At 74.7% G+C, this 57,056-nt stretch carries 48 protein-coding genes, 1 pseudogene and 1 riboswitch (1 of these 50 running past the window's edge); of the genes and pseudogenes, 29 read left to right on the top strand and 20 right to left on the bottom strand.

The features are described from left to right. The 6 genes from ACZ6O2_RS04795 to ACZ6O2_RS04770 all read left to right on the top strand — a co-directional run. Window positions 1-295, top strand: the 3' portion of a protein-coding gene (locus ACZ6O2_RS04795; protein WP_466022216.1) for a PucR family transcriptional regulator. The gene continues 1,052 nt to the left of window position 1, outside the view; the window shows 295 of its 1,347 coding nt (coding positions 1,053-1,347); the start codon falls outside the window, past its left edge; the stop codon is at window positions 293-295. A 78-nt stretch (window positions 296-373) separates the two neighbouring features. Further along, window positions 374-1,543 (top strand): acyltransferase domain-containing protein, encoded by a 1,170-nt coding sequence (locus tag ACZ6O2_RS04790; RefSeq protein WP_466022022.1) that lies wholly within the window; start codon window positions 374-376, stop codon window positions 1,541-1,543. After that, a complete protein-coding gene (locus tag ACZ6O2_RS04785) occupies window positions 1,540-2,484 on the top strand; it encodes a beta-ketoacyl-ACP synthase III (protein WP_350707730.1) in 945 nt (314 codons plus the stop codon). The genes ACZ6O2_RS04790 and ACZ6O2_RS04785 overlap by 4 nt, the downstream gene beginning before the upstream one ends. Before the next feature lie 84 nt (window positions 2,485-2,568). Beyond that, complete coding sequence (locus tag ACZ6O2_RS04780; protein ID WP_007072348.1) at window positions 2,569-2,808, top strand: acyl carrier protein; 240 nt, start codon at window positions 2,569-2,571, stop codon at window positions 2,806-2,808. A 2-nt stretch (window positions 2,809-2,810) separates the two neighbouring features. Further along, complete coding sequence (fabF, locus tag ACZ6O2_RS04775; protein WP_350707728.1) at window positions 2,811-4,037, top strand: beta-ketoacyl-ACP synthase II; 1,227 nt, start codon at window positions 2,811-2,813, stop codon at window positions 4,035-4,037. Between the two features lie 61 nt (window positions 4,038-4,098). Next, the gene (locus tag ACZ6O2_RS04770; protein ID WP_350708019.1) at window positions 4,099-5,487 is read left to right on the top strand and encodes an acyl-CoA carboxylase subunit beta; all 1,389 of its coding nucleotides are present in this window, start codon (window positions 4,099-4,101) and stop codon (window positions 5,485-5,487) included. Between the two features lie 55 nt (window positions 5,488-5,542). Here ACZ6O2_RS04770 and ACZ6O2_RS04765 read toward each other — a convergent pair whose 3' ends face one another. Continuing rightward, on the bottom strand, window positions 5,543-5,761 hold the full coding sequence (locus ACZ6O2_RS04765; protein WP_350707726.1) for a hypothetical protein: 219 nt from the start codon (window positions 5,759-5,761) through the stop codon (window positions 5,543-5,545). Window positions 5,762-5,849: 88 nt separating this feature from the next. Between ACZ6O2_RS04765 and ACZ6O2_RS04760 the strand changes: the two genes are divergently transcribed. Further along, a complete protein-coding gene (locus tag ACZ6O2_RS04760) occupies window positions 5,850-6,752 on the top strand; it encodes a helix-turn-helix domain-containing protein (protein ID WP_466022021.1) in 903 nt (300 codons plus the stop codon). A 73-nt stretch (window positions 6,753-6,825) separates the two neighbouring features. Continuing rightward, the gene (locus ACZ6O2_RS04755; protein WP_466022020.1) at window positions 6,826-7,473 is read left to right on the top strand and encodes a lipoprotein; all 648 of its coding nucleotides are present in this window, start codon (window positions 6,826-6,828) and stop codon (window positions 7,471-7,473) included. Between the two features lie 5 nt (window positions 7,474-7,478). Here ACZ6O2_RS04755 and ACZ6O2_RS04750 read toward each other — a convergent pair whose 3' ends face one another. Then, window positions 7,479-9,209, bottom strand: coding sequence for a glycoside hydrolase family 3 protein (locus tag ACZ6O2_RS04750; RefSeq protein ID WP_466022019.1), 1,731 nt, complete (start codon window positions 9,207-9,209; stop codon window positions 7,479-7,481). Window positions 9,210-9,284: 75 nt separating this feature from the next. Further along, complete coding sequence (locus ACZ6O2_RS04745) at window positions 9,285-9,776, bottom strand: DUF3145 domain-containing protein (protein WP_350707719.1); 492 nt, start codon at window positions 9,774-9,776, stop codon at window positions 9,285-9,287. Between the two features lie 307 nt (window positions 9,777-10,083). Here ACZ6O2_RS04745 and ACZ6O2_RS04740 point away from each other — a divergent pair, with 307 nt between their 5' ends. Next, on the top strand, window positions 10,084-10,413 hold the full coding sequence (locus tag ACZ6O2_RS04740) for a hypothetical protein (RefSeq protein ID WP_350707717.1): 330 nt from the start codon (window positions 10,084-10,086) through the stop codon (window positions 10,411-10,413). Between the two features lie 87 nt (window positions 10,414-10,500). On the opposite strand, the gene ACZ6O2_RS04735 is transcribed toward ACZ6O2_RS04740, so the two are convergent. Continuing rightward, window positions 10,501-11,145, bottom strand: a complete 645-nt coding sequence (locus tag ACZ6O2_RS04735) for a carbonic anhydrase (protein ID WP_466022018.1) — start codon at window positions 11,143-11,145, stop codon at window positions 10,501-10,503. A 147-nt stretch (window positions 11,146-11,292) separates the two neighbouring features. Between ACZ6O2_RS04735 and ACZ6O2_RS04730 the strand changes: the two genes are divergently transcribed. The 4 genes from ACZ6O2_RS04730 to ACZ6O2_RS04715 all read left to right on the top strand — a co-directional run bounded on the left by ACZ6O2_RS04730 (window position 11,293) and on the right by ACZ6O2_RS04715 (window position 16,901). Next, window positions 11,293-12,228: an alpha/beta fold hydrolase gene (locus tag ACZ6O2_RS04730; RefSeq protein ID WP_466022017.1), complete on the top strand. Its 936-nt coding sequence runs from the start codon at window positions 11,293-11,295 to the stop codon at window positions 12,226-12,228. A gap of 169 nt (window positions 12,229-12,397) precedes the next feature. Next, window positions 12,398-14,515: a HelD family protein gene (locus tag ACZ6O2_RS04725; RefSeq protein ID WP_466022016.1), complete on the top strand. Its 2,118-nt coding sequence runs from the start codon at window positions 12,398-12,400 to the stop codon at window positions 14,513-14,515. A gap of 108 nt (window positions 14,516-14,623) precedes the next feature. Beyond that, complete coding sequence (locus tag ACZ6O2_RS04720; protein ID WP_466022015.1) at window positions 14,624-15,541, top strand: cation diffusion facilitator family transporter; 918 nt, start codon at window positions 14,624-14,626, stop codon at window positions 15,539-15,541. A 153-nt stretch (window positions 15,542-15,694) separates the two neighbouring features. Beyond that, window positions 15,695-15,826: riboswitch (cyclic di-AMP (ydaO/yuaA leader) on the top strand. Between the two features lie 13 nt (window positions 15,827-15,839). Then, window positions 15,840-16,901: a coiled-coil domain-containing protein gene (locus tag ACZ6O2_RS04715; protein ID WP_350708017.1), complete on the top strand. Its 1,062-nt coding sequence runs from the start codon at window positions 15,840-15,842 to the stop codon at window positions 16,899-16,901. A 101-nt stretch (window positions 16,902-17,002) separates the two neighbouring features. Here the strand turns inward: ACZ6O2_RS04715 and ACZ6O2_RS04710 are convergent, their stop codons facing one another. Further along, window positions 17,003-17,470 carry an SRPBCC family protein gene (locus ACZ6O2_RS04710; protein WP_466022014.1) on the bottom strand — a complete coding sequence of 156 codons (468 nt, stop codon included), beginning with the start codon at window positions 17,468-17,470 and terminating at the stop codon, window positions 17,003-17,005. A 275-nt stretch (window positions 17,471-17,745) separates the two neighbouring features. After that, window positions 17,746-18,108 carry an STAS domain-containing protein gene (locus ACZ6O2_RS04705; RefSeq protein WP_350707706.1) on the bottom strand — a complete coding sequence of 121 codons (363 nt, stop codon included), beginning with the start codon at window positions 18,106-18,108 and terminating at the stop codon, window positions 17,746-17,748. Window positions 18,109-18,439: 331 nt separating this feature from the next. Between ACZ6O2_RS04705 and ACZ6O2_RS04700 the strand changes: the two genes are divergently transcribed. The 4 genes from ACZ6O2_RS04700 (at window position 18,440) to ACZ6O2_RS04685 (ending at window position 20,855) form a co-directional block, all read left to right on the top strand. Then, window positions 18,440-18,583 carry a hypothetical protein gene (locus ACZ6O2_RS04700; protein ID WP_350707704.1) on the top strand — a complete coding sequence of 48 codons (144 nt, stop codon included), beginning with the start codon at window positions 18,440-18,442 and terminating at the stop codon, window positions 18,581-18,583. 161 nt (window positions 18,584-18,744) lie between these two features. Next, a complete protein-coding gene (locus tag ACZ6O2_RS04695; RefSeq protein WP_350707703.1) occupies window positions 18,745-19,152 on the top strand; it encodes a hypothetical protein in 408 nt (135 codons plus the stop codon). Between the two features lie 183 nt (window positions 19,153-19,335). After that, on the top strand, window positions 19,336-20,022 hold the full coding sequence (locus ACZ6O2_RS04690; RefSeq protein ID WP_350707701.1) for a BON domain-containing protein: 687 nt from the start codon (window positions 19,336-19,338) through the stop codon (window positions 20,020-20,022). Window positions 20,023-20,306: 284 nt separating this feature from the next. Next, the gene (locus tag ACZ6O2_RS04685; RefSeq protein WP_350707699.1) at window positions 20,307-20,855 is read left to right on the top strand and encodes a DsbA family protein; all 549 of its coding nucleotides are present in this window, start codon (window positions 20,307-20,309) and stop codon (window positions 20,853-20,855) included. A 14-nt stretch (window positions 20,856-20,869) separates the two neighbouring features. On the opposite strand, the pseudogene ACZ6O2_RS04680 reads toward ACZ6O2_RS04685, so the two are convergent. Continuing rightward, a pseudogene (locus tag ACZ6O2_RS04680) lies at window positions 20,870-23,823 on the bottom strand (helix-turn-helix transcriptional regulator). A gap of 153 nt (window positions 23,824-23,976) precedes the next feature. Here ACZ6O2_RS04680 and ACZ6O2_RS04675 point away from each other — a divergent pair. From ACZ6O2_RS04675 to ACZ6O2_RS04650, 6 genes are all read left to right on the top strand, one after another. After that, the gene (locus tag ACZ6O2_RS04675; protein ID WP_466022215.1) at window positions 23,977-24,426 is read left to right on the top strand and encodes a hypothetical protein; all 450 of its coding nucleotides are present in this window, start codon (window positions 23,977-23,979) and stop codon (window positions 24,424-24,426) included. Further along, window positions 24,419-25,600 carry a saccharopine dehydrogenase family protein gene (locus ACZ6O2_RS04670; protein WP_466022013.1) on the top strand — a complete coding sequence of 394 codons (1,182 nt, stop codon included), beginning with the start codon at window positions 24,419-24,421 and terminating at the stop codon, window positions 25,598-25,600. Before ACZ6O2_RS04675 ends, ACZ6O2_RS04670 begins: the two co-directional genes overlap by 8 nt. 123 nt (window positions 25,601-25,723) lie before the next feature. Continuing rightward, window positions 25,724-26,800, top strand: a complete 1,077-nt coding sequence (locus ACZ6O2_RS04665) for a DNA polymerase III subunit beta family protein (protein WP_466022214.1) — start codon at window positions 25,724-25,726, stop codon at window positions 26,798-26,800. 114 nt (window positions 26,801-26,914) lie between these two features. Further along, a complete protein-coding gene (gene serS / locus ACZ6O2_RS04660) occupies window positions 26,915-28,201 on the top strand; it encodes a serine--tRNA ligase (RefSeq protein WP_350707696.1) in 1,287 nt (428 codons plus the stop codon). Window positions 28,202-28,459: 258 nt separating this feature from the next. Further along, on the top strand, window positions 28,460-29,908 hold the full coding sequence (locus ACZ6O2_RS04655) for an alpha-amylase (protein ID WP_466022012.1): 1,449 nt from the start codon (window positions 28,460-28,462) through the stop codon (window positions 29,906-29,908). Window positions 29,909-29,996: 88 nt separating this feature from the next. Then, window positions 29,997-30,908 carry a L,D-transpeptidase gene (locus tag ACZ6O2_RS04650; protein WP_466022011.1) on the top strand — a complete coding sequence of 304 codons (912 nt, stop codon included), beginning with the start codon at window positions 29,997-29,999 and terminating at the stop codon, window positions 30,906-30,908. A 59-nt stretch (window positions 30,909-30,967) separates the two neighbouring features. On the opposite strand, the gene ACZ6O2_RS04645 is transcribed toward ACZ6O2_RS04650, so the two are convergent. Further along, window positions 30,968-32,620 carry a condensation domain-containing protein gene (locus tag ACZ6O2_RS04645; RefSeq protein ID WP_466022010.1) on the bottom strand — a complete coding sequence of 551 codons (1,653 nt, stop codon included), beginning with the start codon at window positions 32,618-32,620 and terminating at the stop codon, window positions 30,968-30,970. Window positions 32,621-33,080: 460 nt separating this feature from the next. Continuing rightward, a complete protein-coding gene (locus tag ACZ6O2_RS04640) occupies window positions 33,081-34,226 on the bottom strand; it encodes a DUF3103 family protein (RefSeq protein ID WP_466022009.1) in 1,146 nt (381 codons plus the stop codon). Between the two features lie 311 nt (window positions 34,227-34,537). Between ACZ6O2_RS04640 and ACZ6O2_RS04635 the strand changes: the two genes are divergently transcribed. Further along, entirely contained in the window at window positions 34,538-35,683 is a 1,146-nt protein-coding gene (locus ACZ6O2_RS04635; protein WP_466022008.1) for a site-2 protease family protein, read from the top strand. Here the strand turns inward: ACZ6O2_RS04635 and ACZ6O2_RS04630 are convergent. The 4 genes from ACZ6O2_RS04630 to ACZ6O2_RS04615 form a co-directional block, all read right to left on the bottom strand. Beyond that, entirely contained in the window at window positions 35,680-36,921 is a 1,242-nt protein-coding gene (locus ACZ6O2_RS04630) for an FAD-binding protein (RefSeq protein WP_466022213.1), read from the bottom strand. The two genes, ACZ6O2_RS04635 and ACZ6O2_RS04630, sit on opposite strands and share 4 nt — an antisense overlap. A 498-nt stretch (window positions 36,922-37,419) precedes the next feature. Continuing rightward, window positions 37,420-38,349 carry an LLM class F420-dependent oxidoreductase gene (locus ACZ6O2_RS04625; protein WP_466022007.1) on the bottom strand — a complete coding sequence of 310 codons (930 nt, stop codon included), beginning with the start codon at window positions 38,347-38,349 and terminating at the stop codon, window positions 37,420-37,422. A gap of 73 nt (window positions 38,350-38,422) precedes the next feature. Next, window positions 38,423-39,115 (bottom strand): response regulator transcription factor, encoded by a 693-nt coding sequence (locus tag ACZ6O2_RS04620; protein WP_350707682.1) that lies wholly within the window; start codon window positions 39,113-39,115, stop codon window positions 38,423-38,425. Window positions 39,116-39,171: 56 nt separating this feature from the next. Continuing rightward, window positions 39,172-41,472, bottom strand: coding sequence for a sensor histidine kinase (locus ACZ6O2_RS04615; protein WP_466022006.1), 2,301 nt, complete (start codon window positions 41,470-41,472; stop codon window positions 39,172-39,174). A 220-nt stretch (window positions 41,473-41,692) separates the two neighbouring features. On the opposite strand from ACZ6O2_RS04615, the gene ACZ6O2_RS04610 reads away from it, so the two are divergent. From ACZ6O2_RS04610 to ACZ6O2_RS04600, 3 genes are all read left to right on the top strand, one after another. Beyond that, window positions 41,693-42,862 carry an acyl-CoA dehydrogenase family protein gene (locus tag ACZ6O2_RS04610; RefSeq protein ID WP_466022005.1) on the top strand — a complete coding sequence of 390 codons (1,170 nt, stop codon included), beginning with the start codon at window positions 41,693-41,695 and terminating at the stop codon, window positions 42,860-42,862. A gap of 653 nt (window positions 42,863-43,515) precedes the next feature. Next, window positions 43,516-43,785, top strand: coding sequence for a hypothetical protein (locus ACZ6O2_RS04605; protein WP_350712507.1), 270 nt, complete (start codon window positions 43,516-43,518; stop codon window positions 43,783-43,785). Next, window positions 43,785-44,822 carry a hypothetical protein gene (locus ACZ6O2_RS04600; RefSeq protein WP_466022004.1) on the top strand — a complete coding sequence of 346 codons (1,038 nt, stop codon included), beginning with the start codon at window positions 43,785-43,787 and terminating at the stop codon, window positions 44,820-44,822. Before ACZ6O2_RS04605 ends, ACZ6O2_RS04600 begins: the two co-directional genes overlap by 1 nt. Window positions 44,823-45,011: 189 nt before the next feature. Here the strand turns inward: ACZ6O2_RS04600 and ACZ6O2_RS04595 are convergent, their stop codons facing one another. Next, on the bottom strand, window positions 45,012-46,190 hold the full coding sequence (locus ACZ6O2_RS04595) for a hypothetical protein (protein WP_466022003.1): 1,179 nt from the start codon (window positions 46,188-46,190) through the stop codon (window positions 45,012-45,014). Next, window positions 46,187-46,717 (bottom strand): SigE family RNA polymerase sigma factor, encoded by a 531-nt coding sequence (locus tag ACZ6O2_RS04590; RefSeq protein ID WP_466022002.1) that lies wholly within the window; start codon window positions 46,715-46,717, stop codon window positions 46,187-46,189. Before ACZ6O2_RS04590 ends, ACZ6O2_RS04595 begins: the two co-directional genes overlap by 4 nt. Before the next feature lie 272 nt (window positions 46,718-46,989). Between ACZ6O2_RS04590 and ACZ6O2_RS04585 the strand changes: the two genes are divergently transcribed. Beyond that, window positions 46,990-49,272 carry a DUF4153 domain-containing protein gene (locus ACZ6O2_RS04585; protein ID WP_466022001.1) on the top strand — a complete coding sequence of 761 codons (2,283 nt, stop codon included), beginning with the start codon at window positions 46,990-46,992 and terminating at the stop codon, window positions 49,270-49,272. 46 nt (window positions 49,273-49,318) lie between these two features. On the opposite strand, the gene ACZ6O2_RS04580 is transcribed toward ACZ6O2_RS04585, so the two are convergent. The 5 genes from ACZ6O2_RS04580 to ACZ6O2_RS04560 all read right to left on the bottom strand — a co-directional run bounded on the left by ACZ6O2_RS04580 (window position 49,319) and on the right by ACZ6O2_RS04560 (window position 55,469). Continuing rightward, window positions 49,319-49,852 (bottom strand): hypothetical protein, encoded by a 534-nt coding sequence (locus ACZ6O2_RS04580; RefSeq protein WP_466022000.1) that lies wholly within the window; start codon window positions 49,850-49,852, stop codon window positions 49,319-49,321. Between the two features lie 525 nt (window positions 49,853-50,377). After that, window positions 50,378-52,027 (bottom strand): hypothetical protein, encoded by a 1,650-nt coding sequence (locus ACZ6O2_RS04575; protein WP_466021999.1) that lies wholly within the window; start codon window positions 52,025-52,027, stop codon window positions 50,378-50,380. A gap of 414 nt (window positions 52,028-52,441) precedes the next feature. Continuing rightward, complete coding sequence (locus ACZ6O2_RS04570) at window positions 52,442-52,660, bottom strand: transposase (protein WP_466021998.1); 219 nt, start codon at window positions 52,658-52,660, stop codon at window positions 52,442-52,444. A gap of 121 nt (window positions 52,661-52,781) precedes the next feature. Next, complete coding sequence (locus ACZ6O2_RS04565; protein ID WP_350712496.1) at window positions 52,782-52,931, bottom strand: hypothetical protein; 150 nt, start codon at window positions 52,929-52,931, stop codon at window positions 52,782-52,784. Between the two features lie 51 nt (window positions 52,932-52,982). Continuing rightward, window positions 52,983-55,469 (bottom strand): hypothetical protein, encoded by a 2,487-nt coding sequence (locus tag ACZ6O2_RS04560; protein ID WP_466021997.1) that lies wholly within the window; start codon window positions 55,467-55,469, stop codon window positions 52,983-52,985. 96 nt (window positions 55,470-55,565) lie between these two features. Between ACZ6O2_RS04560 and ACZ6O2_RS04555 the strand changes: the two genes are divergently transcribed. Continuing rightward, window positions 55,566-56,759, top strand: a complete 1,194-nt coding sequence (locus tag ACZ6O2_RS04555; protein ID WP_466021996.1) for a LacI family DNA-binding transcriptional regulator — start codon at window positions 55,566-55,568, stop codon at window positions 56,757-56,759. Window positions 56,760-57,056 lie beyond the last annotated feature (297 nt).

Genomic DNA, 57,056 nt, shown 5'->3' with positions numbered 1-57,056 from the left:
GCGGGCGGGCGGCGAGTTGCTGGAGACCCTCGACGCGTTCTTCGCGGCCGGCGGCACGCTGGAGAGCGCCGCCCGCGCCCTCTTCGTGCACCCGAACACGGTGCGCTACCGGCTGCGGCGGATCGCCGACGTGACCGGCTTCTCGCCGCTCGCCGCGCGGGACGCGTTCGCCCTCCAGGTGGCGCTCACCGTCGGCCGGCTCGACCCGGTGGTCCCGGTGGTCCCAACCCAGACAATGACCCCAGCCGTCAGGAAATCGTCACAGTCGGGTGATGATCACCGCCGATCTTTGTAGGAACCCCCCAAAGGTTCTAGTGCGGTTTGGTCGAGGGCGGCACAGCGCTACCCGCGCGTATCCGGGAGAGTCATAGACGTGCTCGCCGTACTCTCTCCCGGCCAGGGTTCCCAGAAACCCGGCTTCCTGACCCCCTGGCTCGACCTGCCCGGTGCCGAGGCCCGTCTGCGGTGGTGGTCGGCGCTGGCCGGGGTCGACCTGGTGCACCTCGGCACCGCGGCCGACGCCGACGAGATCAAGGACACCGCCCGCACCCAGCCGCTGCTGGTCGCGGCGGCGCTGCTCGCCGCCGAACACCTGCCGATGTACGACGTCACCGTCACCGCCGGCCACAGCGTGGGCGAGCTGGGCGCGGCGACGCTCGCCGGGGTGCTGCCCGCGGAGGCGGCGATCACCCTCGCCGGCGTACGCGGCCGGGAGATGGCCGCCGCCTGCGCGCTGGAGCCGACCGGGATGGCCGCCGTGCTGGGCGGGGACCGCGACGAGGTGCTCGCCACGATCGCCGCGCACGGGCTGCACCCGGCCAACCGCAACGGCGCCGGCCAGTTCGTCGCCGCCGGCGCGGTCGCGGGCCTGGAGAAGCTCGCCGCCGAGCCGCCGACCAAGGCCCGGGTGATCCGCCTCAAGGTGGCCGGCGCCTTCCACACCCCGTACATGGCCCCCGCCGAGGCGGCGCTCGCCGCCGTCGCCGCCGGGATCACCCCCGCCGACCCGACCCGGATCCTGCTGTCCAACATCGACGGCGCCGCGGTCGACCACGGGCGCGACATGGTGCAGCGCCTGGTCCGGCAGGTCACCGCGCCGGTGCGCTGGGACCTCTGCATGCGCACGCTGGCCGACCTCGGGGTGACCGGCGTGATCGAGCTGCCCCCGGCGGGCACCCTCGCGGGCCTGGTCAAGCGGGAGCTCAAGGAGAGCGGCCTCCCGGAGATCGTCACCCTGAACACCCCGGACGACCTGCCCGCCGCGCGGGACCTGATCGCCCGGCACGGGATGGCGCCGAGCCACGAGCCGACCATGCAGTTCCGCGTGGTGGTGGCCCCGTCGGCCGGCACCTTCGAGCCGGCGGCGGGCCTCGCCGAGGGCGACACGCTCGACGCCGGGCAGGTCGTCGGCCACATCGCCACCCGGCAGGGCCCGGTCGAGGTGGCCGCCCACGACAGCGGGGTGCTCACCGAGTGGCTCGCCCACCACGACGACCCGGTCGCGCCGGGCCAGCCGCTCGTTCGCATCGGAGGTCACGCATGACCGGCAGCCGGATCCTCGCCATGGGGCACTACCAGCCCTCCCGGGTGGTCACCAACGACGAGATCGCGCAGCTGGTGGAGACCAGCGACGAGTGGATCCGCGACCGGGTCGGCATCGTCACCCGGCGGATCGCCGACGGCGAGTCGGTCACCGACATGGCCGCCGCCGCCGCCGGCAAGGCGCTGGCCAACGCCGGCCTCACCGCCGCCGACATCGACCTGGTCGTCGTGGCCACCTGCAGCGCCGTCGACCGCAGCCCGAACGTCGCCTGCCGGGTCGCCGCCAAGCTCGGCATCACCGCGCCCGGGGCGTACGACATCAACACGGCCTGCTCCGGTTTCGCCTACGCGCTGGGCACGGTGGACCACGCCATCCGGGCCGGCGCCTCGCGCAACGCCCTGGTGATCGGCGCGGAGAAGCTCTCCGACATCGTCGACTGGACGGACCGCTCCACCTGCATCATCTTCGCCGATGGCGCGGGCGCCGCCGTGGTGACGGCCACCGCCGAGGACGAGCCCGCCGGCATCGGCCCGGTGGTCTGGGGCTCGGCCCCGGAGAAGAGCGACGCGGTACGCATCGAGGGCTGGCGCCCGTACATCCAGCAGGAGGGGCAGTCGGTCTTCCGCTGGGCCACCACCGAGCTGGCGCCGCTGGCCCGGCAGGCGTGCGAACGCGCCGGGGTGGACCCCTCGGAGCTGGCCGCCTTCGTGCCGCACCAGGCCAACGCCCGGATCATCGACGGCATCGTGAAGCGGCTCGGCATCCCGAACGCGATCATCGCCAAGGACATCGTCGAGTCCGGCAACACCTCGGCGGCGAGCGTGCCGCTGGCCCTGTCCAAGCTGGTCGAGCGGCGGGAGGTGCCCTCGGGCGCCCCGGTGCTGCTCTTCGGCTTCGGCGGCGGCCTGACCTACGCCGGTCAGGTCGTCCGCTGCCCCTGAAGCCCCTCCGGCGCGCCAGCGCCGGGGAGTGACGGCCGGCGTCGTCGGCCGTCGAGTGAAACCGATGAGAGGAACCAAACCGCAATGACCCGTGACGAGATCACCGCCGGCCTCGCCGAGATCCTCGAAGAGGTTGCCGGGGTGAACCCGGACGACGTGGCCGAGGGGAAGTCCTTCACCGACGACCTGGACGTCGACTCGCTCTCCATGGTGGAGGTCGTGGTGGCGGCCGAGGAGAAGTTCGGCGTCAAGATCCCGGACAACGAGGTGCAGAACCTGAAGACCGTCGGGGACGCCGTCAGCTACATCGAGGCGCAGTCCTGATCATGGCGCACACCGACGTCGTCGTCACCGGGCTCGGCGCGACCACTCCGCTGGGCGGGGACGTCGCGTCGACCTGGGACGCCATGCTCGCCGGCCGCTCCGGGGTGAGTGCCCTCACCCAGGAGTGGGCCGAGCAGCTGCCGGTCCGGATCGCCGCCCAGCTCGCGGTGGATCCGGCCGGCCTGCTCGACCGGGTCAAGCTGCGCCGGCTGGACCGTTCCGAGGCGATCGCGATCATCGCGGCACAGCAGGCCTGGGCGGACGCCGGCCTGGCCGACTCCGGGCTGGACCGGGAGCGGCTGGGCGTCAGCGTCGGCTCGGGCATCGGCGGCGCCCTGACCCTGCTCGCCCAGGACGACGTCCTGGAGGCGTCCGGGCCGCGGCGGGTCTCCCCGCACACCATCCCGATGCTGATGCCGAACGGCCCCGCCGCCTGGGTGGGGCTGGAGCTGGGCGCGAAGGCGGGGGTGCACTCGGTGGCCAGCGCCTGCGCGACCGGCGCGGAGGCGATCGCGCTCGGCCTGGACATGATCCGTGCCGGCCGCGCCGACGTGGTGGTGGCCGGCGGCACCGAGGCGGTCATCCACCAGCTGCCGATCGCCGGCTTCAGCTCGATGCGGGCCATGTCGACCCGCAACGACGAGCCGGAGCGGGCCTCCCGTCCGTGGGACAAGGGCCGCGACGGCTTCGTGCTCGGCGAGGGCGCGGGCATCCTGGTGCTTGAGCGCGCGGACCACGCCGCCGCCCGGGGGGCCCGGGTGTACGCGCGCCTGGCCGGGGCCGGCATCACCTCCGACGGCTACGACATCGTGCAGCCGCACCCGGAGGGGGAGGGCGCGATCCGGGCCATCGCCAAGGCGATCGCCGACGCGGACGTCGCCAGGTCCGACATCACGCACGTCAACGCGCACGCCACGTCGACCCCGGTCGGTGACGTGGCGGAGATCAAGGCGCTGCACGAGGCGCTCGGCGACCACCCGGTGCTGTCCTCCACCAAGTCGATGTCCGGTCACCTGCTGGGTGCGGCGGGCGCGCTGGAGTCGATCGCCACCATCCTGGCGATCCGCGACAGCGTCGTACCCCCGACGATCAACCTCGACGACCCGGACGACGGCCTCACCCTGGAGGTGGCCGCGAACAAGGCGCGCCACATGGACATCCCCGCCGCGCTGAACAACTCGTTCGGCTTCGGCGGGCACAACGTGGCTCTCGTCTTCACGCGGGCCTGAGACCACAGCCTTGGAGGCTCACGTGACCACCACCGCCGTTGGTGCGGACACTTCACCCGCCGTGGACCACCGAGATCCGGAGTTGCGGCTGCGGGCGCTGTTCGATGCCGGTTCGTTGCGGTTGATGGCGCCCCGGGACACCTCCGGCGTCCTGTGGGCGCGGGGCGAGATCGACGGCACGCCGGCGATCGCGTACGCGACCGACGCCACGCGGATGGGCGGCGCGATGGGCACCGAGGGGTGCCGGCACGTCGTGGACGCCATCGACACCGCGGTGCGGGAGCGGGTGCCGGTGCTGGGGTTGTGGCACTCCGGTGGGGCCCGGCTGGCCGAGGGCGTGGTGGCGCTGGACGCGGTGGGTCAGGTGTTCGCCGCGATGGTGCGCGCGTCGGGGCGGGTGCCGCAGATCTCGGTGGTGCTGGGTCCCGCGGCCGGCGGCGCGGCGTACGGGCCGGCGTTGACCGACATCGTGGTCATGAGCGGGGCCGGACGGATCTTCGTGACCGGTCCGGAGGTGGTACGCAGCGTCACCGGTGAGCAGGTCGACATGGAGCGGCTGGGCGGGCCGGAGCCGCACGGCCGCCGCTCCGGGGTGGTCCACGTGACGTGCAAGGACGACGAGTCGGCGCTGGCCGAGGCGCGCAAGCTCGCCGCGCTGCTGGGACGCCAGGGTCGGCTGTCGCCCGACGACGTGGCGGCGGAGGGCGACCAGGGGCACGACCTGGCGGCGAAGATGCCGGTGGAGACGAACCGGGCCTACGACGTCAAGCCGGTGGTCAAGGCGCTGCTGGACGCTCCCGGGGTGGAGCTGCACGCCAAGTGGGCGCCGAACGTGGTGACCACCCTGGGCCGGTTCGCCGGCCGCACCGTCGGGGTGATCGCCAACAACCCGCTGCGCCTGGGCGGCTGCCTCGACGCCTCCAGCGCCGAGAAGGCGGCCCGGTTCGTGCGGATGTGCGACTCCCTCGGCGTGCCGCTGATCGTGCTGGTCGACGTGCCCGGCTACCTGCCCGGCCTCGGCCAGGAGTGGGACGGCGTGGTGCGCCGCGGCGCGAAGCTGCTGCACGCCTTCGCCGAGGCCGTCGTGCCGCGGGTGACCCTGGTGACCCGCAAGGCCTACGGCGGGGCGTACATCGCGATGAACTCCCGCTCGCTCGGGGCGACCGCCGTGTTCGCCTGGCCCCACGCCGAGGTCGCCGTCATGGGGGCCAGCGCCGCGGTCAACATCCTGCACCGCAAGAAGCTCGCCGCCGCCCCCGCCGAGGAACGCGAGACGCTGCGCGCGCAGCTGATCGAGGAACAGACCCGGGTCGCGGGCGGCGTCAACCGCGCCCTGGAGATCGGCGTGGTCGACGACGTCATCACCCCCGCCGAGACCCGTCGCCGCATCGCCGAGGCCCTCGCCGCCGCCCCGGCGGCCCGGGGCGCGCACGGCAACATCCCGCTGTAGTCGCACGTACCGTCGAGGGGCCCGCGCTCACCCGAGCGCGGGCCCCTCGCGTCGTTCAGCCCCGGTTGCGGGGGTGCTGGCGGGCGGTCCGCTCGTTGCCCCGGCGGTAGTTGCCGGTCCACCGGGCCATCGCGAGCTGCGGGTCGTCCTCGACCTCGGCGAGGAACTCCGCCGCCCGGCCGCCGCGCAACGTGCCCGCCACCCGCCCGTGGTGGGTGATCACCACGGTGCCGTCCGACCGCTCGGCGTACGCGAAACCCTGTGCCGTTCCCATGTGCGCAGAGGGTGCCAGGTGCGGCGGGCGACCGCGAGCCGGTTTCCGGGTTGACTCTCCAGCGGCTGGAGACAGGAGGCTCTTCGACGTGGACGACCGCACCGACCTGTTCACCATCGGGCAGCTCGCCCGCCGGACCGGCCTCTCGGTCCGGACCATCCGCTTCTGGTCCGACCTGGACCTGCTGCCCCCGACCGGCCGGTCGCCGGGCGGCTACCGGCTCTACGACGCGGCCGCCGTGGCCCGGCTGGAGCTGCTGCGCTCCCTGCGCGAGCTGGGCATCGGCCTGGACGACGTACGCCGGATCGTGGACCGCCAGTCCACCGTCCGGGACGTGGCGCAGGCGCACGTCCGGGCACTGGACGCGGAGATCCGGACGCTGCGGCTGCGCCGGGCGGTGCTGCGGTCGGTCACCCGACGTGGCAGTACGACCGAGGAGTTGAGACTCATGAACGACCTGGCCCGCCTCTCCGCCCGGGAGCGGCAGCGGATCATCGACGACTTCGTGGCCGAGGTCTTCGACGGCGTCGACGTCGGCCTGGGTGCCGGTCTGGCCCAGGCCATGCGGGCGCTGCCGGCGGACCTGCCGGACGAGCCCACCGACGAGGAGGTGGACGCCTGGCTGGAGCTGGCCGAACTGGTGGCCGACCCGGACTTCCGCCGTCGGGTACGCGAGATGGCGGTGGCCGGGTCGGCCGACGCGACGGCGCCGCCACCGGAGCCGATGCCGTCGGTCGAGCCGGCGCGTGCGGCGCTGGCCGCCGGGATCGACCCGGCGTCGCCCGAGGCCCGGGCGGTGCTCGACGAGATGGTGGACCCGACGCTCACCCCGGACCAGCGCCGGGCGATGGCCGACGGGATCGCCGCCTTCACCGACCGGCGGGTGGAGCGGTACTGGCAGTTGATCGGCGTGCTCAACCGGCGGGAACCCTTCCCGCCCGCGGTGCCGGCCGTGGAGTGGCTGGTCGCCGCGCTGCGCGCGGCCCACTAGGTCAACCGGCTTGACGCCGTCCGTCCGCCCCGCTTTGATGGGCCGGCTCTCATCGTCAACGGGGAATGGACACATGGAACGACGTACCCGCGCCGCCGTGCTCGCGGCGCTGACCATCGCGCTGACCGGCGCCTGCGCCGACGCGAAGGAGACCCCGGCGGCCGGCGACTCGCCCTCGGCGTCAACCTCGCCGAGCACCACCGCCTCGCCGGTGACCCCCGGCCCGCCCTGGCACGACGAGGTGGCCGCCGCGGCCGCCGGCACCACCGTCGGCCAGAAGGGAACGCCCTGCGAGCTGCCGATCACCTTCTCGCTGCCGGCCGGGTGGAAGGTCGAGGCGGTGAAGGGCTCGGCGGAGTTCGGCGAGCCGACCGTCGGCAAGGCCAGGATGCTGTGCGAACTCGACGCCCGGCCGACCGGCGAACTCGGGTTCCTCCGGGTCTGGCGGGTCGACGGGGTCGCCGGCGGCGCCGAGGAGCACCTGAAGCACTTCGTCGGGGCGTACTCGCCGGAGGCTTCGGACCCGCGGTACCGGCGGGTGCGGGCCGGCACGCTCGACGCCGTGGAGGCGAGTTACACGGCGGACGGCGACACGGACCGGGCCATCGCGTTGTCCTCCCTCTACGGCCCGATCGTGTTGAGCCTGGACGCCCCGGACCCGGAGGACCTGCTGCCGGCGTACCAGCTGGTGAAGCAGTCGGCCCGGATCAACCGCGACTGAGGCGGTCAGCCGGCGCAGGTGGTGGCGGGCAGGCCGGGCACCGGCACCGGGGACCGACCCTCCGGCCGCGCCTTGCCGGCCAGCACCCGGGCGAGGGCGGTCATCGACGCCCGGCTGGACGAGTACGTCGCCAGCAGGGTCGGTGACTTCGCCTTCGCCAGCACGTACGGGGTGTCCATGGCGACCGTGACGGCGGCGTCGGCGCGCAGGTCGCCGGCGCCGTCGCCGTACCCGACCAGGTGCACCACCGTGCCGCCGCTGGGCACCACCTTCACCCCGGCCGCGGTGAGCGCCTCGGTCAGCGCCGCCCGGGTGTGGTCGCGCCCGCCGGAGGAGGTGACGGTCACCGGGCCCCGGACCCCGCCGCCGCAGGCACCCCGGAACACCGTCACGGCCGCCGCCGCCAGGTCCTCCGCCGCCTTCCGGTGCGCCGGGTCGCCCAGCGTGGACAGCTCGGGCGTGGGCCGGTCGGCGAGCTTGAACTTCATGGTCAGCACCCGGGTCGCGGCGTCGACGAGGCGGGCCCGGGGCAGCGAGCCGTCGCGGAGCGCGGCGAGCAGCCCGTCGTACGCCTGGCCGACGTGTGGCGTCATCAGGATCAGGTCGTTGCCCGCCTGCAGCGCGCGCACCGCGGCCTCCCCCGGTGACCAGCGCTTCGCCGGCGGCATGTTCATCCCGTCGGTGATCACCACGCCCTCGAAGCCGAGCTGGCCGCGCAGCACGTCGGTGAGCAGCTTGCGCGAGAAGGTCGCCGCGGTGCCCGGGTCCACCGACCGGGCGTCGAGGTGGGCGGACATGACGGCCATCGCGCCGGCGTCGATGCCGGCGGAGAAGGGCGGCCAGGCGCCGGTCTCCAGCGCCTTGCGGGACTGGTCGAGCACCGGCAGGTCCTTGTGCGAGTCGGCGGCGCTGTGCCCGTGGCCCGGGAAGTGCTTGACGGTGGCGGCGACGCCCTCGGCCTGCAACCCGCGGACCGCGCCGGCCACCTGCTCCGCGGTCGCCTTCGGGTCCGCCCCGTACGACCGGGAGCCGATCACGGTGCTGCGGGTGGCGAGCACGTCGGCGACCGGGGCGAAGTCGAGGTTGATGCCCATCGCGGCGAGTTCGCTGCCGGCCGCCCGCCAGGCGGCCTCGGTCAGCTCCGGCTTCCCGGCCGCGCCCGCAGCGAGGGCGCTGGGCAGCAGGGTCACCCCGTCGGTGATCCGGGTGACCACGCCGTACTCCTGGTCGGTGCCGATCAGGAACGGCGCCTGGCCGGCGGGCAGCCGACCGGCGGCCTCGCGCAGGCCGGTGGTGAGTTCGCGGACCTGCTCCGGGTTGTCGACGTTGGTGGTCTCCTGGTTGCCCTTGGTCGGGTCGTCGGCGCTGAAGCCGACCAGGATCAGCCCGCCGAGCCGGTACCTGGCGATCATCTCGGCCGGGGTGTCCACCCCGGCGAGCGCCTGGTTGCCGGCCTTCGATCCGGGCGAGACCCGGGTCGCCGAGTCGCCGTAGGCGTAGGGCATCAACACCTGGCCGACCAGGTCCTCGTCGGCGAGCGTGCCGACCAGGGCGGCGGCGCGGGCGGCCGGGTCGCCGCCGGGCAGGCTCGCGCCGGGTGTCGGGGTGGCCGCGGCGCTCGTCGACGCGGGCTCGGGACGGCGGTCCGCCGGCCCCGAGCATCCGGAGAGGAGCAGCGCGGTCAGGGCGGCGAGCGCGACGCCGGCACGTCGCGGGGTAGTCGACACGCGGCCCATCCCACCAGTTCACCCCTTATCGGGGCAACTTGACCTTCCCGCCGCCGCCGGCCGGGGCACGCCGGACGTGGGACGTCAGCCGACGCGGGTGAGCAGGGTCACCGGGGCGCCGTCGCCGGCGTAGCGGTAGGGCTCCAGCTCGGCGTCCCAGGCGGTGCCGAGCGCCTTGTCGAGCGCGTGCGCGAGGGCCTCCGGCGCCCGCGCACCCGCCATCAGGCTGCGCAGCCGGTCCTCGCCGAGCTGGATGTCGCCGGCCGCGCCCACGGTCGCGCGGAACAGGCCGCGCCCCGGGACGTACATGAAGCGCTCGCCGTCGGCGCCGGCGCTCGGCTCCTCGGTGACCTCGAAACGGATCATGGGCCACTGCCGGAGGGCAGCAGCCAGCTCGGCGCCCGTCCCCGGACGACCGGTCCACCCGCACTCGGCCCGGCGGGCGCCGGGGTCGACGGGCTGAGCCGTCCACTGCAGGTTGACCGGCGCGGCGAGGACGCGCGCGATCGCCCACTCGACGTGTGAGCACACGGCGAGTGGGGTCGAGTGGACGTATACGACGCCACGCGTTGGCACGGTGACCTCCCGGAGAGCGAGGTGCGTCTTCCCCTACGACCTCGATCACCCGAGTGGCTTCTGGAACACATGATGACTGGTGTGACGGATGGTGCGCCAGGGAATCGGAAAATTCGCCGGTCGGAATAGTCGGACGGGTGACCGCGGTTGACCCCTCCAGACGCGATGACCAGCCAGGGATCGTGGTCGTGTACAGTTCCATCGGCGGCCTGTGCCGCGCACATCTTCCGCGGGCCCACTCACCAGGTGCCGTCCGCACAGCCCCCGGACGTTCCGTCCTCCCGTACGTCTTGCAAGGAGTACCTCCGTGGCGAGCAACACCTCTAAGACCGCGCGCGCGTCAGTCCGGGCCGGCCAGGCTGGCCAGGGTGGCGCCCTCAGCGTGCTGGGCGAGTTCAAGTACCTCATCCCGCTCAACGGCGGCAAGCACGCCTACGTGCGTAACCTGACCAACGGCAAGACCGCGCACCTGCGCACCGACTCCGAGGCCTTCGTCGAGGAGATCCGGACGCTGGCCGCCGCCGGCCACGCCGCAAAGATCCGGGCCGAGATCAACAACCTCAACGCCACCCACCCGGGTGACGGCTGGGACGCCACCGAGAAGCGCCTCGTCGAGGCCGGCGTCTTCGAGGGCTGAGCCCTCCCCCACGCGACACCTGGACCGCCCGTCGGGATCATCCCGGCGGGCGGTTCCGTGTCTGTGGACCGGTGTGGAGGAAGGGCGCTACACCTCGAGCAGGGCGACCTCGCCGGTGGCCAGGTCGTAGAGGGCGCCGACCACGCCCAGCCGGCCGGCGGCGACGGGACCGGCGAGCAGGTCGTCGGCGCGCAGCGCGGCCACCGTCCGCAGCACGTGCCGGCGGACCGCCAGCGGGTGCGCCCGCGGGTCGTCGACGCCCACCTCGGTCACCGCCGGGGCGATCTGTTCGACGAGGTGCGCCAGCGCGCCGCCCGGTGACCGCCCGCCGCGCAGCGCGTCCACGGCGGAGGCGACCGCGCCGCACCGCTCGTGCCCGAGCACCACCACCAGCGGTACGCCCAACTCCCCGACCACGTACTCGATGGAGCCGAGCACCGCCCGGTCGAGCACGTGCCCGCCGGTGCGGATCACGCAGATCGAGCCGAACGTCTGGTCGAAGATCGCCTCCAGCGGCACCCGCGAGTCGATGCAGCCGAGGAGCACCGCGTACGGCTGCTGGTCCCCGGAGGCCGCCGCGGCGGCGGCGGTGACGTCGTGGCCGTGGATCGGCTGGCCGCTGACGAACCGGCGGTTGCCGGCGAGCAGTTCCGCCAGGGCGGCCCGGGGCGTACCGCCGGCCGCACGCCCGTCCGGCGCGGGCCCGGGCGGCGTTGCCTGCGGCGACCCCATGCCTCCAGCTTGGCCGGCCCGGCCGGCGCCCGGACCGGGTTGCGAATCTTCTCACCGGCACGGTTGCCGTGGTGTCATGACGGGTAGCCGGTGTTACCACCGGGTATCCCCGGTGTTGCGGACCAGCGCGGCCCTGGGGAGGTGGCGATGCCGGAGCACGTCGAGGTGCGTCTTCCCGACGACGTGCGGCTGCACGTCGAGGCGTCGGGGCCGGCCGACGCCGAGGTCACCGTGGTGCTGTTGCACGGCTGGACGCTGGACGGGCGGGCCTGGCACCGGCAGCTCGCCGACCTGCGGGAACGCTTCGACGGCGCGGTACGGGTGGTCGCCTACGACGCCCGTGGGCACGGCCGGTCGAGCTGCATGGCGCTGCCCACCGCCACCCTCGCCCAGCTCGGCGACGACCTGGCCGCGGTGCTGGACGAGGTGGCCCCGAGCGGCCGGGTGGTGCTCGCCGGCCACTCGATGGGCGGCATGACGATCATGGAGTACGCGCACCGGCACCCCGAGCACTTCGCCGCCCGGGCCGCCGGGTTGGTCTTCGTCTCCACGACGGCCGAGGGGCACACGCACACCGTCTACGGCCTGTCGCCCCGGATCGCCCGGTTGATCCGGCTCGCCGAGACCACCGGGGCCGGCGTGCTGGCCCGGTGCGGGTCCTGGCGGCCGCCCCGGGCGCTGCTGCGGGCGCTGCGCCCCAGCATCCGCTGGATGCTCTTCGGTGACCGCTGCGACCCGCACGACATCCGGCTGGTCACCTCGGCGGTGGCCCGCGCGTCGCTCCGCTCGATCGGCGGGTTCCGCGCCTCGATCGGGGCGCAGCACCGGCTGGACACCCTCGCCCGGCTCGCCCACCTGCCGGCGGCGGCACTGGTCGGCGACCGGGACCGGCTCACCCCGCCGCCGTGCGCCGAGTCGATCGCCGCCGCGCTGCCGGCGACGGAACTGACCGTCTGTCCGGGCGCCGGGCACATGCTGATGATGGAACGCCCCGCCGAGGTCAACGCGGCGCTGGGCGGCGTGCTCCGCCAGGTGCTCGACGACGCCCGCTCCGCCGCCCCCGCCACCACCCGCGAGGGGTGACGCGGGCAGGCCGGCAGAGGTGACGCGGGCAGGCCGGGAGGGGTGACGCGGGCTCCTTTCCCGCACCTCAGGCGCGGCTGGTTGCGCGCGGGCCGTACCCTCTTGCGGTTGGCCTGGCGTGGTTCGCGCGGTTCGCGCCGCCCGCCGCCGACGTCAGGAGGAGCGACCGTTGACCGACCAGACCACCCTGGCGCAGGAGACCGCCGTCGAGCAGCGGCACCTCGACCGGGTGTACGCCCGACTGGCCGAGCTGCGCCGGTCGGCGGTCCGCGCCGAGAAGGAGGGCTACCGACTCGCCCGGGTCGGCAACTTCGGGGCGCTGGTCGAGCGGGACGCGATGGTGTTCCACGCCGCGCAGCGGCGGCACGTGCTGGACGCCGAGCACGAGGGGCTGGTCTTCGGCCGGCTGGACCTGCGCGACCGGCAGGTGCTGCACGTCGGGCGGCTCGGCATCCGGGACGAGGACGCGACCACCCTGGTGGTCGACTGGCGGGCCCCGGCCGCCGCCGCCTTCTACCAGGCCACCCCGGCGGAGCCGCTGGGCGTGGTGCGGCGGCGCATGATCCAGTCCTCCGGTGAGCGGGTCACCCGGATCGAGGACGACCTGCTCGATCCCGCCGCCGCGCCCGCCGACATGGCGGTGGTCGGCGACGGCGCGCTGCTCGCCACGCTGTCGAAGGCCACCGGCCGGGGCATGCGGGACATCGTCGCCACCATCCAGCGGGAGCAGGACGAGGCCATCCGCTCCCCCGGTTCCGGGGTGACGATCGTCTCCGGCGGCCCGGGCACCGGCAAGACGGCGGTCGCCCTGCACCGGGCCGCGTACCTGCTCTACTCCGACCGCAGCCGGTACGCCGGCGGCGGCATCCTGGTGGTCGGCCCGTCCTCGGTCTTCGTCGAGTACATCGCCTCGGTGCTGCCCTCGCTCGGCGAGGACACCGCCACACTGCACTCGCTGGGCACCCTGTTCCCGGGCATGAGCGCCACCCGCACCGACCCGCCCGCCGTGGCGGCGGTCAAGGGCTCGCTGCGGATGCGCCGGGTGCTGGAACGGGCGGCCCGGGACGCGGTGCCGGACGGTCCGGCCGAGCTGCGCCTGCTCTACCGGGGCGAGCTGCTCCGGCTGGACCGCCGCGAGCTGGACGCCATCCGGGAGCGGGCGATGCCCCGGGGCGCCCGCCGCAACGAGGTGCGCCGCGCCGGCTTCGACGGCGTCTTCGCCGCGCTCTGGGCGCAGGCCCGTCGGCTGGGCATCGGCCGGCTGCCCGAGCAGCGCGCGTTCGAGGACGAGATCGCCGAGCGGCCGGAGTTCCGGGAGTTCCTCAAGGCGTGGTGGCCCCGGCTGCACCCCCGGCACGTGCTGGGCTGGCTGGCCCGCCCCGACCGGCTGCGCCGGTACGCCGGCGGGATCCTCTCCGGCGCCGAGATCCGGCTGCTGACCGACGCGTACCGGAGCCTGGACCGCGCCGGGCTGACGATCGCCGACATCGCGCTGCTGGACGAGCTGGACGCGCTGCTCGGCAAGCCGATGAAGCCGGCCCGGCCGAAGCGGGACCCGTTCCAGCTGGCCGGCGGGGTCCGCGAGCTGAGCACGTTCGCCGACCGGCAGCGCGCGGCCCGCGAGGCGGCGCGGCAGCGCCCGGAGGACTACCGGGAGTACGCGCACGTCGTGGTCGACGAGTCGCAGGACGTCTCGCCGATGCAGTGGCGCATGATCGGCCGGCGCGGACGGCTGGCCTCGTGGACGGTGGTGGGCGACCCGGCGCAGACGGCGTGGACCGGCGACCCGGAGGAGCTGGCCCGCGCCCGGGACCAGGCGCTGGGCCGGCGCAAGCGGCACCACTTCACCCTGACCACGAACTACCGCAACTCGGCGGAGATCTTCGCGGTGGCGGCGGCCGAGATCCGCCGGCTGCACCCGGACCTCCCGCTGCCCAGGGCGGTGCGCTCCACCGGCGTCGACCCGGTCGAGCTGGCGGTGCTGCCGGCGGAGCTGGAGACCGCCGTGGTGACGGCGGCCACGGCGTTGCTGGCCGAGGTGGAGGGCACCGTGGGCGTGATCACCCCGGTGCCCCGCCGGGACGAGGTGGCCGGGTGGCTGGGCGGGCTGGGCGCGCCGCGCCTGCAGGTGGTGACCAGCCTGGAGGCCAAGGGCATGGAGTACGACGGCGTGGTCCTGGTCGCCCCGGGCGAGATCCGGGCCGACCCGGGTTCGGGCGTACGGACGCTCTACGTCGCGCTGTCGCGGGCCACCCAGCGGCTGACCACCGTCGACCCGACCGGCTGAGTCGTCCCGACCGGCTGAGTCGCCGACCGCCGCCGGGCAATCACTTGCACATATTGCGATGTGAGCATAGATTGAACCGGGTCCTGACGGGTGACGGAAGGTGGGCGCGTGGGTGCAGGTCATGACCACCACCACGGGTCGGTCGCGAATGCCGCGCACCGCCACCGGGGCCGCCTCTGGGCGGCGTTCGCGCTGCTCGGCGCCCTGATGGCGGTGGAGGCGGTGGCCGCCTTCCGCACCGGCTCGCTGGCTCTGCTGAGCGACGCCGGGCACATGTTCACCGACGTGCTCGGCATCGGCATGGCGCTCGCGGCGATCACCGCGACCCGGCGCGCCGGCGCGGACCCGCAGCGCACCTTCGGCCTCTACCGGCTGGAGGTGCTGGCCGCCCTGGCCAACGCCGTGCTGCTCTCCGGCGTCGCGGTCTACGTGGTCGTCGAGGCCGTACGCCGGTTCGGCGACCCGCCGGAGGTGCTCGCCGGCCCGATGCTCGCGGTCGCCGTGCTCGGCCTGCTCGCCAACGTGGCCGCCTTCGCCCTGCTGCGGTCCGGGGCGAAGGAGAGCATCAACATGCAGGGCGCGTACCTGGAGGTGCTGGGCGACCTGCTGGGCTCACTCGGCGTGATCGGCGCGGCCCTGCTGATCGCCGTCACCGACTGGTGGTGGGCGGACCCGCTGGTCGCGGTGGCGATCGGGATGCTCATCCTGCCCCGCACCTGGCGGCTCGGGCGCGCCGCGCTGCGCATCCTGGTGCAGGCCGCGCCGGAGCACCTCGAGGTCACCAGGGTGCACGACCGGCTGGCCGCCGTGCCCGGCGTGGCCGAGGTGCACGACCTGCACGTCTGGACGCTGACCTCCGGGATGGAGGTGGCCTCGGCGCACCTGACGATGGAGCCGGGCGCGGAGGTCGGCGCGGTGCTCACCGCAGCCCGGACGGCCCTGCACGAGGACTTCCAGATCGAGCACGCGACGTTGCAGATCGAGCCGGGGGCGTCTCCCGGGGCCTGCGGGTCGGTTGAGTGGTAATGAGCACAGCCTTAAATCTGGGAGAGTATTGTTGACTTATGTCGGATTTGACGGTAAGCGGGCAGGCACCCTCAGTCACCTGCGCTGCACCAGTCACACCGGCACCGGTAGGCTCGGCTCCGGCCTCCGCCAGGCGGCACCCACCGGTGCCGGCGGTGGCCGCCGCCTAATCGCCCGGCGGGGCGAACCGGGGAACCATGTTCGTGGGGTGCATCCGCGTCAGCGGTAGGGATCTTCCGTCCCAAACCCGTCAGCTAACCCGGTCGGCGGCTGACGGAAGGACACGTGTATGCCAGTGATGGCACCTGTACGACGACGCGCCGCCCGGTTGGCGGCCCTGATCGCCGCGACGCTCGCCCTCGGCGCCGCGGTCACCCCGGTCACCACCGCCCCCGCGGCGGCCGCCTCCCGGGCCGGCCTGCTCGCCGCAGCCCCCGGCCAGGACCAGGAGGGCGGCACGCCCGCCCTGCGGGCCCAGCTCGAAGCCGCCAGCAAGGGCTACCTGGACGCCAAGCGGGCGCTGGACACGTCGGTCAAGCGGCAGCAGCAGCTCGCCGCGCAGCTCAAGACGACCGAGAGCGAGCTGACCGAGCGGAACAGCAAGGTCGGCGAGATCGCCGGAGTGGCCTACCGGACCGGCCGGCTGGGGGTGGTTTCCGCCCTGCTCAACAGCAGCTCGCCGGACGGCTTCATGGACCGGGCCGCCGCTCTCGACGCGGTGGCCGCCAACGAGGACCGGGCGCTCCGCGAGCTCCAGGAGACCCGAGACCAGGCCACCCGCACCAAGCTCGCCCTGGACGGCGAGATCCGGGAGCAGCGCAAGCAGGTCACGGTGATGGCCAAGCGCAAGGAGCAGGCGGAGCGGGCGCTGACGGTCGCCAACCGGTCGCAGGCAAGTGGCGGCGGGCCGGGCGGCAGCTCCACCGCGACGGCGAAGCCGGCGCCACGCAACTCCGACGGGTCCTGGCCGTCCGAGTCGTGCAGCGTCAACGACCCCACCCCCGCCAACGGCTGCATCACCCCGCGCACCCTGCACGCGCTGAACCAGGCCAAGGCGGCCGGCTTCACCCGCTACGTCTCCTGCTACCGCCCCGGCGGCTCCGGCGAGCACCCCAAGGGCCGGGCCTGCGACTTCGCGGCACAGAAGAGCGGGTTCGGCGGCGACGCCACCGGCGGCGACAGGACGTACGGCAACAACCTGGCGGCGTACTTCGTCAAGAACGCCGACCGGCTCGCCGTGCTCTACGTGATCTGGTACAGGCAGATCTGGCTGCCCAGCAGCGGCTGGAAGTCGTACAGCGGGGCCAACGGCGACCCGTCCAGCGACCACACCAACCACGTGCACCTGTCGGTCTACTGACGTTCGGCCCCGGTGACCCGCGGGCGGGTCACCGGGGCCGACCGCTCCCACCGCCACCTCCCCGGCCGACGGCCGGGGATTTCGCCGTGTCGGTGCCCGGCTCAGCCGGGCGGTGACTCCGGCGGGTGCCCGCCGAGGGCAACGCCGAGCCGGGCCGCCAGCCCGAGGTGGGCGGCGCGCGCCTGGCGGAAGGCGTAGCCGAAGAGCGGGACCGGCGCGGCAAGGGTGATCTCGACGTCGATCCGGACCACGCCGTCCGGCTCGGCCCGCAGTCGGGTCCGGTTGCGCACCGTGGTGGCCGGCCACTGCCGGGCCACGGTGACGATCTCGTCCGGCCCGTCGACCAGGACGTCGGCCCGGTAGGTGACCGGCAGGCGCAGCGGCCCGACGGCCAGCCGGTCGGTGATGAGGTAGCTGGCCCGCGCGCCGCGACGGGGCGACACCCGGCGGACCCGGGCGATCAGCGGGTGCAGGTCCTGCTGCCGGGCCTGGTCCGCGAGCAACCCCGCGGCGTCGGCGAGCGAGCAGCGCGCCTGGACGGTGTAGCTGAAGGAATCCCGTCTGAGCACGCCGTCTCCCCACCGTCGCCGTCGCCCGATCGTCGCGCACCGGCGGCGCGCTGGCAACGGTGTGCCGCTCCGCGCGCGGATGCCGGCCGTCGACCCGCCCGCCGGCTACCGTCGGTCGTTGACAGGTGCAGCCGGGCAGCGGCCTGGCCCTGCTGGCCGACGGCTACGCCTCCGTGACGGCGATCCGCGTGGTCACCGAGTCGTCCGACATCGACCGGTCGGGCCTCGGCGACGACTGACGCCAACGGGTCACCGGCGGGACCCCTGCCGGCGGGTCAGGCGCCGGGGAGGACCTCGGGGGCGGGCGCGCCGGCGTAGTAGGGCTCGGGGGCGCCGAAGAGGCCGAGCAGGCCGGTCACCCAGAGCTGCCGGTGCACGAACCGGCTCGGCTCGGTGACGACGAGCTTGACGCCGCTCACCTCGGCGGTCTGGAAGCCGGCGACCATCGCGCTGATACCGACGGAGTCGATGAAGGTGACGAGCCTCATGTTGAGCTCGATCCGGCTGGGGTGCCCCTTGGCCAGGACCTCGGCGATCGCCTCACGCACCTCGTATGCGGTGTCGACGTCGATCTCGCCCCGGGGGGCGATCTCGATGACACCACCGGGCATAACCGACTTCACGATCGACAGGCTCACGCGAGCACCTCCACTCGCCCGTCCGACGGGCGCCTCATCAGTACGCGGGCCGCGACCGAGAGTATTCCTCCGACGGCCTCGGTCGCCACCCCTCGGGATGAGCAATTCGCGGATGAGGGCGCACCAAGTCGCCCTTATCCGGACTTTCTACTTCTTGTTTACCCAACGATCAGCTGCCGCTGACGCGTCGCCGCCCCAGGGTAGCCGTCTCCCGCCGGCACCGCCCGGCACCCGAACTTCCTGGCGTGGCCGGCCCCCGCTTCCGCCCCCGGGTTGCCCGTCCTACCTAGGATCGGCCCGGAGAGCGGGCGCCACGACGGAAGGACGATCGATGATCAGGAGACTCGCCGCGCTGGCCGGTGTCGGCGCGTTGCTGGCCCTCGTGCTGGCCTGCGGCTTCGGCGGCGGCGACGATGACGACGACGATGACGACGACTTCGCGCGCGGCGTGACCGCGGTGGTCACGCTCCGCTGACCACGGCGAGGGCCACCGCCCGGTGACCGGGCTCGCCCCGCGTCCCCGCGGGTTTGCCGAGGCGCCCGGTTGGGCACAGGCGGAACGAGCGAACCATGACGCGCCGGTGAGACGTCGAAGTCCGAAGTGGCCGCCGGCTTCGGCCCGAGGAGGTAACCACCATGTTCGGTACCAATCTGCTGGATCGCCGCAGCAAGCCCGAGCGGATCGCGGACCAGGCGTGGCAGAACCTGGTCTCGGCGGTCAGCTCCGCGGGTGACAGCGTCCGCGACACCGCCCGGTCGGCCCGCCGCGGCGGTTCCGGCCTCGCCGACGAGGCCGGCGACCTGGTGGGCTCCGCAGCGGACGAGGCGCGCCGCCGGGCCACCCTGGCCTTCGACGCGCTCGCCGGCCGCCGCCCCGCGCTGCCCTGGACGCTGCTGATCGGCGCCGCGCTGGTCGGCGCGGCGATCGGCTGGGCGGCCGGCACCGCCGCGCGGGCCGCCGGCAGCCGGGACGACCGGGCGGCGGACGACATCGAGTTCGTCGACGTGGACCGTCCCAACTCCCCCGTCGGCCTCGACGGCTGACTCACCCCGGCCCACGGGCACACCACGGGCCCCGGTCGACCCTGAGGGTCGGCCGGGGCCCGCGCCGTACCTCCCGCAGGGCACAGCCACCCGGGTCGGGTGAGGGCCGCTCACCCCCGCCCGCGCCAGGATCGGTCCCGGCAGGCCCGTGTGCACAGGCAGCTATCCCGTGAGGAGTGACAGATGGCCATCGAGACGATCACCCGTACCGACCAGGACATCCAGTCCGCCGTCCTCGACGAGCTGACCTGGGAACCCCGGGTGCGACCGCACGAGATCGGCGTGACCGTCTCCGAGGGCGTGGTCACGCTGACCGGTCGGGTCGACAGCTACGCCAAGAAGTGGGCCGCCGAACGGGCGGCGCACCGGGTCGCCCGCGTCCGGGCGGTCGCCAACGACCTGGCGGTACGCATCGGCACCGGCGCCGAACGCGCCGACCCGGACATCGCCGCGGCGGCGGGGCACGCGCTGGAGTGGGACGCCTTCGTCCCGCTGGAACAGCTCGACGTGACGGTCGCGCAGGGCTGGGTGACGCTGCACGGCGAGGTGGACTGGGAGTACCAGCGCCGCGCCGCCGAACGGGCGGTGGCCCGGCTGACCGGCGTACGCGGGGTCAGCAACGGCATCACCGTCCGCCCCGAAACCCGGCCGGACGGGCACGCCCTGGCCGCCCGGATCGTCGACGCGCTGGCCCGCAACCGGGCCACCGAGGCGGAACGGATCACCGTCCGGGTGCACGGCGACACGGTGGTGCTCGGCGGGCTGGTCCACTCGATGCCGGAGCGGGCGGAGGTGGAACGCACCGCCTGGTGTGCCCCGGGCATCCGCGAGGTGCAGAACCACATCGCGGTCGCCCCCGTGCTGGCCTGAGCCGCCGTGCCCCGGTCGGCCTCCGACCCCGGCGGCGAGGGCCGGCGGACGTGGCCCGACGGGCACGCGGGTGGAACCACCCGGGCGGGGTGAGCCGCCCTCACCCCGCTCCGGGCCAGCCTGGGAGACATGACTGATCCGAAGGGGTCGACCCGAGCCGGGCGCGCCACGCCCGGATCCCGCACGCCGGCCACCCGGCCCGGCGCCGCACGCCTCCGGCGGGCGGACGACGGCCGGCCGCTCGCGCCGGATCGCCTCGGCACGGATCGGCGGGTGACGACCGGATGACCACGCCACTGCAGGTCACCGCCCGCCTGCGGACCCCGGTGACCGAGCACGACCACGTCCGCGGACCGATGGACGCGCCGGTGACGATCGTCGAGTACGGCGACTTCCAGTGCCGGTTCTGCGGGGCCGCGTACCAGAACCTGCGGGAGGTGCTGCGGCAGCGGGCCGAGACGGTACGGCTGGCCTACCGGCACTTCCCGATCACCAACATGCACCCGTACGCCGAGCACGCCGCCGAGGCCAGCGAGGCGGCCGGGCGGCGGGGACGGTTCTGGGCGATGCACGACTGGCTCTACGAGCACCAGGACCAGCTCGACCCGGTGCACCTCTCGCTCGGCGTCGCGCAGCTCGGCCTGCCCGCCGACGAGGTCAACGCGGAGGTGGAGCGGCAGGCGCACGGCGACCGGGTACGGCGGGACTTCGTCGGCGGCATCCGCAGCGGCGTCGAGGCCAGCCCGACCCTGTTCGTCAACGGGGTCCGCCACGACGCCGGCTACGACCTCGCGGACCTCCTGGCCGCAGTCGACGCCGCCGCCACCCCCTGACCCACCCACCGCGGTCAGATCAGGTGGAGGTCGCGGGCGCGGCGAACGGCTTCGCGGCGGCGGGTGGCATCGAGCTTGCGGTAGATGTTGCGCACGTGGGTCTTGACCGTGTTGACCGACAGGGACAACTCGGCGGCGATCTCCACGTTGGACAGGATGCTCTGCAGATAGCGCAGGATGGTCAGCTCCCGCTCGGTCAGCGGCTCGTCCAGCGCCGCCGCGCGCTGGTCCGCCGAAGCCCGGTCGGCCGGCGTGTCGACGCCCCGGACCAGGTCGCTGACGGTCGGCCAGTGGGCGGTGCCCGCGTCGAGGTGGGCGGCGAGCAGGTCCCGGACCCCGGGTTCGGCGCGGGTGAACACCCGCCGGAACCCCTCCGGGCCGGCCAGGTCGAGGGCCCGCTCCAGCACCCGTCCGGCCCGCCGGTCGTCGCCCGCCCGCCGCGCCAGCACCGCGTCGAGCAGCGCCGCGTCCAGGCGTACGGGCAGCGGCCAGTCGGCCGATCCGGGCGCCTCCCAGTCGGGCAGCGCGTACCCGGCGGCGCGCGGGTCGCTGGCGCGCAGCTCCACCCGGGCCAGCGCGATCGCGAGCGGCGGGTCGGCCCCGTCCCGTACCCGGTCGGCGAGCAGGCGCCGGGCCGCGTCCAGGTCGCCCCGGGCCCCGCGCAGGTCCGCCTCGGCGGCCAGCAGCCAGGATGCCAGTTCGGCGGCCCGCGGCCGGTCGGCCAGCCGCTCCCGGGCCTCGGCCAGCGCCCGGTGCGCACCGGGCAGGTCGCCGGCGTCCCGCAGCAGGCCCGCCCGGCACAGCGCCGCCGTCGCCGCCACGGTCGGCTCGCCCGTGGCCGGCGTGGCCAGCGCCAGGTGCGCCTCCGCCTCCTCGGGTTGGTCGCGGTGCAGCGCGACCAGGGCCAGCGCCAGGTACCCGTGCGCGCAGTCCTCCCGGCACGACCAGCCCTGGCACGGCGGCATGGCCAGGGCGTCCCGGGCCAGCGACTCGGCGGTCCGCAGCTCGCCCCGCACGGCGTGCAGGAGCGCCGCCCGGCTGGCGCACACCAGCTCGGTACGCGGTCGCCCCGCGTCCCGGGCCGCCGCCAGCGCCCGGGCGAAGGCGGGCCCGGCGGCGGCCAGGTCGCCGTCGGCGAGGTCGGCCAGCCCGAGCGCGGTGCCGGCGACCGCACGCACGTCGGCGTCCTCGGCGGCGTCGCCGCGCGGCTCGACCGGCAGTCCGGTCGCCGGTGGCGAGATCGGAACCGTCGAGTCCGGCGCGGGGCGGCCGGCGAGCAGCCGGGCGGCGGCGGCGCGTACCGCCTCGGGGTCGCCGGCCAGCCGGGCCAGGGTGACCTCCAGCGCGGCGACCAGCCGGCGGAACCGGTCCCGGCGCGGTGCCGGCAGCGACCGGGCGGCGTCCACGCCGGCGCGCAGGTGCCCGGTGGCCGCGGTCGCGTCCCCGGCCCCGGCGCGCTCGGCGGCGCAGGCGAGCGCCAGCTCCGGGTCGCGTCGCACGGCCTCCGGCGGCGGGGGCGCGGGCGCCGCGCCCCCGGGCTCGTCCCGGTCGTACGGGACCAGCTCCGGCCAGCGGGTGACGAACAGCTCGGTGGCCCGGTCCCAGTCCCCGCCGGCCAGCGCGTGCCGCAGCCCGTCGACGGGCCGCCCGTTGTCGGCGTACCAGCCGGCCGCCCGCAGGTGCAGGTCGCGCAGCTCGTCGGCGGGCAGCCGGCCCAGCTCGGCCCGCAGCACGTCGGCCAGCAGCGGGTGGCAGCGGTACCAGGGCGGGCGGCCGTCGTCGCGCCGGAGCAGCCCGCCGTCGCCCGCCAGGCTCGCCAGCGCCTGCTCGCCGTCGGCCCGCCCGGTCAGCGCGTCGACGAGCCCGGCGCAGACCGCGTCGGCCATGGCGGAACGCCGCAGCACGTCCCGGGCCTCCGGGGCCAGCCCGGCCAGCACCTCCTCGCGCAGGTAGCCGGCGACATCCGGCTGGTCGCCACCGAACTGCTCGGCCCAGCGGGCCGGGTCGGGCTGCCCGCGCAGCGCCAGCGACGCGAACCGCAGCGCCGCCGGCCAGCCGCCGGTCCGCTCCCGCAGCCGGCGCACCCCGGCCACCGGCAGCGTCACCCCGTGCGCGGTCAGCAGGTCGGCGACCTCGTCGCCGGTGAAGGCCAGCTCCTCCGGGCCGATCTCGGTCAGCTCCCCGGCCAGCCGCAGCCGGTGCACGGCCAGCGGCAGCCCGCCACGCGCGCCGACCACCAGCCGCAGCCGCTGCTCGGCGTGGCGCAGCAGGAAGTCCAGCCCGGTCAGCGCCGCCGGGTCGGTGATCCGGTGCAGGTCGTCCAGGACCAGCAGCACCGGCCGTTCCCGGGCGGCGAGGGCCGCGGCCAGCAGCTCCAACTGGTCGGGGCGGGGCGAGCGGTCAGGCACGGGCGGGCCCGGCGCGTCGTCGGCGGGATCGGCGGCCGCGCGCAGCGCCGCCGCCAGGTAGGACCAGAGCCGGTCCCCGTCGTCGCCGGCCTCCACCGACACCCACGCCGGCAACGGCCGGGCGGGCCCTGCCGGGGCGTCCGTCGCCGCGCCGAGGTCGCCGGCGCTCGCGCCGGCCGCCGCCGTGTCCCGGGCGCCCTCGGCCGCGGCCGTCACCGGCCCCTCCCCCGTCCGGCCCGGGTGGCTCCCGGCCTCCCGCGCGGCCCGGAACCAGGAGGCGAGCAGCGTCGTCTTGCCCCACCCCGCCGGGGCGCAGACCAGGGTGACCGGGCCGGCCGTCCCCGCGTCCAGCGCCCGCAGCAGCCGGGGCCGCAACAGCAGCGGCTCCGGCGGCGCGGCCGGGCTCAGCCGGGACGCCAGCAGCGGCGCCCCCGCCGGCCCGCCCGCGACCGCGACGACCCCCGTGTCCCGTACGTGCTCCGGCATCCGGCCCCACCCCCACGGACGCGTCCATTCCCCAGGCCATGCGGCGGGCGGTTACCCGGCCGGGCCCGGTTCACCCCTTCGGGGGGAGCCTGCGTCACCCGGGCCGCGACGACCCTGGTGGCACGCGGGCGACCGGCCGCGCCGGCGGCGCGCGACGGGGCCGGTGGGGCGAAGGACACCGAGGTGGGTGCGCGGGGACGGAGGGGCCGGTGGGACGCATCGCGGGGATGGCCGGGGCCGGACTCGCCCTCGCCACGACGGCCGGGGCGGCGGTGCTGCGGACGCTGGCCGTACGCCGGCGGGGACGGGCCTGGCCCCGGGCGGCCGGGGCCGACCCGCGGCCCGCGCGCTGGCAGGTGGTGACCGTCGACCGCGCGCCCGGTGAGGTGCTGCCCGGCGGGCGCTGGCCGGAGCCCCTGCGCCGGCTCGGCGGCGCGGTGCAGGTGGAGCTGCGCCCGGCGCCCGGCTGCCGGGGCACCGAACTGGCCGCGCGGCCGCTGGCTGGCGCGACCCCCACCGGACTCGCCGCCCACCTCGTCGGCGACGATCCGGGGCTGCTGATCCGCCAGGCGCTGCGGGAGGTCAAGCAGCTCGCCGAGACCGGCGAGGTGCTCCGCGCGGACCGCTCCGCCGTCGACCGCCCGGCGTCGTGGGTGGCAGACTCGGCGGATGCGTGAGCAGCGGGCGTACGACGTCGTCCTGTTCGGGGCCACCGGCTTCACGGGCGGGCTGACCGCCGAGTACCTCGCCCGCCACGTCCCGCCCGGGTTGCGCTGGGCCCTCGCCGGGCGCAACCCCGGCAAGCTCGCCGCCGTCCGGGACCGGCTGGCCGCGATCGACCCGGCGCTGGCCGGGCTGCCCCTGCTCACCGCGGACGTCACCGATGCCACCTCGCTGCGGGCGGTGGCCGAGAGCGCCCGGGTGGTGGCCACCACCGTCGGCCCGTACGTCCACCACGGGGAGCCGCTCGTCGCCGCCTGCGCCCGCGCCGGCACCGACTACCTGGACATCACCGGCGAACCGGAGTTCGTCGACCTGATGTACGTGCGCCATCACGACGAGGCGGTGCGCGCCGGGGCGCGGCTGGTGCACGCCTGCGGCTTCGACTCGGTCCCGCACGACCTGGGCGTCTGGTTCACGCTCAAGCACCTGCCGGCCGGCGTACCGATCACCGTCGACGGCTTCGTCCGGGCGGGCGGGCGGTTCTCCGCCGGCACGTACCACTCGGCGCTGCTCGCCTTCTCCCGGCGGGCCGAGACGTCCCGGGCGGCGCGCGACCGCCGGCGGGTCGAGCCGCGCCCGACGGGGCGGCGGGCGCGCGCGGTGCCCGGGCGGGTCGCCCGCGACAGGGAGCTGGGCATGTGGACGGTGCCGCTGCCGACCATCGACCCGCAGGTGGTACGCCGTTCCGCCGCCGCCCGCCCCGAGTACGGCCCGGACTTCCGCTACCGGCACTTCGCCGCCGTGAAGCGGCTGCCCACCGTGCTGGTGGGCGCGGTCGGGCTGGGCAGCCTGGTCGGCCTGGTGCAGCTGCCGCCGGCCCGGCGCTGGCTGCTCGGCCGGCTCGCCGCCGGGCAGGGGCCGACGCCGCAGCAGCGGGCGAGGTCCTGGTTCCGGGTCCGGTTCGTCGGCACCGGCGGCGGCCGGCGCGTGCTGACCGAGGTGGCCGGCGGCGACCCCGGGTACGACGAGACGGCGAAGATGCTCGCCGAGTCCGCGCTCTGCCTGGCCACCGACGACCTGCCGGCGACCTCGGGCCAGGTCACGCCGGTGACCGCGATGGGCGACGCGCTGCTGGACCGGCTGGTGCGGGCCGGGATGACGTTCCGGGTGCTCGACGAGCCCCGCTGACCCGTGGGCCCCGACCGACCGACGAGACCGGCGACGAGACCGGACACGACCGGCGGCCCGGGCGGTCGGTGGCTTGACCCTCGACCAGGTTGAGACGACAGGATCAGCGCCGTGGAGAGCGACCTGCACAGCATCGGCGAGCTGGCCCGGGCCAGCGGGCTGACCGTGAGCGCCCTGCGGTTCTACGACTCGGCCGGGGTGCTGACCCCGGCCCTGGTCGACCCGGTCACCGGCTACCGCTGGTACACCGCCGACCAGGTGGCGCCCGCCCGGCTGGTGGCCGGGCTGCGCCGGGTCGGCATGCCGGTGGCCGAGATCGCCGCCGCGCTGCGGTCCGCGCCCGCCGAGGTGCACCGCCTGCTGGACGCGCACCTGCGCCGCCTGGAGGACGGCCTCGCCGACGCCCGCCGCGAGCTCTCCCGGATCCGTACGCTGATCGATCCCGAGGAGCGCCCGATGACCACCCGCCTCGTCCTGTCCCGGGTCGACCTGGCCGCCGCCGTGGACGCGGTCCGCTTCGCGGTCGGCACCGACCCCGACCTGCCGGTGCTGACCGGCGTGCTGTTCGACGCCGACGGCGACGGCGTACGGCTGGTGGCGACCGACCGGCACCGGATGGCCCTGGCCCGGGTGGCCGGCCGGGTCGACGGTCCGCCGGCGCGGGTGCTCGCCCCCGTCGCCTTCGTCGACGAGGCGCGGGCCCTGCTCGACACGGGCGTGGGGAGCACCCCCGCGGCACACCTGACCGTGGCCGGCGGCACGATCTCGGTCTCCGTCGCCGGCCGTACGGTCGACGCCGCCGTCCTGCCGTACGACTTCCCGGACTACGCCCGCCTGCTGCACGCCGCCGCCGGCGACGGGCCGGCGCACCGGCTGACGGTCGACGCCGCCGCCCTGCGGTCGGCCCTGACCAGCGCCGACGCCCCCGTCGTCAGCCGGCGGCACGACGGCACCCCGCTCGCCGTGACCGTGCTCGGGCCGGACGGCCGGGGCGGGGTGCGGCTGCTCGGGGCGGACGAGCTGGCCGGGGAGGAGGACGCGTTCCGGGTCGGCGTCAACGGCGACTACCTGCTCCAGGCCCTCGACGCCGCCGGCCCGGGGCAGTTGCTGCTGGAGTTGGACGGCCCGATCGCGCCGCTGGCCGTCCGCCGCCCCGACGACGCCGACGCCTTCTCCATCCTGATGCCGATCCGGCTCTGACCCCTCCTCGCCGACGGCGGCGGACGGTGTCCGGCCCGGCCCGGGGCGCGACCGGGCCGCGACGGTAGCATCGGTGGGTCCACCTGACGTCCGGACGGAGGCGTACGGAGCAGCATGCTCGACATGGAGTTGATCCGGAAGGATCGCGAGGCGGTGGAGACCGCGCTGGCGAAGCGACTGGATCCCGCCGAGGTCACCCGCGCCCTGGACGAGATCCAGCGGCTCGACCAGGAACGCCGTGCCCTGATCAGTGGGATCGACGCCGAGCGGCAGCGCCGCAAGGCCGAGGCGCGCGCGTACGCGCAGGCGAAGCGGGCCGGCGCCGAGCCGCAGGTGACCGCCCCGGAGGCCGAGCGCAAGCAGCTCGCCGAGCTGGAGAGTCAGCTCGACGAGGTGCAGACGCGGCTGCGCGACCGGATGAGCGAGCTGCCCAACCTCCCGGCCGACGACGTGGTCGGCGGCGGCAAGGAGGCGAACCGGGTCGTCAAGACCTTCGGTGCGCCGCCGGCCATCGAGAAGGTCCGCGACCACGTGGAGCTGAGCCGCGCGCTGGGTCTGGTCGACCACGAGCGTGGCGTGAAGCTCGGCGGCTCCGGCTTCTGGATGTACACGGGCCTGGGCGCCCGGCTGGAGTGGGCGCTGGTCAACTGGTTGATCGAGCGGAACATCGAGGCCGGCTACGAGTTCCTGCTCCCGCCGCACCTGCTGCTGGACACCGCCGGCTTCGCCGCCGGCCAGTTCCCCAAGTTCTACGACGACGTCTACCACCTGGACCGGCAGTCCGCGCCGCGCGGGCAGTTCCTGCTGCCCACGGCGGAGACCGCGATCCTCGGGGCGTTCCAGGACGAGATCCTGGACACCGCGAAGCTGCCGCTGAGGGTGTTCGCCTACACCCCGTGCTACCGGCGCGAGGCGGCCGGCTCGCACTCGGACGAGCGCGGCACGGTGCGGGGCCACCAGTTCAACAAGGTGGAGATCTTCCAGTTCACCCTGCCCGAACAGGCCGACGCCGCACTGGAGGCGATGGTCGGCCACGCGGAGAGCCTGGTCGAGGCGCTGGGCCTGCACTACCAGCGCACCCTGCTGTCGGCCGGCGACGCCAGCGCCGCGATGAAGAAGACCCTCGACATCGAGGTGTGGATGCCGAGCACGGGCAAGTACAAGGAGGTCTCGTCGGTCTCCTGGGGCGGCGACTACCAGGCCCGCCGGGCGGCCATCCGCTACCGGGAGCCGGGCGGCAAGCAGACCCGCTTCGTGCACACCCTCAACGGGTCGGCGCTGGCCACCAGCCGCCTGTTCCCGGCCATCCTGGAGCAGTTCCAGCAGCCCGACGGCTCGGTGCTGGTGCCCGAGGTGCTCCGCGACCGGTTGGGCACCGACCGCCTCACGCCGGCCCGCTGACCTTCGGCCCTCGCCCCCGCCTCGCGTCTGCCGCCGGCGGGGGCGACTCGGCCGTGGCGAGCCGCGGCGCCGCCCGCACGGACGACGCGGCTGTCCTTTTCAGTTCACCGGAGTGACGCATGTCCATGCGTTGACAGTCACTGGAACACGCTTGTAATCTTTCGGAAACTTTCAGACCGGGCTGCAACTTTCCGGCAGCATCGGGCCCTCCCCCGGCCCGCCGCCGCCCCGCCCCCGCACCCCGTCAGGAGTCCTCCGATGCAGAGACGTCGACGTCTGTCGGCGATCGTCGCCCTCGGCGTGATCGCGGGCCTGATCGTCCCCGCCGCCGCGACGGCGCCCCCGGCCGCCGCGGCCCCGGCCGGCAGCAAGAAGGTCATCGCCAACCTCTTCGAGTGGAACTGGGCCTCGGTGGCGACCGAGTGCGGGACCACCCTCGGCCCCAAGGGCTACGGCTGGGTCCAGGTCTCCCCGCCCCAGGAACACGTCCGGGGCTCGCAGTGGTGGCTGGCCTACCAGCCGGTCAGCTACCGGATCGAGTCCCGCAAGGGCACCCGCGCCCAGTTCAAGTCGATGGTCGACGCCTGCCACGCCGCCGGGGTGAAGGTGATCGTGGACGCGGTGGTCAACCACATGTCCGGGCAGGACAACGGCGGCACCGGGTGGGCCGGCTCGTCGTACGGCCACTACGACTACCCCGGCATCTACCAGACGCAGGACTTCCACCACTGCGGTCGCAACGGCGGCGACGACATCGCCAACTACAACGACCGGTGGGAGGTGCAGAACTGCGAGCTGGTCAACCTCGCCGACCTGAAGACCGAGTCGGACTACGTCCGGACGCGGATCGCCGGCTACCTCAACGACCTGCTCTCGCTCGGCGTCGACGGCTTCCGGATGGACGCCAGCAAGCACATGCCGGCCGCCGACATCGCCGCCGTCAAGGGCAAGCTGTCCCGCCCGGCGTACCTGGTGCAGGAGGTCATCCACGGGGCGGGCGAGCCGATCCAGCCGGGTGAGTACACCGGCAACGGCGACGTGCACGAGTTCCGCTACGGCAAGGACCTGGCCCGGGTCTTCCGTTCCGAGAAGCTCGCCTACCTGCGCAACTTCGGTGAGGGCTGGGGGCACCTGCCCAGCGGCTCGGCGGCGGTGTTCGTGGACAACCACGACACCCAGCGCGACGTGGGCGGCGTGCTGACCTACCGCGACCGGGGCATCTACGCGCTGGCCAACGCGTTCATGCTCGGCTGGCCGTACGGCTCCCCGACGGTCATGTCGAGCTACACGTTCAGCCAGCGCGACCAGGGCCCGCCCTCGGACGGCTCGGGCCGGACCCTGGACACCACCTGCTACTCCGGCTGGGAGTGCGAGCACCGCTGGCCGGTGATCGCCAACATGGTCGGCTTCCGCAACGCCACCGAGGGCGCCGGCGTCGCCAACTGGTACGACAACGGCAACAACCACATCGCCTTCAGCCGCCCCGGCAAGGGCTATCTGACGGTCAACGACGAGGACCACGCGATCACCGGCCGGTCCTACCACGCCGGGCTGCCGGCCGGCCGCTACTGCGACGTCATCCACGGCACCTTCGCCAACGGCACGTGCAGCGGGCCGGTGATCACTGTGGACGGCAACGGCTGGTTCGCCGCGAACATACCCGCCCACGACGCGGTCGCCATCCACGTCGGCGCCCGGCTCAGCTGACCCGCCACCCCACCGACGGCCCCCGTCCCCGGTCGGCTTTCCGACCAGGGCGGGGGCTTCGTCGCTCTCCACCCGTTACAGTGACTTTGTGCGTTTTGACCGATTGATCCGGCGGCGGGCGGGCCTGCTGGCCGTCGCCGTGGGCGTACCCCTGCTGCTGGCGGCCGTCGGGGCCACGGGCTGGGCACTGACCCCCGACCGCACACCCCCCGCGCCTCCGGTCGTCGCGCCGCCCACGCCGACCGCCGCCGCGCCGAGCAGCGCGGCCCCGACGCCGGAGCGGGTGCCCGTCGCCGCGCCCGCGCCCGACGACCTGCCGGTGGTCGACTACGGCCCGGCACCCACCGGATTCCCGGCCGACCCGGACACCCTGGACACGACGCCGCTGACCGAGGGCCTGCACCCGACCCGCGAGATCGCCGCCTACACCGCCCCCGGCGGTCGACCGCTGGCCTTCCTCGCCCCCACCATCAACGGCGTCGAGCTGACCATGCCGATCGCCCAGCGGCGCGCCGGCTGGACGGCCGTGCTGCTCCCCTCGGCCAACCGCACCCTCGCCTGGCTGCCGCCCGGCGGCTTCACCACCATGCCGCTGCGCGACCAGCTCGTGATCGAGCGCAAGCCGCACCGGCTGACCTGGTACCGCGCCGGCCAGGCCGTCCAGTCCTGGGAGATCAGCCTCGGCCAGCGCGGCCAGGAGACCCCGCTGGGCCGGACCTTCATCCTCGGCCGCACCCCGCCGCCGCAGGACGTGTACGGGGGCGTGGACATCTTCGCCCTCGGCGCGGTGCCCGACGACCCGGGGTCGGTGCCGGCCAGCCTGCGCGGGGCGCACATCGGCATACACAGCTGGTACCACGACGGCGAGCTGGGCATGAAGACCACCAACGGCTGCATCCGGCTGACGAAGAGCGGGCAGCGGAAACTGCTGGCCGAGGTGCGCCCCGGCACCGAGGTGGTGGTGGTCGACGAGCTGCCCGTGCCACCCCCGACCGCCTGACGGCGTCGAGCCCGGCAACTGCTGCGAAAGTGGGCCCGTCGGCTGTTGAGCAGGTGGCGTCAGCCGCCGGCCGTACACAGCGGCACGTCGGGGATGGTCTGCGAGCGTTTCACGATGTCCCACAGGAACTCGCTCTCCAGGTCGGCCTTGAACTTCGGCCGGCCGGGCAGGCGGTCGCCGATGAGTTTCCCCAGCTCGCCGTCGATGTTGATCCCCATGCCGAAGCCGCCCTTGATGACCAGGTCGACCCGGGTGCACCGGGCCAGCGGAGCGCCGAACGCCGAGCCGTTGGTCACCCCCGCCGCGAACCGGAACTTCGCGTACGGGCCGGCGGAGGCCCCGGGCACCCCGAAGCCCAGCGAGAACTTGAACTCCGGCGCGATCACGAGCCCGCTCGGGCCGAGCGTGATGCCGCTGATCGAGTCCATCATGCTCGTGATGACGCTGAACGTGGGCACCAGCGGCGTACCCGACTGCATGCCGAGCGCTCCCACCAGCCCCCACTTGCCGGACGCGGTGAGCGTCGAGTTCTTCCCGGTCAGCGCCGTCTCGATGACCAGCTTCACCTTCCCGACCAGCACCATCGGGAGGCCGTTGACCATGATCGGTTTGTTGAAGATCTCGGCCGGCACCTCGAGTTTCACCTTGGAGTTGCTGTCCGTGCCGCCGCCGAGCCCGGCCTGGAGCTTGACCTCCAGCGACTCGAGGCCGTGCAGGACGGTGCCCGGGTTCGCGGCGATGGTGCCGGCGGTCAGGGCGACGTCCGTGGTCAGCCGCAGCGTCTTGAAGCCGAGGGTGATGTCGGCGCCGAACTTCAGGTGACTGCCTTCCTTGCGGTACACCGAGACGGTCAGCCCCTTGGCGTCGAGCGCGGTCGTCACACCCCAGTCGTTGAGGGTGACGTCCAGCTTCTCCTTGGCCGGTGACGGCAGCTTCTGGTCCGACCCGGCGATCTTCCCGACCGGCTGTTGCGGCACCGTCACGGCGGCGAGCCGGCGCGCCGGGGCTCCCGCGCCGAGACCCGGTGGACGCATCGGCGTCACGGACGTGGTTGCCGAAGACCGGCTCACCAGGGCCGCCTCGCGGACGACGCCCGCCCCGCCGCTCGTGGCGAACACGGTCGTCGGCTGCCGCGCGCCCGGGTCGGGCGTGCTGCTGGCCGGGTGCAGGTCCGTGTCGGCCCGATCCGGGGTCGTCACGGTCCCGGGCAGGTCCGGGATCTCCTGGATGCCGATGCTGTCGGTGCCGATGTCCGCGACGTCGATCGCGGCGTCGACCTTGATCCGGCCGTCGCGGATGACCTCCTGCGGCTGCACCGGCACGAGCGTGACCGCGACGTCGCCGCCGACCCGCTCCTTCGCCGCGACCCGGCCGACCGCCCGCGAGGTCAGGAACATGACCTCACCCACGTCGAGGTCGCCCAGGCCGCGCACGCCGCCGTCGATCGTCCAGACCAACCCGTCGCCGCTCACCGACCGGACGGCCGCCGCGCCGCCGTCGACCACGACCACGTCCGGCTGGTACGTGAACCCGGACGGATCCTTCGCCGGGGACTGGCCGTAGCGGGCCGTCAACTCCGGCGACTCCTCGGCTGAGGTGCCGCCCGGGGTGGACGAGCAGCCGACGAGCGCCAGGCAGCAGATGACCGCGAGCGCGACGCGCGCCCTGGTGCCGCCGCGACGCGGCGCAGCCGGGAACAGTCGAAGCGTCATGCCGCGACGCTAGGCGCTGCCGCGCGCCGCGTAATCGGTCGTTTCCCTATCCTTCGAGCCCCGGATCAGCGGGGACGCGACTCCCCCGCGTCTGCGGGCTGTCGGCGCCATGTTCTCCGGCCGGCCCGCCCGCCCACGCGTCGACCGGCGGACGCGAACGCCTCGCCGCCGGTCAGCGCGGCGACGGTCTCCGCGTTGCGGTCCCGCACCCACCCGGCAGCGTCCGCACCACCAAGATCTTCCAGCCAGAGGTACGGATCATCGCTCTCAAGGGTCAGCCTCGCCACCCTCGCAACTATCCCGACGAGCGGCGCGCATCAATGCCCAGATGTCGGCATGGCGACTCAAGCCCAGGGGTGTGACGTGGGAGCATTCCGCCCGTGTGGTCAGCACCGGCCCGTCGGCGGCGGCGGGCGACCCTGGTAATCCGGGTCACCCGCCCGAGCGCCACCAGAGCGGGTCAGAGTTCCTGCACCCAGTACCCGGTGACGTCCATCCAGCCGTTGCCGGCCGCTCCGTACTTCCGGCCGCTGCTGGCGGTGGACAGGGTGTACCAGGCGTCCACGAAGTCCGGGTCATCGGTGTACCAGGAGGTCGGGATGGCGTCCAGAATCGCGTTGACCAGCGGGGTGTACGCGCCGCCGTCCACGATCACCAGCAGCGCGCCGGCAATCGCCTTGACAAGTGCGGAGTAGTTGGTGTCCCCGTCGTCCTCCATCATGACCACGTCGGCCAGGTTGTACTTGTACGACGAGAAGTGCACCAGCAACTGGTTCGGGTAGTACGTGGTGCCGTCGTTGTCCAGGTACGGCATCTGTACCAGGTCGACCTTGACCTTGCCGTCCAGCCCGAACCCGGCCACGATGTTGTAGATCTCGGCGCCGCCCTTGATCCAGGGCTCCTTGTCGTCGGCGAGCCGGACGGCATCGACCTTGGTGGCCCAGTAACCGGCTGCGGCGGTCACCCCATCGCCCGAGGCACGGGACGCGGGCGGCACCGGAGTCGCCTGGCGGATGCCCCGCGCGCCCAGTTCCTCGCGCATCACCCTCAGACCGGCGGAAAGCGCCCGCTCGGTGTCCACGTCGACGAGCAGCACCGGCCGCTGCGGCACCTGGGCGGCGTCCAGCACCATCGTGCCGCCGGAGCGGTCGTACGCGGTGACGCTCGTCGCCGAGTCATCGGTCGGGGTGGCGGCGACCAGCGGCGCCTCGCCGCGTGCCAGTGCCGCGCGCATGTCCGGGTGGGCCAGCCGCAACCGCAACAGCGAGCCGGTGCCGGCTGGCAGGCCCTTGGCAGCCAACAGCCGCTGGTTGGCCGAGCGCAGGTCGCCAGCAAGCCGTCCGCTCACGTTGGCAGCGAGCAGGTCAACCGGGCCGTTCGCGGCGGAGGTGGTCAGCCTACCCATGGTGGACCGGTCGGCGAAGGCGTCCGCCACCTGGCGGGCCACGCCGTCCATCACGGTGGACACGGGGCTGGCGGCGACGGTCGCCGGCGCAGGTGCGGAATGGTCGGGCCGGGCGTACGCAGGGGTGGCGACCGCTGCAGCCAGGGTGGTGGCCGCGATGCCCAGCGACAGGGCGGCGCGACGGAAGGTACGTGGGTTCACGAGGGCTCCTCTGCGTGTCCCGGCCACCGGCTGTGACGGTGATCGAGAGATTCGTGACGTCTATGAGATAGATATACGTGGATTGAAAATTCGTCAACGATCCGCTGGTGAACGCAGCGCGAACGGACCACCTCGTACCGCGACCAACCTGTCCGCACGACACGTATGCGGCCACGCTCGTCCGCCCCGCACTCCCAGCGCCGCTCGATGCAGGGCCCAGCGCCTCCGCGACCTGCCCGCGCAGATCATCACCAGAGCTTCGACCTGCGCCTACAACGCATGGGAGCACTTTCCGGGGGTAGTCCGCAGGCATGAGGGCGAGTTTCCGGCTCGGCCGGATCGCGGGCGTGCCGGTCGGGGTCAACTGGAGCGTCCTGGTCATCTTCGTGCTGATCGCCTGGGCGCTGTCGGCCAACCAGTTCCCCCGGGCCTACCCGGACCGGCCCGTGATCGCGTACGTCCTCGCGGGGCTCGCCGCGGCGGTCGTCTTCTTCCTCGGCCTGCTCGCCCACGAGGTCTCCCACGCGATCGTCGCCAAGCGCAACGGGCTGGAGGTCGGCAGCATCACGCTGTGGCTCTTCGGCGGGGTGGCCGAGCTACGCGGCGAGGCCCCCAACCCGGGCGCGGAGCTGCGCATCTCCGGCATCGGCCCGCTGGTGAGCCTCCTGATCGGGCTCTTCTTCGGCGCGATCGCGGTGGTGCTCGCCCTGGCCGGGGTCGACGGGCTGCCGCTCGGCGCGCTGGCGTGGCTGGCCGGCATCAACGTGCTGCTGGCGGTCTTCAACGTGCTCCCCGCCGCCCCGTTGGACGGCGGGCGGCTGCTGCGCGCGGCGGTCTGGAAGGCGACTGGCGACCGGACGAAGGCATCGGTCGTCGCCGCCCGGGCCGGCTGGGTGCTCGGCGCGCTGCTGATCGGCCTGGGGCTGTGGCAGTTCCTGGCCGGGGTCGGCTTCGGCGGGCTGTGGCTGGCCCTGATCGGCTGGTTCCTGATCGGCGCCGCCGGCATGGAGGAGCGGCAGGCCCGGATGGGCAGCGCGCTGCGGGGGATACACGTGGCCGACGTGATGACGCCGCAGCCGCAGACCGCGTCGGGGCAGATGACCGTGGCCGACTTCGTCGACCACTACCTCTTCGCGTACCGGCACACGGCGCTGCCGCTGACCGAGGACGACCGGCCCGTCGGCCTGGTCACCCTCGACCGGGTCCGCGGCATCCCGGCGGACCGCCGGGGTGCCACCACGCTGGCCGAGGTGGCCTGCCGCGCCGACGAGCTGGTGCTGGCGCGGCCGGAGGAGCCGCTCAACGACCTGCTGCCCCGGCTCAGCGAGTGCGCCGACGGGCGGGCGCTGGTGGTGACCGACGGCCGGCTGGTCGGGATCGTCTCGCCGAGCGACATCAGCCGGGCGGTGCAGCGCGGCAGCCTGCGCGAGCAGATGGCCGGCCGACCCGGCCGCTAGTCCCGGGGGAGGTAGCGGTCCAGCAGGTCGGTGCGGAACGTGCCGGCCGGGTCGAGCCGGCGCACCAGGTCGAGGAAGTCGGCGTACCGGGGCCAGGCCGCGGCGACCGCCGCCGGGGCGAGCCCGAAGACCTTGCCCCAGTGCGGGCGCGGCGTGAACGGCGCGAGCCGCTCCTCCACCGCCGTCACCACCGGCAACACCGCCGCCGGGTCGGCGATCCAGGTGAAGTGCACGGCGAGGCTGTCCCGCCCGTGGTTCGGGCTGAGCCAGAGCCCGTCGGCCGCCACCGCCCGCAGCTCGCAGACCTGGAGCACCGGCGCGATCAGGTGCGCGACCGGCGCCAACGCGGCCAGCACGGCCGCCCCCGCGCCGCGCGGCACGTGGTACTCCGACTGGAGTTCGTCGCCGCTGCTCGGGGTGAACCCGAGCCGGAAGTGCGGCAGCCGCTCGTGCCACGGCCCGGGCACGCCGAGCTGCGGGGTGCAGTGCTCCGCCGGCATGCCGGGCACCGGATGTCGCGGCGCGCCGGCCGCCGTCGTGCCCAGCCAGTCCGCCGGGGGTGGGGCGGCGTCCGCGCGCTGCTTCAGCCACACCTCCCGCAGCCGCGGCCCGCGGAAGTCGGTGAAGACGCTGACGCTGTACGCCGAGGCGAACGCCGCGTCCAGCGCCTCCGGGGGCAGGCCGAGGCGGACATACTGGCGCAGGTCGTACGCGGGCACCACGTCGAGGGTGAGCCGGGTGACCACGCCGAGCGCGCCGAGCGAGACGACCATCCCGGCGAACGTGTCCCCGTCCGTCGCCCGGTCCACGGTCAGCAGGTCGCCGTCGGCCGTCACCAACTCCAGCCCGGCGACGGACGTGGCCAGGTTGCCGACCGTCTCGCCCGAGCCGTGGGTGCCGGTGGCGACCGCCCCGCCTACCGAGATGTGCGGCAGGGAGGCGAGGTTGGCCAGGGCGTACCCCCGCTCGTGCAGCCGGGCGGCGAGGTCCCCGTACCGCATGGCGGCCGGCACGGTGACGGTCCGGCGGTCCGGGTCCAGCACGACGGTCGCGGGCATCCCGGCCAGCGAGACCAGGTCGCCGGCGGTGTCCCCGAGCCGGTTGAAGGAGTGCCCGGTGCCGACCGCCCGGACGCGGTCGCTGCCCGCCACCAGCCGGCGCAGCTCGTCGAGGGACGACGGCCGGTGGCGCCGGCGGGCGGCGTAGCGGACGTTGCCCGCCCAGTTGGTGCCCGGCACCGCCCGGCCGGTCGCGTCGTCGGGCGGGTCTGCACCGCCTCGGGGGCGCGGCGGGCCGTCCGTCCGGGCCGCCGCGGCGCCGTCGATTTCCACGCCGATCCCCCTGCCCGTGACCGTCGGGGTGGGCCGCCCGTGGACGGGTGTCCGCCCGGTCGGCGACGGTTACCACCGCCGTCGTCGGGGAACCCTACGCCGATGAGCAGCTACCGCGACCCCGCCCCGCGGGGCGACGTGTCCGCCTCGCGGAAGGAGATCGACCCGACCGGCGCCGGGCCGGCCCCGCCGGGGGCGCCGCCGGCCGGGGCGGACCCGGGGGGTACGACGCCCGGGCCCCGACCGACGCCCGCGCCCCCGCCCGCGCCGCACCCGGTGCCCCACCCCGGGCCGGCGCCCCGGGCCGGGCAGCTCACCCGCGGCACCGCCCCGGCGGGGCCGGATCGGGCGCCCGGGAGCCCGCCGGCCGCGCGTGGCTGACGGCCACCCGGGCCGCCGCGCGGCTCAGAGCTGCGGCATCACCTCGGCCGCGACCAGCTCCAGGTGGTCCAGGTCGGCCAGGTCGAGCACCTGGAGGTAGAGCCGCTCGCTGCCGATCTTCGCGTACCGGCCGATCTTGTCGACGACCTCGGCGGGGGTGCCGGCCAGGCCGTTGGCGCGCAGCTCGTCGGGCTCCCGGCCGATCGCAGCCGCCCGCCGGGCCACCTCGGCGGCGTCCCGGCCGCAGCAGAGCACCAGCGCGTTGGACCAGCACAGCTCGGCCGGGTCCCGGCCCGCCTCCGCGCAGGCGTCCCGGACCCGCCCGAACTGGGCGGCCGAGTCCTCGACCGAGGCGAACGGCAGGTTGAACTCGTCGGCGTAGCGGGCGGCCAGGCGGGGCGTCCGCTTCGGGCCCATGCCGCCGAGCAGGATCGGCGGGCGCGGGTCCTGCACCGGCTTCGGCAGGGCCGGCGAGTCGCTGACCGGGTAGTACGTGCCGGCGAAGTCGAACGTCCTGCCCGGCGGCGTCGCCCAGAGCCCGGTGATGACGGCGAGCTGCTCCTCCAGCCGGTCGAAGCGCTCCCCGAGCGACGGGAAGGGGATCCCGTACGCGGTGTGCTCCTCGGCGTACCAGCCGGTGCCGATGCCCAGCTCGACCCGGCCGCCGCTCATCTGGTCGACCTGCGCCACCGTGATGGCCAGCGGGCCGGGCAGCCGGAAGGTGGCGGCGGTCATCAGCGTGCCCAGCCGGATCCGCCGGGTGTCCCGGGCCAGTCCGGCGAGGGTGGTCCACGCGTCCGTCGGGCCGGGGTCGCCGCTCACCGAGCCCATCTTCAGGTAGTGGTCGGAGCGGAAGAAGGCGCCGTAGCCGGCGTCCTCCGCGCAGCGGGCCACGGCGAGCAGGTCGTCGTAGGTCGCGCCCTGCTGGGGTTCGGTGAAGATCCGCAGTTCCATGGCCCGAGCATAGGGAGCCGGCCCGGTCCCCGCCGGATCTCGCCCCGCCCGCACGCCGGACCCTCGACGCATCTCAGAGCTGACCGAGGCCGGCCTGCCGGGCGCGCTGGATCGCCTGGCCCCGGTCGGCGACCTGGAGCTTCGTGAGCACGTTGGACAGGTGGTTGCGGACGGTCTTCGGGCTGAGCGTCAACCGCCGCGCGATCACCACGTTGCTCAGCCCCTGGGCGACGAGGTCGAGCACCTCGCGCTCCCGGTCGGTCAGCTCGGGGAACGGCACCGGGCCGGCCGCCCGGGCACCGGCCAGGAAGCCCACCGCCCGGGCGGCGACCGCCGGGCCGAGCAGCACCTCGCCGTTGGCCACCGCCCGGACCGCCCGTTCCACCTCCCCCGGCGCGGCCCCCTTGAGCAGGTAGCCGCGGGCGCCGGCGCGCAGCGCCGCGAAGACGGAGTCGTCGTCGTCCAGCATGGTGACCACGAGCACCCCGATCCCGGGGTGCCGCCCGACGATCTCCCGGGTCGCCTCCACCCCGGACCGGCCCCCGAGGTGCAGGTCCATGACCATGACGTCCGGGCGCAGGGTGGCGGCCACCCGCAGGGCCTCGTCGGCGTCCGCGGCCTCGCCGACCACCCGCAGGCCGGCGGTGCTCGCGAGCAGCGCGGTCATGCCGAGGCGGAAGACCGGATGGTCGTCCACCACCGCGACCCGGATCACCCCGCCGTCCGTCCCGGTCACCGCGCCACCGCCACCGTCCGTCCCGGTCACCAGGCCAACCCCCACCGTCCGGCCCGCAGCCGGGCCACCCTCACCATCCGTCCCGGTCACGACGCCACCCCCACCGTCCGGCCCGCAGCCAGGTCGACGGCCGTCCGGTCGCCGGGGCCCGGCGACGCCGCGCCGTCGGGCGTCGCCACCACCGACGCTCGGCCTGGGTGCGGCGGTGGCGTTGGTGGTCCTGCCTCGCGCGACGACACCGCGACGTGCGGCGGGCTCGTCGGGCCCGTGCCGGCGGTGCCCGCGCCCTCCAGCGGCCACGGCGCCTGGTCCGGGGGCCGCTCCGCCCGGGCGCGGCTGGGCACGGCGCACCGGTCGGCGGGCACCCGGACGCTGACCAGGGTGCCCCCGGCAGGCCCCGGACCGACCGCGCACGTCCCGCCCACCCCCTCGGCCCGCTCGCGCATCGACAGCATGCCGACGCCGGGCGGTGCCCCCGGCGGGATCCCGGCCCCGTCGTCGGCGACGGTGAGCGTGAGGCCCGCCTCGTCCACGATCAGCGCGATGCGGCAGGTCCGGGCGGCGGCGTGCCGGTGCGCGTTGCGCAGCGCCTCGGCCACGATGCCGTACACGGCGGTGGCCACCGGCTCGGGCAGCGGCAGCGGGTCCGCGTCGACCTCGACCAGGAGCGGCGCGCCGTCGTACCGCCGGGCCAGCTCGTGCACGGCCGGCACCAGGCCCCGCTCGCCCAGCACCGGCGGCAGCAGACCCCGGGCGAGGTCGCGGACCTGCTCGACGCTCTGGTCCATCTCGTCGCGCAGCCGGTCCAGCAGCCGGCCGGCCGCGTCGGGGTCGACGGCGAGCAGGTTCCGGGCGGCCTGCACGCCGAGCGCCACCCCGGCCAGCGCCGGCCCGAGGCCGTCGTGCAGGTCCCGGCGCAGCTTGCGCCGCTCGGAGTCGCGGGCCTCGGCCAGCCGGGCCCGGGACGCGGCCAGCGCGCCGCTGGTCGCGGCGAGGCTCGCCGCGGAGGAGACCAGCGGCACCAGGTCGAGCAGCGCAGCCCGAGTGCGCCCGTCCAGCCGCTCCCCCGCCCGGGCCCACGCGGTGAGCCGGCCCACCTCGCGCTCCCCCCGGCGCAGCGGCAGCACCAGCGGCGCGCCGGGCGGCCCGGCCGACTCGGCCCGCGCGGAGCAGCCCTCGGGCCCGTCCACCTCGATGACGCAGGCGCCGAGGCGCAACAGGTCGGTCAGGCTGCGCGCCACCTCGGTGAGCACGTCGGCCGCGTCCCCGGTCGCGCTGATGCGATGCCCGACGCGGCGCACCACGCGCAGCGGCTCGGCCGCCACGCCGTGGATCAGCTGGTCCACCCGGCGCTGCACCCGGATCCGGCCCGGCTGCACGCCGATCGCGACCAGCGCCGTGACGAGCGCCCCGGGCACCGCCGGGGTGGCCGGCAGCAGCGCGTCCAGCACCGACACCCCCAGCACGTACGCGGCGACCAGCAGAAACGTCATGAGGAACCAGACCAGGGTGCGACGGACGGCGATCTCGATGCCCCACAGCCGCTGCCGGAGCACCACCGCCAGCACGGCGGCCGGGAAGAACGCCTGCGAGGCGAGCATCGCGACGGGGGCCGCCTCGTCGGGCACCGGCCGGGCCCAGCCTTCCGGGAGGGCCACCGGCGCGAAGCTCAGGGCGAGCAGCAGCGTGCCGACGGCCAGCCAGCCCAGCCCGACGCGCTCGGCGGGCGCGCCCCGGCGACGGCGGGCGGCGACCCCGGCGGCGGTGAGCAGCCCGAGCGCGGGGACGGCCACCAGCAGGGCCGGCTGCACCCGTTCGATGAAGTCCGCCCATCCGGCGCTGGCGATCGGCAGCGGCGCGCCCGACCCGCCCGCGCCCGGCCCGGGCCAGGTGAGCTGGAACAACACGTAGCCGGCGACGACCAGGGCGCCGGCCAGTACCGCCGCCCGGGCCGGCCGCGGCAGCCGCCCCTCCCGGACCAGCCAGGGCAGCACCACGATCAGCGAGAGCATCCCCGGCGCCCAGGCCCAGTGCCGAGCCGAGGTGAGCAGCACCGGGTCGGGCAGCCCGGGGTGCACCCCGAGCAGGTCGACGTACTGGGCACTGAGCGCGGCGAACCCGCCGCCGAGCCCGGTGGCGGCGAGCAGCCAGGCGACCGGGTGGCCCCGGCGCAGCAGGATCAGCCAGGCGACCGCGCCGTAGACGGCGCAGTCGGTGAAGTCGACCAGGAAGTAGAGCTGGGACAGCCCCCAGGGCCGGCGGGCGAGCACCCAGCAGACGGCGGTGGCGACGAGCAGCAGCGCACAGCCGACGAGGACGAGCCAGGCGGCGACCGGGTGCCGGCGGTCGCCGTGGGTCGCCGCGGGCGGGGGCTGCTGGACCGACATGCCGAGAATCCTGGCAGTCGCGGGGCCGGTTGGTGATCCCCCGACGTTCCACTCCGAATGTCGGTCCGGCGACAGTCGCCTGCGATGCGGGCCGGTTCGTCCCGGCCGGGTGGACGTCGCGCGGCGCGGGATGTCCCAGGCATCCGGTGCCGGTGTCCCTGGCCACCGGGTCGCCGACGGGTCCACCGTGGTGGGTGAGCCACGACGCGAGGAGGAACCCATGGAGGAGCGGCACCGGGACCGGCTGGTCGGGGCGGTGGACGCGCTGGTCCCGGAGGTGTCCCGGCGGGCCGGGGAGATCGAGGCGGCGCGGGCGCTCCCCGCCGACCTGCTCGACGCGCTCCGGGCGGCCGGCTGCTTCCGGATGTTCGTCCCCCGCAGCCACGGCGGGTACGAGGCGGACCTGCGCACCGGGCTGCGGGTGCTGGAGACGCTGGCGCGGGCGGACGGCTCGACGGGGTGGACGGTGATGATCGGCGCGGAGACGCCGCACCTGCTGGCGATGCTGCCGCGCGACCGGTTCGACAAGCTCTACGCCGACGGGCCGGACGTGGTCGTCGCGGGCGGCTTCGCCCCGCAGGGGCGGGCCGAGCTGGCCGACGGCGGCTTCCAGGTCACCGGCCGGTGGGCGTACGCGAGCGGGGCGCGGCACGCCGACTGGATCTTCGGCAACTGCGTGCTGACCGGGGACGGCGAGCCGCTGCCCGGACCGGCGGGGGCGCCGCCGGAGGTGCGTTCGATGCTCTTCCCGGCCTCCCGGTTCACGGTGCACGACACGTGGCACGCGCTGGGCCTGCGCGGCACCGGCAGCCACGACGTCGAGGTGGCCTCCGCGTTCTGCCCGGCGGAGGAGAGCTTCGACCTGTTCACCGGCGCGCCCTGCGTGCCGGGGCCGGGCTTCGTGGCACCGCTGGTCCACTTCGTCCTGCACCTCGGCGCGGTGGCGGTCGGCATCGCGCAGGGCGCGCTGGACGACATGGTCGCGCTGCTCGACGGCGGCCGGCAGCGCCTCTACGCCCGGCAGTCACTGGCCGACTCGCCCGCCTTCCGCCTCCAGCTCGGCCGCGCCGACCTCGACGTGCGGGCGGCGCGGGCGTTGCTGCGGGACCTGGCCGACGACCTCTGGGCGGCGTGCGCCACGGACCCGGCGGCGATCCCCGGGCTGCACCCCCGGATCTCCGCCGCCCTGCCGTGGGTGTCCGAGCGGGCCGCCGCCGCGGTCGACACCTGCTACCGGGCGGCCGGCGGCGGGGCGGCCCGGGACTCGTCCCCGCTCCAGCGGCGGTTCCGGGACATCCACACCTTCAGCCAGCACGCGGCGGCGGCCGAGGGCTGGCTCGGCAACAACGGCGCCCGGGTGCTCGGCCGGCCGGTGGAGCTGGCCTACTGACCCCCGGGACGGGGCCGGCCGTGTCGCCCGAGCGCCCGGGACGCCGCCCGACTGCCCCGGGCGCCGCGTGACTGCTTGGGACGCCGAGCGGCGAACCCGCCGAGCGGCGCACCGGCGGCGCCGTCCCGGGTCGGCGACGACGCGCACCGCACAGCTCCACGCCGACCGCAGTCGGCTGGCTGACGGATCGGCGGTCGGGTAGCCGACAGGACGCCGGCCACCTCGGCGTCGCACTGTTGTAGCAGGTGAGAGGCGTAAGGATGGCGGGCCACATCCCATTCCTCGGGTCCGGCGGGGACAGCACCGTCCCCGCCGACGCCGCCACCACCGAGCCCGGCCCCGCGACGGCCCCCGGCGTAACGCAGCGCCGACCGGCCCGCGCACCGCGAGGCCGCGCTCCGGCAGCCACCGTCCCGGGCGCCAGGGCCGGTGCCGCCCCACCGACACCGACGTCACCACTCCGGCGGCCGTCGGGCCGCGCGGCCCGACGGCGAGCCGAGCGCGGTCGGCGAGTCGTACCCCCGACCGGTCCCCGGCCGCGCCGTCGCGTGCCCGGCGGCCGGCCGTCGCCCGACCCCGATCCCTCCGCAGCCGGACCGGCCGTGACCACGCGCCGGAGCCGGTCCGGCGACCGAGCACGAGAGGAGCCGGCCATGGCCGCTCCCACCGCGACCGCATCCCTGAACGCCTCCACCTACTCGCCGGGCGACCAGATGACCCTGACGGTCACCTACGGCGACGCCGACACGAAGCCGGTGACCGTCACGATCGTGGTCACCGACGCGCAGGGCAACAGCAGCGCCCCGGTCAAGGTCACCGCCGTCGTCGACCCGCTCACCGTCACCGTCACCGACGACTCCGGCCGCACCTGGACCCGGCTGTCGGACAACGGCTCGGTGGCCGTCTACCGGGCGGTGGCGTGATGCCCCGGGTCACCGTCACGGTGCGCGACAACGGCGGGCGCACCGCCACCGCCACCGTCGACTACACGATCGCTCCGCCGGTGCTGGGCGGCTACTACCTCTCCGGCGGCGCCGACCCGACGGCCGACATGGCCGGCGGGAACTTCCGCTCGCTGACCCAGTACCGCAGCCTCGCCGACGGCTACACCTTCCCCGGCTACCAGCGACCGTGGCTGGTCACGCTGGGCAAGGCCGGGGTGCGGATGAACATGGTGCTGGAGCTGAAGCACTACGGCGCGCCCAACTTCGGGCCGCAGTCCTTCACCGTGGACGGCGTCGCCTACACCGTCCCGGCGCCCGCGATGACCATCCAGCAGCGGCCCGGCACGACCTGGCCCCGGGCGTACGGCTACAGCCAGGTCCTCGCCGGGCACTGCGACGGGCTGCTCGCCCGTGCCCTGTCCCAGTACCGGACCATGGGGTTCGGGGTGAACATCCAGCTCGCCTCCGAACTGGACACCGACCACGAGTTCGGCACCACCGAGGCGGGTGTCAGCTACACCTGGGCCCAGTCGGACGCCCGGGCGGTGCAGGCGATGACGTACATCGTGAACTGGTTCAAGGCGCGGCAACTTCCCGCCGGCACCACCTTCTCGGTGGGGGTGGGCGGCTTCGACCGGGGCTGCTTCCAGCGCACCCACCCCGAGGCGCTGATGGCGAAACTCGACTTCCTCCAGTGGAACGTCTACGCCACCAGCCCCAAGGACACGGCGCTGGCCCGGTTCCGCCGGGCGAAGGACTGGGCGGTGGCCGACCTCGGCCCGGTCGCGCTCTCCCGGCCGGTGATCATCGCCGAGTGGGGCGTACGGGTGGCGGAAATCCCGGACCAGGCGGCCTGGATCGCCACCGTGCCGGCCGCGATCGCCCAGCTCAACGCCGAGCGGGGACCCCGGATCGTGTGCACCAACTACTTCAACTCCGGCTGGGGCACGCTGGTGCCGAAGCCGGCGGGGCTGGCCGCGCTGCGGGCCGCGTACGCCACCCGGCCGTACGTCTGACCGACCCGGCGGCGTCGGGTCCCCACCCGGCGCCGCCGCCGGCAGGTCAGCCCGGCGGCGTCGGGTCCCCCACGCGTCGCCGCCGGCTCTACACGGGTCGGCCCGGCCGACGCCAAGGTGCAGGCGGCCGACCGGCGCGGTCAGCCCGGCCCTGCCGGCACCGTCAAGCCGGCGGCCCTGCCGGCACGGTCAGCGGGGTGGCGGCCCGAGCAACCGGGTGAGGGCGGCGAGCAGCTCCGGCGTGGGCTCGCTGCCCCGGTGGTACGCGCGGACGGCGCTGCGGCAGGGCGTGTGCCGGACCCAGAACTCGGCGGTGGCACCGGTCGCGTCCGCCACGGTCACGGTGTCGAACGCGGTCGGCGGCGGGTAGCCCGGCCAGTCGCCGCAGTCGCTGGCCGGCACCGACCGGGCGAAGGCCGCGTTGAGCACCGGCCGGAGCGCGTCCGCCCCGTCGCGCCGGGTCTCCCCGCGCACCAGCCGGGCGGTCCCGCCGTCCACCTCGTACCGGCAGGCGGCCAACGCCACCAGCGGGGTCATCAGGACGCTGTCATGCCCGGCCTGGTTGACCGCGATCCGGTCGGGTGGCCCGGGGTTCGAGGGGGTCAGCCGGACCCGGTCGACCGGCATGCTCGTCCGGCACGCGGGGGTGGCGACGGTGGCCGGGTCGGTGGCCGCGGCGAGCTGCGCCCGGTACCGGTCCAGGAACGCGCCGAACAGCCGGTGGTCCAGCCCTCGCCCGTGGCTGTCGGTGACCGCGACCGCGCAGTTGTCGTCGGTCCACACGGTCACCGGCGCCCGGTCGGGGTAGCGCAGCACGTAGGCGGTCTCCGCGGACCGTCCCACCAGGGTGCACCGCAGCCCCGGGTCGGTCGGGTCGGCCACGCGGGGCCGCCCGTCCGGCCCGGTCTGCCTCGGTGGCATCGCGTTGAGCAGCCCGACGATCTCGTCGACCCCGGTGGTGAGCACCCGGGGGCCGACGCGGTCCGCCGCCCGCGGCCCGCCACCGACCGGCACCTGGCAGGCGGTGACCTCCACCGCGCCCGCCGGCACCAGTGGCACGTCGTCGCCGTAGCGCACCGACTCCAGCCCGGGCCGCCGGCCGATGTCGTCGGGGCAGACCGCCGCGCCGACCGGCCCGCCGGTGGCGACCGGCGCCGGCCGGGAACCGCCCCGGTGGCCGGCGAGGAGTTGCGGCGCTCCGACCGTCAGCCCCACCGTCAGGACCAGGGCCGCCGCCGAGCCGGCGGCCAGCCGCCGCCGGCGCCGGCGGACCCGGGTGCCGACCGCCGCCAACCGGTCGGGCGGGGCCGCCAGCGGCGGTACGGCGTCGGCGAGCAGCCGCCGGACGTCGGAGTCGTCAGAACTCATGGCACGACCTCCCGATCGGTGAACAACCGCAGATCCGGGTCGGCGCGCAGGCTGCGCAGGGCGCGCGAGGACTGCACCTTGACCGTGTTGACCGAACAGCCCAACACCTGCGCGGTCCGCTCCACGGACAGGTCCTCGACGTACCGCAGCACCACGATCGCCCGCTGCTGGCGGCTGAGCCGGGCCAGCGCGCGGCGCACCGCGTCCCGGTCGGCCGACTCGCCGGCCACGTCGCCGGTCCCGCACGTCTCCGGCGTCGTGGCGGCCGGCACCTCGCCCCGCCACCGCCGCCGCCACCAGGAGGCGTACGTGGTGAAGAGCGCCCGTCGCAGGTACGCCTCGGGATGCCCGCCGTGGACGATGCCGGGCCAGCGCCGCCAGGCGGCCGCGAGCACGGTCTGGAGCAGGTCCTCCGCCCGGCCGGCGTCACCGGTCAGCAGCCACGCCGAGCGCAGCAGGGCGCCGGACCGGGCCGCCACGAACTCGGCGAAGCCCTCCGGTGGCGGCGGGTGCGGGCTGTCGGACATGCGTACCTCCCGCCAGGTGAACGCGGTGGCCGCGCCGGGAGGTTAACGCGGTCCGCGCCTTTCGTGGCGGCGGACCGCACACCCGGTTGGTTGCGCAGTCTCCGAATGGCCACCGGCGCGATCCGCGATTCCGGCCTGACCACCCTGGACGGCCGACCCGGCGACCCGGGCATCACCTCCGTGTGCGGGCTGGATCGCGGAGCGTTCACCGGGCGGCGAGGCGATCGGGATCGGTCGTACAGTGTGCGGACCATTCGATCGAGGAGGGTCCCGTGACCCAGCCGCCACCGGTGCCGGAGTCCCCGGAAACCGCCGGGGGGCCCGCGAGCACCGACGGTGAGAACCCCGGGCACGCGACGCCGTACCTGCTCGTCATGCCGCCCGTCGACGGTGCGCCGCCCACCATGGTGTGGCCCGGGGCGGAGGGCACGCCCGCCTGGGCGATCCCGGTCAGCATCCCGGCGGGCACGCGCGGGTACGCCGTGTTCGTCCCGCTGCTGCCGGCCGCCGCCCCGACGCCGGCGGGCACCGGCCCGGCCGCCGCCCCACCGACGCCGGCGGGCACGGACACCGGCCCGACCGCCACCGCCACCGCCCCGACGTCGGCGGAGCCGGACGCCCGCCCGGCCGCCGTGCCGCAGCAGGCGGACGGGGAGGTCCGGCCGGCCGTCGTGCCGCAGCAGGCGGACGGCGAGGTGCGGCCAGCCGTCGTGCCGAGGCAGGCGGCCCCGGACACCCGACCGGCCCCGACGGCCGCCGCCGACGCGAAGGGCTCGCCGTCGGCCGTCGAGCCGGCGCCGGAGGCCGCGCGTGCGGCGACGGCGTCCTCCGCCGGAAACCCGTCCCCCTCCCCTGCCGGCGCGCCGGCCGCCGCCACCACCCCGGCGCCTGCGGCGAGCACGCCGCCCCAACCGGCCGCCGCGCCGGCACCCGCCGCCACACCGACGCCGGTCGCCGCCCCGCCACCGACCGCCGCCCCGCAGAAGGCGCCGTACGGGACCAATGCGCCGGCCGCGTGGCCGCCCTACTGGGGCTACCAGCCGCCGCCGGTCCGGCCGTCGTTCCTCAAGACGCGGTGGCCGGGCCCGAAGGCGGCGCGGGACCGGTCCGTGCCGGCCGCCGTCCTCGCCGGGGCGCTGGGGCTGGCGTGCTTCGTGCCGCTCACCCGCACCGGCATCGGCTGGTTCCTGGGCTGGCTCACCCTGACCGTCGGGGTGGTCGTCGCGGTCCGCCGCACCGGCGCCGACCTGCCCCGCGCCGAGCGCTGGGTCCGCGCCGGCTGGGCGGGGGCCGCGCTGGCGCTCCTCTCGGTCCTGGCCTTCCGCAACGCCTGGTGGCTGGTGACGTTCTGCGTCCTCGGCGCGCTCGGCTGCGCGACCCTCGCGATCGTGGGCGGCCGGCTCGTACGCTCGATCCTGTTCAGTCTGGTGGCGGCGCCGTTCGCGGCGCTGCGGGGGCTGCCGTGGGTGGGCGGCCACCTCCAGGCCCCGGCGAGCCCGGGCCTGGCCCGTCGCGTCGTCGGGTCCGCCGCGGCCACGGTGGCCGCGCTGGTCGTCTTCGGCGCGCTCCTCTCGTCGGCCGACGGCGCCTTCTCCGTGGTGCTCGACGGGCTCATCCCCGAGGTCGACGCCGGCGCGAGGTTCGAATGGCTCTTCCTCGCCGGCATCGGCGGGCTGAGCGCGGTCGCCGCCGTCTACACGCTGGCCGCGCCTCCCGACCTGTCGACGGTGGACCGGCCCGGCGCGCCCCGCCTCGGCGTCGTGGAGTGGGCACCGGTCATCACCGCGCTGACGCTGCTGTTCGGCGGTTTCGTGGCGGTGCAGTTCACCGTCCTGTTCGGCGGGGAGCGGCACGTGCTGCGTACCGCCGGCCTCAGCTACGCCGAGTACGCGCGCAGCGGGTTCTGGCAGCTCGTCGTCGTCACGATGCTGACGCTGGCGGTGCTCGCCGGGGTGGCCCGGTGGGCACGGCGGGAGCGCCCGGTCGAGCGCCACCTGCTCCGGATCCTGCTCGGGCTGCTCAGCGCGTTCGGCTTCGTCATCGTGGTGTCGGCGCTGTCCCGGATGTACACGTACCAGAAGGTCTACAGCTTCACCGGGGAACGTCTCTTCGTGATGGCGTTCGAGCTGCTGCTCGGCACCGTCTTCCTGATGATCCTGGCGGCCGGGATCCGGTGGCGGGGAGCCTGGATCCCCCGGCTGACCGTGGCGCTCGCCGTGGCGATGCTGCTGAGCCTGGCCGTGCTCAACCCCGAGGACTACGCGGCGCGCCGCAACATCGCCCGCTACGAGCAGACGGGGAAGATCGACGCCTGGTACCTGCGGGCGCTATCGGCCGACGCGACACCCGCCCTGTCCGGCCTGCCGGACCCGGTGCGCCGCTGCACCCTGAGCTGGATCGCGGACGACCTCGACGAGCCGGACCCCTGGTACGCCTGGAACCTGGGCCGGGTCCGGGCGCGCCAGGCGCTCGACCGGGTCGGGCCGGGCGCCGTCGGCGGCACGCGCGACTGCAAGGCCGCCGACCAGTTCGACCTGCCCAAGAGCCGCCGCTAGACGGGCCCGACGCCCCCGGCCGGCCGGGGGCGTCGGGTCGGCCGGGTCACCAGGGCTCGGGGATGGTGATTGCCACGCAGCGCTGGGGGCCGGGAATCGGCTGGTAGCAGGCGGACGCCTCCAGGTTGTTGGTCAGGTCGGACCGGTGGAAGGACGTGCTGCCACCATTGACGCAGGTGCCGCCGCTGGTGGTCACGCCGCCGGTGACCTTGGCCGTGGCGCAGCCGACCGTGCCGGCGGTCTTCTCCACCGTGTTCAATGAGGAGCGCTGGTCCGCGTACTGGTGGGCGCCGTAGCCGGTCAGCCGCACGCCGGGACGGGTCACCGTGTACTGGAACGCCGTCGAGGTGTAGTACGACCAGCTCGCGCCGGTGCCCACGGTCCGCAGCTCCGGGTCGGCGGACGAGCCGGGGACGAACATGGCGAAACCCTTGTCATGGGTGGTCGTGCCCGAAATCATCCGATAGACGATCACCAGGAGCCCCTGGCTGTAGCTGCCGGTGGAATAGGTGAGATAGCTGCCGTTGCCGCAGGTGGTCCGGTCGGCGATGTAGCCGACGCCGTTGGCGTAGAGCATCACCCGGGCGCAGCGGGAGTCGGCGGCGGTGTCCTCGATGGGTGCCGACCGTCGTGCTGGTGCCCGAGTTGTCGGTGGCGTACCCGGTCAGCCGCACGCCCGGCAGGGTGCCGGCGTACTGGTAGGCGCTGGGGTGGTAGTAGCTCCACGAGGCCGACCAACCGCTGCCGGACGGCAGCGCGAACGCGGGCGAGGCGGGCAGCAGGGCGGCGACCAGTGCGGCGGCCAGGGCCGCGACCAGCATCGCGCCGGTCGACCGCCATCGGGGGTGGGTCCTCATCGCTCCTCCGATCTCCACGACGGGCGGACACCCGGCGTCAAGGATCAGGTTGACCGAGGGCGCCGGCCGCGCAGACGGCTCAGTCCCGAAGCGGACAGCCGGATCGACGTCACTCTTGCTTCGCACCACCGCTGTTCGGCGGTTCGGGTGCCACACCGGTGGGCTCACCCGCCGGGAAGCACGGTCTGAACACGGGACGGGGCCGGCCCCCCGGGCGGAGACCGGCCCCGTCGAAGCCACGGTGGGGGTTACCGGACCACGACGACGTGGCTGGCCCGCGCGTACAGGAACGTCTGGTCACCGTCCCACTGCACGGTGTACGTGTACTCGCCGGCCGCGCCTGGCGTGTCGGTGAAACGGAAGCTCCCGTCCTCGGCCGGGGTCACCGCGGGGAGGTAGACCGTGGTGATGTCCTCGCCGTTGACGATGCGCCACACCCGCAGCGTGGTGCCCGGGGTGAGTGGCCGCCCGGGGGTCTCCAGCACGCCGCTGAACCGGAGCTGCCGGCCGGTGCTGGCCGTGCTCGGCCCGGTGAGGCTCAGCGTGGACGGCTGCCGGGCCACCTCGACGGTGGCCGTCGCCTGACTCCAGCGGAAGGCCGAGTTGCCGTCCCAGAGCACCTCGTAGTGGAAGGTCCCGCCGACCGGCGGCGTGTCGGTGATGCTGAAGGTGCCGTCCGTGGCGGTGGTCAGCGGGGCGAGCGTCGCACTGGTTCCGTCCGGGTGCCGGCGTGTCACCACAAGCGGCTGCGCGCCGGGCGCCGACCCGTCGGACAGGGTGAGCCGGCCGGCCACGGTGAGCGGTACGAGTGCGGTCCCGGTGGCCGGGGCGGTCGCGCTCACCGAGGAGGGCGCCAGGGTGGCACCCCGCAGCCGCCACAGCGTGTAGCGCCCGGTGGACATCTCCAGCAGCACGGTGAACGCGTCGGTGCCGGAGAAGGTGAGCGCGCCCTCCACCACCTGACCGGCCGGGTTGTCGGCGGTGTGTCGCTTCGTGGTCGTCGCCGCGTCGTACACCGCGATGCGGGGGCCGGCGAGCTCGATGCGGTCCCGGGAGGCGCGTGCGCCGACGACGTGGGCGCCGTCCGGGCTGAGGGCGACCGCGTGCGGGAAGCCGACGAAGGTCGGTTCCTCGCCGTACGCGCCGGCGCGGGTGACGCTGGCGGTGTCCCAGATGTCGTACCGGTACGGCGAGTCGAACGCGGTGATCGCCTTTGAGCCGTCCGACGTGATGGTGATGTCCCGCAGGCGGCCGAGGCTGTAGGTGTGGCCGTCGATCACCCCGCGGAGGGTGGCTGGGGTGGTACTCACGTCGTACACGTACAGGTCGGCCGGGCTGATCCCGTTCTCGCCGGCCACTACGGTGGACCCGGCGGCGGCGACCATCGGCGGACCGTACAGCCCGCTGGCGATGCGGACCGGCTCGGGCGTCGTCGCGGACAGATCGAGGCCCACGACACCGCCGCTCCAGCTGTTGGTCGGACCGTGCCCGACCCAGAGACGGTCGCCGGCCAGCGACAGGTACGTCGGGTAGGGGAACGCGGCCAGGTCGAATCGCCGGGTGACGGCGAGGGCCGTGGTGTCGATCTCGGCGATCTCGTTCGAGCCGTTGAGCGCCGCGTAGAGGCGGCTGCCGTCCGGCGTGACGGCCAGGCCGTTCGGCTCGACGAGCCCGGTGATGGCGCCGACCTGGGTGCCACTGTCGTCGGCGACGACGATCCGGTCGCTGGCGGAGATGAAGAGCCGGCCGTTCCCGGCGGCGATGTCCTTGACGAACTTCACCCCCTGCAGAGCGGTGCTGGTGTCCGCGGCCTGGGCAGGTGCGACGGCGGCGACGAGCCCGGCCGCCGCGACCAGTGTCGACGTCAGGGCCGAGCGGGCCACTGTGCGGAACCGCATGAGCGGTCTCCCTTCGGTTGATACCCCGTGATGCCCGGCGGGCCGGCGGCCTGTGATCGGAGGCCGGTGCCGGGGCAGGCGGCAAGATCGCCGCTCCATTGGTATAGGGCGATGTCCCTGCCGGCGGCGTTACGCGGGGCACAGCGTCGATCGCTCACGGCAATGGCGCGGCTGTGGCATGGGGTCGAGCGCGGCCAGGTCAGGGAGAGCGGGTCATACCTCTGGCCGGATGCCATGCCGCAGGAGCGCGCGAACCGCGTAGCGCAAGCACCAGTTGGCGGGTGTCGGAGTCCTGGCCGGGGGTCAGGTGGCTGGTCAGGTTCCAGCCCCGACCGTCACCGATCGTGTGGATCTTCGTGGTCCACCCGCCGCGCGACTTGCCGAGCCCTTCCCGTCGCGCTGCGTCACCACTGTTCAGCCCCCCTTACGCGCGCCGGCGGCGTGCTGGCGGGCACGCACGATCGTGGAATCGGCGTTGCCGTGCCAGTCCAGGCCCCCGGCAGCGTCCGCGCCGGCCTGCAGCATCGCCTCGATCCGCGCCCAGGTCCCGTCCTCCTGCCAGCGGGCGAACCGCTTGTACAGCGTCTTCCACGGCCCGTACCGCTCTGGCACGTCCCGCCACGGCGCTGCCACCGACCATCCGCAGCGCCTGTTGGTCGCCGTGCACCCAGGCGTCGACGACCTGCGCCGACTCGGGAATCCGTACTGCACCTGCCAGCCGGGGATGTCGGTGCCGGACAACGGTGCCTCGAAGTCACCGTTGACCACCACCCGACGTGCCGGCGGCGTGGGCCGGCGACGCGAACCACCGGGCCGCCGACGCCGTGAGCAGCGCCCCCAGCAGGGCCGTTCGTCGGCTGAGCCTGGGAGTCTCCATCGGTACGACGGCCTCGCGGTCCACCATGCTCGGTCCTTCCGTTCGACGAACTGGATGCTGATGGTGGAGGCGTCGTCGTCAGGCGTTACTGAGGCGGTACATCTGGTCGCCGCGGAAGAAGAACAGCGACCCCTCGGCCACGGTGAAGTCGAACGAGGTCACTCCGCTGGCCAGGTCACGGACCGTCCCTGACCCGGTGTCGAGGGACCAGAGGTGACGCAGCGTGAGGATGTAGAGCCGGCCGTCGGCACCGAACTCGAGGTGTCCGTGCACCCACGCGGCGCTGTTGGCCCACTGCCACGTCCCCAGCCGGTAGGACTCAAGGATCGCGCCACTGGTCGGGTCGAGTCGGTAGAGCGTGTCGATCGACAGCGCCCAGACGTGGCCGTCCGGCCCCGCCTTCACCGCGGTGATCGCCTGCTGCCCGGGGAACGTCGTCTCCCAGACCTTGCGGGCACCGTCCGGGCTCCACCGGATCACCGAGGCTTCGGTCTCGACCGGGGTCGCGCCACCGCCGCCCCAGATCGAGGTGCCGATGACGAGGTCCTCACCGGTCGCCGTCATCGAGGTGCCGCTGCGCCGACCGAGCACGGTGTCGTACACGGTGACCGCGTCGGTGCGCGGGTCGATCGAGGCGACAACCCCGCCGAGGTGACCGTACACCGGGACCGTCGTGGTCCAGATCAGCCCACCGCTCTTCGCCCAGCCGAACGGGCGATCCTGGAAGTGCTGCTCCGACAGGTCGGCGAGCAGGCGGGGGTTGGTGGCCGCGGTCCACGGCGCCGTGGTGTCGTACCGGAACAGCTGGGCGTGCCCGTACGAACCGAGGTAGAGGTCGGGGCCGTCGGTGAACATCCCCTCGATCTGTCCCACGCCACCCTCCGGCAGCTGGGTGCAGGCCAGGGTGCGCGGGTCGCACTGCGCCAGGCCCGGGTGGATGAACCCGCTGACGTACAACTGGTTGCCGGGGCCGGTCTCGATGGCGTGCAGTTGCACCGGCACGGGCATCGCGCGCGACTGCCACTCGACCGACTTGTCGGACTCCGGGTTCCACGCGAGGTAGCCGCCGCGGCCGTCCAGCCACACCACCGATTCGCCCGGCATGTCGGGTCGCTCGAGGTCGACCCAGCCGAGGGTGCGAACGGCGGTCGAGGCGCCGACGCCGAGGTCCTTGGCCTTGCCGACCAGCGGGTTGTAGCTGTGCAGCCGACCCTCGGCGGGGAAGTAGATCTTGGTGCCGCGCTTGGGACTGATCGCCGTCACCCCCACGCCATGCACTTTCTGCCAGCGCGCGGTCCGGACGTCGTAGCTGTAGAGGTCGCTGCCGGTCACGCCCTGGATGCGGGTGTAGAGCAGGCCGCCCCGGAAGTCCAGGCTGTAGGCGAATTCGCGGTTCGCGACCTCGGCCGGCACCGGGATCGAGCGCTTCGTCCGGGTCACCGCGTCGTACTCGACGAGCTGCGGTTGGGTCGAGCCCATGCCGACGTACACCTTGGTGCCGGCGACGGCCACGGACCGGGCATAGCCCTGGCCTGGCGCCATCGGGCCGTGGTCCTCGTACTGGCCGGACGCCGGGTCGTAGCTGGTCAGGGCTCCGGCCGGTGACGAACCGAACCATAGCCGTCCGTCGCTGCTCTCCTCGATGTCCCACAGGTAGGTGCCCGCGCCGGCCCCGCGGCCAAGGTTCTCGACCGTGCCGGTGCCGGGGCGGTAGCGGTACAGCAGCCCGCCCGGCCAGGTCGCCACATAGACGTCCCCCGAGCTGTGCTGCACCAGCGACCACGAGCCCCCTGCGCCAGGCAGGGGCAGGGTGCTCTCGAGATCACCGGTCAGCGTGTCGATCACCTGAAGCACGGCGGGGTTGCCGTTGCTGACGGTCCACGTCTCCGAGCGGCCGTCGGCTCCGGTGCCGATCGTGGCCCCGATCAGGTTGATCGCCTTCAGCGGGCTGCCCAGCGGGGTCTCGGTCCAGTTGGCGCGCTCCAGGGAGATGCTGTCCCACCGCGCGGTCGTGACGTCGGCCGAGGACGAGTAGAGCATCACGCGCGCCGACGCCGTACCGGCGGGGGCGGTGGCACGGAAGGACCGCCACGTCCAGCCGGCGGTGAGGCCGCGGAGGCGTTCGCTTTCGGTGCCGAGCTGGCGGCCCGCGGCATCGTAGAAGTACACGAACAGCGACGGCGTTCCCTCTGCCACCGACAGCCAACCGCCCACTTCGTACGAGCCCGCGGTGGCCGGCAGCGCGGCGCTCCGCAGCGACGCCGACGCGATCAGCGAGTCGTCGACCATCAGCGCCGCCCACTGGCCCTGGTGGCCCGGTTGGGCGACCGACCAGGTGCCACCGGCAACGGTCCACGGTGCGAGGGTGCCGCTCTCGAAGTCGAGGTTGGGTTCGGCCGCGGCCGCGGCCCCGCTGATCGGGACGAGCGCGAGCGCCGCCGTCGTGGCGAGGGCGACCAGGCGTGCGCCCGCGCGTCGGCCCCTCGTCGCGATGGTCCTCGCGGCTCTCAGTCTGCGCGTGAATACCTGCTGGTCTGCTGTGGTGAGGCGCTCGGCACTGACCATGTCGACGACCCTCCTGGGCGTCCCTGCGTCGCAGCTCCATCGCACGCGAACTCCGCAACGACTTTCTTGCGGAAGACTTCCATTGTTTGCGGAACGTTGTCAACGGCGGCCTGGGCACGTTTTGCACGGCAATGGTTCGGCCGGCGGGGGAGACGTACTGTAACGTTTACAGCAAGTGGTGTGAGGGGTGATGGAGTCGTGGGAAGGGCCCGACTGGCCGGCAAACCGACCCTGCGGGAGGTCGCCGACCGCGCCGGGGTGTCGATCGCCACGGCGTCACGCGCGATGACCGGCCGTGGCCAGGTGTCCGCGGCGACGGCGGTCGCGGTCAGCCGCGCGGCCAAGCAGTTGGGCTACGCCGTCGACGACGTGCGGGCCCGGCGTCGCGAGCGTCGACTCGCGGTGATCGTCGGGAGCCTCTCCGGACTCTTCGTCGACCAGATCGTCGAGGCGGTCGAGGCGGTGAACGGTGCCGGCACGACGGGCTGCGTTGTCGCTACGACCGGCGACGACCCGGTGCGGGAGCTGACCCAACTCCGGTCTCTGCTCGAGGACCCGACGGTGTCGGCCGTGGTGGTCGCGGGTGGTCGTTGGAGCTCGGCCGGCTACGTCCAGGACCTGGCGGCGCTGGTGCGGGAGTACGCCGTGGCGGACAAGCCGCTGGTGTTCTGTGGTCGGCCGGCGGTCGACGCCGGGAGCCCCGGACTCGTCGTCAACTATGACAACGTCGGTGGTGCCGCCGCAGCGATGTCGTACCTGTTGAGCCACGGGCACCGGGACGTGCTCTTCGTACGGGGACCGCTCGGCTTCTCGACAAGCGACGCCCGGGCGCGGGGATTCGAGCAGGCCTGCGCCGAGTTTGGTGTCGAGGTCAACCCGGCGCTGGTCCGGATCGGGTCGCGGGATCGTCGGACCGGTGTCGAGGCGGTGCGGGCTGCGCTGCAGGATGGACCGGCGTTCACCGCTGTCTTCGGCGAGTGTGATCTGATCGCCCTGGGTGCACTCGCCGCGCTCGAGGACGCCGGGATCGCTGTGCCTGAACAGATGTCGGTCATCGGCTTCGACGACATGCTGTTGTCGGCGGACCTCCGGGTGCCGTTGACGACCGTGCACGTGCCCTTCGGGGATGTTGGGTACACGGCCGCCCGGATGGCACTGCAGCCGGACCGCGCCAATCGCGAGGGCAAGCTCGTTGCCGGGACGCACCTGGTGATCAGGAAGTCGGTGCTGCCCAGGTCAGCGATCCCGGGCGGGGCCGCGGTGGCGCTGCCGGTAGAACGCCTTCGGTGAGGTGCGCCCGTCGAGCGCGGACCGCAGCCAATGCGCCCCGCCTCGCGCGGCTGCGAGGAATGCCTCGATGATCTCGATCGCTTCTGCGTGGTGGCCAGGTTCGACGGGTTGAGTGTTGCGAGGCTTGGCGCGCGCTCGGCGGACGTGACTCGGCCGACCGCAGCCCATGGTGATCAATGCCTATGAAGGGATCCCGCCCGAGCCTGGGTTCCACAGATGTTGGGCGGTCTAGGCACATGGATCACGGGAAGATGCAGGTCAGAGCGTTGCCGGATAGCGGAACGGCTGAAAACGCCT

Source organism: Micromonospora sp. NPDC048040, assembly GCF_055587185.1.
This window is presented reverse-complemented; position numbering and strand designations above follow the sequence as displayed.

What these genes read in the sequence shown, in the direction of transcription:
- ACZ6O2_RS04780 (WP_007072348.1), top strand. Translation starts at nt 2,569, where the DNA reads ATGACCCGTGACGAGATCACCGCCGGCCTCGCCGAGATCCTCGAAGAG.
- ACZ6O2_RS04590 (WP_466022002.1), bottom strand. Translation starts at nt 46,717, where the DNA reads ATGTCCGACAGCCCGCACCCGCCGCCACCGGAGGGCTTCGCCGAGTTC.
- ACZ6O2_RS04715 (WP_350708017.1), top strand. Translation starts at nt 15,840, where the DNA reads ATGGCACCTGTACGACGACGCGCCGCCCGGTTGGCGGCCCTGATCGCC.
- ACZ6O2_RS04595 (WP_466022003.1), bottom strand. Translation starts at nt 46,190, where the DNA reads ATGAGTTCTGACGACTCCGACGTCCGGCGGCTGCTCGCCGACGCCGTA.
- ACZ6O2_RS04655 (WP_466022012.1), top strand. Translation starts at nt 28,460, where the DNA reads ATGCAGAGACGTCGACGTCTGTCGGCGATCGTCGCCCTCGGCGTGATC.
- ACZ6O2_RS04735 (WP_466022018.1), bottom strand. Translation starts at nt 11,145, where the DNA reads ATGGGGTCGCCGCAGGCAACGCCGCCCGGGCCCGCGCCGGACGGGCGT.
- ACZ6O2_RS04695 (WP_350707703.1), top strand. Translation starts at nt 18,745, where the DNA reads ATGTTCGGTACCAATCTGCTGGATCGCCGCAGCAAGCCCGAGCGGATC.
- ACZ6O2_RS04600 (WP_466022004.1), top strand. Translation starts at nt 43,785, where the DNA reads ATGCCCCGGGTCACCGTCACGGTGCGCGACAACGGCGGGCGCACCGCC.
- fabF (WP_350707728.1), top strand. Translation starts at nt 2,811, where the DNA reads ATGGCGCACACCGACGTCGTCGTCACCGGGCTCGGCGCGACCACTCCG.
- serS (WP_350707696.1), top strand. Translation starts at nt 26,915, where the DNA reads ATGCTCGACATGGAGTTGATCCGGAAGGATCGCGAGGCGGTGGAGACC.
- ACZ6O2_RS04730 (WP_466022017.1), top strand. Translation starts at nt 11,293, where the DNA reads ATGCCGGAGCACGTCGAGGTGCGTCTTCCCGACGACGTGCGGCTGCAC.
- ACZ6O2_RS04755 (WP_466022020.1), top strand. Translation starts at nt 6,826, where the DNA reads ATGGAACGACGTACCCGCGCCGCCGTGCTCGCGGCGCTGACCATCGCG.
- ACZ6O2_RS04765 (WP_350707726.1), bottom strand. Translation starts at nt 5,761, where the DNA reads ATGGGAACGGCACAGGGTTTCGCGTACGCCGAGCGGTCGGACGGCACC.
- ACZ6O2_RS04575 (WP_466021999.1), bottom strand. Translation starts at nt 52,027, where the DNA reads ATGCGGTTCCGCACAGTGGCCCGCTCGGCCCTGACGTCGACACTGGTC.
- ACZ6O2_RS04700 (WP_350707704.1), top strand. Translation starts at nt 18,440, where the DNA reads ATGATCAGGAGACTCGCCGCGCTGGCCGGTGTCGGCGCGTTGCTGGCC.
- ACZ6O2_RS04565 (WP_350712496.1), bottom strand. Translation starts at nt 52,931, where the DNA reads ATGGTGGACCGCGAGGCCGTCGTACCGATGGAGACTCCCAGGCTCAGC.
- ACZ6O2_RS04625 (WP_466022007.1), bottom strand. Translation starts at nt 38,349, where the DNA reads ATGGAACTGCGGATCTTCACCGAACCCCAGCAGGGCGCGACCTACGAC.
- ACZ6O2_RS04675 (WP_466022215.1), top strand. Translation starts at nt 23,977, where the DNA reads ATGGCCGGGGCCGGACTCGCCCTCGCCACGACGGCCGGGGCGGCGGTG.
- ACZ6O2_RS04635 (WP_466022008.1), top strand. Translation starts at nt 34,538, where the DNA reads ATGAGGGCGAGTTTCCGGCTCGGCCGGATCGCGGGCGTGCCGGTCGGG.
- ACZ6O2_RS04645 (WP_466022010.1), bottom strand. Translation starts at nt 32,620, where the DNA reads ATGACGCTTCGACTGTTCCCGGCTGCGCCGCGTCGCGGCGGCACCAGG.
- ACZ6O2_RS04615 (WP_466022006.1), bottom strand. Translation starts at nt 41,472, where the DNA reads ATGTCGGTCCAGCAGCCCCCGCCCGCGGCGACCCACGGCGACCGCCGG.
- ACZ6O2_RS04670 (WP_466022013.1), top strand. Translation starts at nt 24,419, where the DNA reads ATGCGTGAGCAGCGGGCGTACGACGTCGTCCTGTTCGGGGCCACCGGC.
- ACZ6O2_RS04560 (WP_466021997.1), bottom strand. Translation starts at nt 55,469, where the DNA reads ATGGTCAGTGCCGAGCGCCTCACCACAGCAGACCAGCAGGTATTCACG.
- ACZ6O2_RS04690 (WP_350707701.1), top strand. Translation starts at nt 19,336, where the DNA reads ATGGCCATCGAGACGATCACCCGTACCGACCAGGACATCCAGTCCGCC.
- ACZ6O2_RS04610 (WP_466022005.1), top strand. Translation starts at nt 41,693, where the DNA reads ATGGAGGAGCGGCACCGGGACCGGCTGGTCGGGGCGGTGGACGCGCTG.
- ACZ6O2_RS04785 (WP_350707730.1), top strand. Translation starts at nt 1,540, where the DNA reads ATGACCGGCAGCCGGATCCTCGCCATGGGGCACTACCAGCCCTCCCGG.
- ACZ6O2_RS04750 (WP_466022019.1), bottom strand. Translation starts at nt 9,209, where the DNA reads ATGGGCCGCGTGTCGACTACCCCGCGACGTGCCGGCGTCGCGCTCGCC.
- ACZ6O2_RS04605 (WP_350712507.1), top strand. Translation starts at nt 43,516, where the DNA reads ATGGCCGCTCCCACCGCGACCGCATCCCTGAACGCCTCCACCTACTCG.
- ACZ6O2_RS04685 (WP_350707699.1), top strand. Translation starts at nt 20,307, where the DNA reads ATGACCACGCCACTGCAGGTCACCGCCCGCCTGCGGACCCCGGTGACC.